Source organism: Rhodobacteraceae bacterium IMCC1335, assembly GCA_039640495.1.
Classification (GTDB): Bacteria; Pseudomonadota; Alphaproteobacteria; order Rhodobacterales; family Rhodobacteraceae; genus Thalassovivens.
Genome location: CP046864.1, coordinates 1,384,117 through 1,441,787, shown reverse-complemented (window position 1 = coordinate 1,441,787; position 57,671 = coordinate 1,384,117). Strand labels below are relative to the sequence as shown.

Sequence of the window (57,671 nt, the reverse complement as noted above, 5' to 3'; positions counted from 1 at the left end):
GAACGCTTGGCCTTTATGGCGCGCAGCGGCCGTTGATCGTAATGCGTTAAACTTTCACTTGAAATCAGCAGAGCGCGTGACTTTTACAAATAAAGGGTCTAGATCATCGCGGGCGGAGCCTTGGCTTTTATCCTGAAAGCAGCCCCCATAAAGCAGAGTGTAATTATGTATTTATTAAGCGGATTATTTGGTGCCATTTTAGGCGCAGCCATCGCGCGAAAGCGCAGAGGAAAAGCGCTGGATATGGTGCAATATGCCGCCGGCTATGGGATTTTATTTGCATTGATCGGCTTGATCCTCACCATCATTGTTGATCGTACGGTGATCTAACGCGATGTTTCTGCCCTTTTTCGAAACGCTCAGAAAAACCGGCATTCCAGTTTCATTGCGCGAATTCATCAGTTTTCTCGATGCGGTGCAAACCGGCATGGTGATCTATGATTTAGAGGGGTTTTACTATTTGGCCCGAACCATCATGGTGAAGGATGAGCGCCATCTTGACCGGTTCGATAGGGCCTTTCAAACCAGCTTCAAAGGCTTAGAAAACCTCAGCGAGGCTGATATCCTGAACGCGGTGGATATTCCCTCTGACTGGCTAGAAAAAATGGCGGAAAAGCATCTTAGCCCGGAAGAAAAAGCCGAAATCGAAGCTTTGGGCGGCTTTGACAAGCTGATGGAGACGTTAAAGCAGCGCCTGAAGGAACAAGAAAAACGCCATCAAGGCGGCAGCAAATGGATTGGCACGGCTGGCACCTCGCCCTTTGGCGCCTATGGATATAACCCAGAAGGGGTGCGCATTGGTCAAAGCGAAAGCCGCAATCAGCGCGCGGTCAAAGTTTGGGATAAACGCGAATTTAAAAACCTGGATGACAGCGTTGAGCTGGGAACCCGCAATATCAAAGTGGCGCTCAAGCGCCTGCGGCGCTGGGCCCGCGACGGGGCTGCGGATGAACTCGACATTGATGGCACCATCCGTTCAACAGCCGAAAATGGATATCTCGACGTACAAACCCGCCCCGAACGGCGCAACGCGATCAAGGTGCTGCTGTTTTTGGATGTGGGTGGCTCGATGGATCCTTATATCAAATTAGTCGAAGAATTGTTTTCAGCCGCCCGCGCCGAATTCAAACATTTGGAATATTTTTACTTTCACAATTGCCTTTATGAAGGGGTCTGGCGCGACAATGCGCGGCGTTGGAACGATCAAACCCAAACCCATGAGGTTTTGCGCACCTATGGTTCTGATTATAAATGTATTTTCGTCGGAGATGCGAGTATGTCACCCTATGAGGTGGCCTATGCAGGCGGCGCAAATGAGCATTGGAATGCAGAGTCAGGACAAACCTGGCTGATGCGCGCGCGCGCACAATGGCCATCGAATATTTGGATTAATCCGGTGCCAGACACGCATTGGCGTTACACCCAATCCATTCAAATGATCCAAGAAATTTTTGAAGACCAAATGGTCCCGATGACCTTGGCCGGGCTAGAGCGTGGCATGAAAGAGTTGGTGCGATAGGGCTTGTCAAGGCGCCAGCCTGAGGCCATATCACAGATATGTTGCGATTTTCTCCTATCCTTCTGGCCCTGATCTATGGGCTTGTGATGTATAAGTTTTCGGCCTGGCGCACTGCGAGAACCTTGGATCGGCAATCTGTTACCTTAATGGATCCTGCGCTGAGCCCTTTGTTACAACGCATGGCAAAAGCGCTGGATCTTCCAAAGTTGAGCGTTCAAATCTATGAGATCGACCCGATCAATGGTTTGGCAGCGCCGGATGGACGGATTTTTATCACCCGCGGGTTTTACAATAAATATAAGGCGGGCGATGTCAGCGGAGAAGAGCTGGCCTCGGTGATCGCCCATGAGCTTGGCCATGTTGCGCTGGGTCATGCGCGCAGGCGTATGATCGATTTTTCCGGGCAAAATGCCGTAAGAGCCGCCTTGGGCATGGTGCTCGGGCGGTTTATACCGTGGATTGGCCCTTGGATTGCCGGTTTGGTTGCAAACCTGCTCATGGCGCGTTTGTCGCGCGGCGATGAATATGAGGCCGATGAATATGCCGCGGCGCTAATGGTAAAGTCAGGCTTGGGAACGGAAGCTCAAAAAACATTATTTCTGAAATTGGAAGAACTGACCGGCCAGATCGGCAGCCTTCCCGCATGGCTGATGAGCCATCCCAAAACTTCAGATCGGATTACGGCCATCGAAGCGCTTGAAAAAAAATGGGGCATCGATTGAAAAACAAAGCCTCCAGTAAAGCGGGCTTATCAACACAGGCTTTTTATTTATGTGCTCTTCGAATATGCCGTAGCAATTGCTGAGTTGAGCCATCTTTATGCGCAATCGGCGCAGCGGCAACTAATAACTGCTCCATATCGCGGGCTAGTTCTTTTCCCAGCTCGACCCCCCATTGATCAAAACTGTTGATACCCAAAATAACCCCCTCGGCAAATACGCGATGTTCATAAAGAGCAATAATCTGCCCCAAAACAAACGGGCTAAGCCGTGGATAGATGAGCGTAGTTGAAGGACGGTTGCCGGGAAAAACGCGATGCCGCGCCTGCCGCTCTAATTCATGGCCGCTTAGCCCCTGCGCTATCATCAATTGGCGGGCCTGTTCTAATGTGCGCCCGCGCATCAAGGCCTCTGACTGGGCCAAGCAATTGGCGATTAACAGCCGATGATGCGTGTCAAGCGATGCTTCATGGCCTTCCCGCGCAACCATAAATTCACACGGCACAACCGCCGTGCCTTGGTGAATCAGTTGATAAAAAGCGTGCTGGCCATTGGTGCCAGGTTCACCCCAGACAACCGGACCTGAAGGATATGGCAAATCATGACCGTTCATATCAACGCGCTTGCCATTGCTTTCCATTTCGAGCTGCTGCAGATAGGCAGGCAAACGGCTCAAGCGCTGTTCATAGGGCAGCACGGCGCGGGTGGCAAAGCCGCAAACCTGATGATGCCACAATCCCACAAGCGCGAGCATGACTGGCATATTTTGCGATAGCTCTGCGGTGCAAAAATGCCGGTCCATAGATTGCGCACCGCGCAAAAACTCGCGAAACGCATTTGGGCCAATCGCCAACATTAAACTCAGCCCAATAGGGCCCCAAAGCGAATAGCGCCCACCAACCCAATCGGCAAAGCCAAACACCCGTTCGGCGGCAATCCCAAAAGCTTTGGTTTTTTCTTGCGCGGTGGAAAGCGCCACGAATTGCGCCCCCGGATCCGTCACATGCTGGGCCAACCACGCTTTCGCAGTTTGCGCATTGGTCATGGTTTCAATCGTGGTGAAGGTTTTTGACGCTATGATAAATAAACTGCGCTTTGGGTCCAGATTTTGCACAATATCATGCAAATGGGCACCATCAACATTTGAAACAAAATGGCATTTGGGGCCATCATGATAGGGCGCCAAGGCCAAACAAGCCATGGCAGGGCCCAAATCTGACCCTCCGATCCCAATATTGACTATATCGGTGATTGGCCCGCCAGGCCCCTGAAATTGCCCGCTCCTCAGATCTTCGGCAAAACGGGTCATCCGCTGCAACGCCTCTTGCACATCGGGCATCACGTTACGGCCATTCACAAAGACATCTGGCCCATCTAAATTGCGCAAGGCGCTGTGCAACACGGCCCGTCCTTCGGTTTCATTGAGCGCAGCGCCCTGAAACATGTCTGAGCGGCGCTCTTTTAATCCGCGCGCTTGCGCCAAATCCAGCAGGCCTTTGCGCGCAAGCGCATCGATTTGGGTTTTGGAGTAATCCAACAGCAAATCATCGGCCTGAACTGAAAATTGCTCTGCCCGGTTTTTGGCCTCAAAAAGCGCCATAATGGGCTGTTGTTTCTGCGCATCCCAATGGCGCTTTAACGCATCAAACATCCTTATCCTCTCGCTTTTGCCTGGCGCTACGCTTGTCAGTCGGCCCAATGCACTGTGGTGCCGGCAAGTACGGCCATAATCGGCGCCTCTTGCGCAGGCAAGCTTTGCGCCTGTTCTAAAGCTTGGCGTTTCTCAGCCCCAAAAATAACCAAATGCTTATATCGGGCGGCATTTAAAACCGCGGCAGAGAGGGTGACCCGAGGCTCAGGCGCATCCGGCGCGCGCATCGCGACCAAAGGCGGCGCGCTATCGCCCAGCGCAAAGGACAGTTGATCGCCGCCCGGAAACAGCGAGGCCGTATGCATATCCGCCCCCATTCCAAGCAGCAAAACCGACAGTGGCAAACAGGCTTTAAGCTGGTGCGACAAAGGCTCCATGGCGTCTTCCGGCGTTGCATAATCGGCGTAAAGCGGCACATAGCTGGCTGCCTCAACCGGGCCCACCAGCAAACGGTTGCGCAATAAGGCGGTATTCGAGCGCGGGCTATCGCTGGGCACCCAACGTTCATCGCTCAGTAAAATATTCACCCGCGCCCAGTCCAGATCGCTTTGGCAGAGTTGGTCAAAAATTGGCCCAGGTGTGGTGCCGCCCGGAACCGCAAAACTAATCGTCGATTGGCTGGACAGCGCCTTGCGTAAATCGGCGATCAAGGCCTGACTAAGCTTTTCGATCAGCGCCGCGCGCGTGGGGTATTCTTCGAACTGGTAGGTCATTTTATATCCCGCCATTTGCGGCCATCACGATGCATCAGCATCAGCGCATCCTCGGGGCCGGAACTGCCACTTTCATAGGGTTTGGGCACATCATTGCGCTTTTCCCAATCTTCAATGATCGGATCGGTCCATTGCCAAGCCGCCTCCACTTCATCCCCGCGCATGAACAGCGTTTGATTGCCCCGAATAACATCCATGATCAAGCGCTCATACGCATCTGGCACTTCTTCGGCCTCAGGGCCCAACGCCTCGGCAAAGGTCATATCCAACGGAACGTCAACCAAGCGCATGCCGCCTGGGCCCGGCTCTTTGATCGTAACATCCATTGTGATGCCTTCATCCGGTTGCAGGCGAATCACCAACGCGTTGCGATGGCTGCCCGCTTCTGGGCCAAAAATAGAATGTGGCGTCTCTTTGAAAACCACAGCAATTTCCGAACTGCGGGCGCGCAAGCGTTTGCCCGTGCGCAAATAAAAGGGGGTACCGGCCCAACGCCAATTCCCGATATGGGTTTTCAAAGCCAAAAAGCTTTCGCTGAAAGAGCGCGGATTATTCACATCTTGGCGATAGGTTTCTTGACCGTCTGGGCTGGCATATTGCCCCCGCACGATATGATGCGCTGGTACGGCGTCCAAGGCTCTGATCACCTTCAGCTTTTCATCGCGCACCGCATCGGGATTGAATTGTGCGGGCGGTTCCATCGCGATCAAGCATAGCAGCTGCATCAAATGGTTTTGCACCATATCGCGCATCGCGCCAGATTTATCATAATATTCGCCGCGCCCTCCCACGCCGACGGTTTCAGCGACAGTGATTTGAATATGATCCACATATTGCGCATTCCAGAGAGGCTCAAACAGCATATTTCCAAAGCGGATCGCCATCAAATTTTGCACGGTTTCTTTGCCCAAATAATGATCGATACGATAGATCTGCGTTTCGGTGAAATGTTCTGACAATGTGGCGTTCAGCTGTTGCGAGCTTTCCAAATCACGGCCAAACGGCTTTTCGACCACGATCCGACTATCCGAAAGGGCGATGCCGCGCTTGTGCAACCGTTCGGCCAAGGCGCCAAACAAGCTTGGTGCAACCGAAAAGTAAAACGCACGCACCGTATCGGGTCGCATTTTCTTCGCCAGATCTTCCCAGCCAGCCTCCCCCATCGCGTCGATTGCAACATAATCAAAGCGGTCTAAAAACTCCGCTAAAACATCTGCATCTGGATTTTTGACTCCAAATTCAAGAATCGCATCCCGCAGCAGCGCCCGATAAGCCGGCGTATCCAAACTGGCCCGCGCCGCGCCAATAATGCGGGCCTCGGCCGGGATTTGACCCGCCGCAAAACGCCGAAACAAACCCGGAATAATTTTTCGTTTTGCTAGATCACCTGTGCCACCAAATATCACCAAATCAAACGGATCAACGGGAATAACGCGTGAAACCATGTAGGCACCTCTTTTCGCTGTGCTTTTATAACCGGCTATTAGCGACCATCAAATAAAACAATTGTTAGCGCTAACGTAGGCCGCTTTTAGGCAAATAAACGGGCAAAGTCTATGCTGTTTTTTGACCTGCCACTTCTGGGATCTTCAGCCCGTTTTGTTCAAAGCCTGCATGAAATATTTTAATCTTTCTGCTTAAAAATTAAGATCAGCGATGCGCCCCCCCGAGATAGGCTGAGACACCCCGGTTGTCATTGGAGCAGAAATGGGCAGACCCCGTAACACCCGCACCGCCAAATACGCAAAGGCCTGGGCCTCCAACATATCTCCGTTCAGACCAATCGCTTCCACAGGCTGTACAGGACAGGCGACTTGCGCGCGGATCGCATCACAAAGCGCCAGATTATGGCGGCCACCCCCGCAAAGGTAAAGCGCAGCGGGCGCAATTGGGCAGCGCTCAACCGCTTCGGCCACGCCAAATGCGGCAAAGCCCACCGCGGTGGCCAAAGCATCTGGCAAAGACAAATCTGCAAGGTCTGCAAGCTCTGCCAAAAACGCGTTGCGATCCAAGGATTTTGGCACATTTTGAGAAAAATAAGGATGCATTTTCCAGCGTGACAACAATTTTGAATCAACCTGCCCCGTGGCGGCCAAGCGCCCCTCTTGATCGACGGGATGCCCCAAACGATACCGCATAAGGTCGTTCAGCGGGGCATTGGCAGGACCCGTATCAAAGGCAAGCAGGGCGGCTTTTTCTTCCGGTGCCGCGCAGCGGGGATCAAGCCATGTCAAATTGCCGACACCGCCCAAGTTTAAAAACGCCACTGGCGCGTCCAAACCCGCCCATTGCGCGCAGGCAAAATGAAAAAACGGGGCCAAAGGCGCGCCCTGCCCGCCCAGCGCCACATCCTTGCTTCGAAAATCCCAAGCAACGGGCTTGCCAAGCCTTTGCGCCAAAACCTGCCCATCGCCCAATTGGTGGGTTCCCCTTCCCCCTGGATCATGGGCTAGAGTTTGCCCATGAAACCCATATAGGTCAGCCGCATCAAGCATCTGATAGGCCTCTAAATGCCGTTGATGAATAAGCCCGCGCGCCGCCTCTAGCCCCTGCGCCTCGGGCCACTTCCCAAGCACCGAAGACAAAATATCATGATCAGCTGCGCTGTAGGGGTGATAGGCACTGGCCCCAAACGAGGCGATTTTCTGACCATCCGTGGTGATTTCCGCCACATCCACCCCATCCAAAGATGTGCCAGACATCGCGCCAACCGCCGTTATAAGCTTTTCCACGAAGGTCCCTTTTCCTTGCCCTACTTCCGCAGTATAGAAGCGCTTCAAAATAATTATGTGAGGCCAGCCATGAGCTTTCAACCCAAATCTGATTTTCTTGATATCATGATGTCTCGCGGATTTTTGGCCGATTGCACGGATTATGAGGGCTTAGACAAAGCCTTACTGGCGGGCGGGATGCCCGGATATATCGGCTTTGATGCGACCGCCCAATCGTTGCATGTGGGCAGTCTCATTCAAATTATGATGCTGCGCTGGTTGCAAAAAACCGGTGGGCGCCCGATTACGCTGATGGGTGGGGGCACAACGAAAGTGGGCGATCCCAGCTTTCGGGCGGATGAGCGCCCGTTGCTGACACCCGCCAAGATTGACGAAAATATCGCCGGTATCAAAAACGCGTTTTCCTCTTATATCACATATGGTGATGGGCCTTCCGATGCGCTGATGATCAATAATGCTGAATGGTTGGATGAATTGAACTATTTGGGATTTCTGCGAGATATCGGGCGCCATTTTTCGGTGAACCGCATGCTCAGTTTTGAAAGCGTCAAATCACGGCTGGATCGTGAGCAATCACTTTCCTTTCTTGAGTTCAATTATATGATCCTCCAAGCCTATGATTTTCTGGAGCTCAACCAGCGCTATGGGTGCCTGCTGCAGATGGGGGGATCGGATCAGTGGGGCAATATCGTCAATGGCATCGATCTGACGCGCCGCGTGGTTGACAACGCGGTGTTTGGCTTAACCTCACCGCTTCTGACCACCTCAGATGGAAAGAAAATGGGCAAATCTCTCGATGGGGCAGTTTGGCTGAATGCAGATATGCGCAGCCCTTATGAGTTTTGGCAATTTTGGCGCAACACCACAGATGCGGATGTGGGGCGATTTTTAAAACTTTACACAGAGCTACCAGTCGAGGAATGTGAGAGGCTGGGCGCGCTGGAAGGCTCTGAGATCAATGAAGCAAAAGCCGTTTTAGCGCATGAAGTAACCAAGCTGTTGCACGGCGCAGATGCCGCCGAGAAAGCCCAAATCACGGCGCGTGAAGTGTTTGAAAAAGGCGGTATTGGCGATGATTTACCAACCGTAAATTTAACCGCAGAAGATCTGGGCGCTGGAATTTCGATTGTTCAGCTGATCGTCAAAGCAGGATTGGCAAAATCGGGCAAAGAAGCCAAACGTTTGATCGCAGAAAATGGCGCCAAACTGGATGATAAGCCGCTCACCGATGCTGGTCTAATGCTGGATGCGGCTGCATTTGGCAGCCCAATCAAGCTGAGCGCTGGTAAAAAACGCCATGCATTGGTGCAATTGGTGACATAAAACGCGCCTCTGGCAAATGCTAAGCCCAAGGCGCGTTTTGATGTTCAAAAAAGGGCGGCTTTAATCGGTAACTGTCACTTTAGACATACGGTCGGGTATGCCCAAAACCGCGCCATTGGCGCCTTTGCCCAGCTTGATCGCATCCACCACATCCATTCCGTCAGTGACTTTGCCCACCACTGTATATTGCCCATTCAGAAAATATCCTTCGGCAAACATGATAAAAAACTGGCTATTGGCGCTGTTGGGGTTCTGCGCACGCGCCATTCCAATTACCCCGCGATCATAGGGCGTATCGGAAAATTCTGCTGGCAGATCTGGTAACTCAGACCCGCCCCGCCCTGCCATGGAGATATTGCCCCCGGCTTTTCCGAATTCCACATCCCCGGTTTGCGCCATAAACCCTTCGATCACGCGGTGAAACACCACGTCATCATAGGCACCCGCACTTGCCAGCGTGGTGAGGCGCTCAACATGTTGCGGGGCGATCTGTTCAAACAAATCAATGGTAACTGTTCCCTTACTTTGTTCGCCTGCGACTTCAATCACCAAACCTGCCGCCAAGGCCGGCCCGCTTAGAACGGCAAATAACGCGCTCAGTTTAAACATCAGCTGCAACTTTCATGCTAATCATACGATCCGGAGTCATTGGCGGTTCCCCACGCTCGATCTCATCCACCAACTCCATTCCGGTCAACACGCGCCCATAGACAGTATATTGCCGGTTCAAAAAGTGATTATCGCCGAAATTAATGAAAAACTGACTGTTGGCGCTATCAGGATTGGCGCTGCGCGCGGCCCCGATCGTGCCCCGATCATGCGGAATGCCCGAAAATTCAGCTTTCAAATTGGGCAGTTCAGAACCGCCCGTTCCCGCCATCCGCAGATCAAAATCGGCTTCCATATTGCCATTTTTAACATCTCCTGTTTGCGCCATAAATCCATCAATCACGCGATGAAAGCACACATTGTCATAAGCGCCGCTGCGCGCCAATTCTTTCATCCGATCGCAATGTCCGGGCGCAATATCGGGCAAAAGCTCAATCACAACGGTTCCTGATTTCAATTCAATCAAGATTGTATTTTCAGGATCTTTATAGGGGCTAGATTTTGCCGCTGTTTTCTTTGCAGCAGGCTTTTTTGCCGCCGGTTTCGCCTTCGCTTTAGGTGCCTTTTTCTCGGCCATGATCGATCCTTTCTGATAACTGGTGCAGCTTCCTATGCTGGATTCCTTTGGGGAACAAGGTGCACCGCGCGTCAGATCATTTATACAGTGCTTGAATCGAATCAATTTAGTGAAAGAAAGCGGGAAATAGATGGGCTGGAAAACCATAGATAATATGGACATATCGGGTAAAAAGGTGCTTCTGCGCGTCGATATCAACGTTCCGATGAAGGCAGGCAAAGTCACCGACGCGACGCGAATCGAAAAAATTATTCCAACCGTGAAAGATATATTGGCGGCTAAGGGCATGCCCATTTTAATGGCGCATTTTGGCCGGCCTAAAGGCACTGCCAGCCCCACGCTGAGCCTTAAGCAGCTGATCCCCGCATTGGAAACCGCACTTGGACAACCGATAATTTGGGCGGATGCCACAATCGGAGCCAAAGCCGAAGCCGCCAGCGCGGCGCTGCGGGAAGGACAAATTCTTTTGTTAGAGAACACCCGCTTTTACGCAGATGAAGAAGCCAATTCTGCAAAATTTGCCGCCTCACTGGCCATATTGGGGGATATCTTTTGCAATGATGCGTTTTCGGCGGCGCATCGCGCGCATGCCAGCACCGAAGGTCTTGCCCGCCATCTTCCAGCCTGCGCAGGACGTTTGATGCAAGCTGAGCTACAAGCCCTAGAGGCGGCTTTGGGCGCACCGCAACGCCCAGTTGTGGCCGTGGTGGGCGGCGCTAAAGTTTCAACCAAGCTAGATCTTTTGGGCAATTTGGTCACTAAAGTGGATCAATTGGTGATCGGGGGGGGGATGGCCAACACGTTTCTAGCCGCTCAAGGCCATGCAATCGGTACATCTTTGGCCGAACATGAAATGACAGATACAGCGCAAAACATTCTGGCGAGAGCCAAAGCCGCCGGTTGCGAAATCATCTTGCCGTCGGATATTGTGGTCGCCCGCACCTTTGCAGCCCATGCCCCCCATGAAACCTTGCCCGCAGAGGCCTGCCCAAAAGACGCGATGATCTTAGATGCCGGGCCCGATACGGTTGACACCATCGCATCCGTATTCGACGCAGCCAAAACCTTGGTTTGGAATGGCCCCCTGGGCGCCTTTGAATTAGAGCCTTTCGATAGCGCAACCAAAGCCGCAGCGCGCAAAGCCGCAGGGCTGAGCGCAGCTGGCAAGCTGATCTCGGTGGCCGGCGGAGGAGACACCGTTGCTGCCTTGAACAAAGCTGGCGCTGCACAAGATTTCAGCTATATTTCAACAGCAGGGGGCGCTTTCTTGGAATGGATGGAAGGTAAAACACTGCCCGGCGTTGCTGCGCTTGCGCAAAATTAAACGAGCATCCCTATCAGACACTCCTTTTGTTAAAAAAAAACTCATTTTTCAAAATGTTAGCGTTATCATATTTGCGCTGCCACCTTTCCCTAAGATAGAAGGTGTTGGCCGATCTGCGAATTAAACGGGCAGAACAACGCATTTTGAAAAAAGGATGGCGCATTGAGCACTCTTACGCAAATGGACCAAATTTCCAGAGGGCAGGGTTTTATCGCTGCGCTCGATCAAAGCGGTGGCTCTTCGCCCAAAGCGCTTGCTGAATACGGAATTTCAACCAACGCCTACCATTCCGATGCGGAAATGTTCACCCTGATCCACGACATGCGCTGCAGGCTAATGACCGCGCCCGCATTTGATGGACGCAAAATCATTGGGGCTATCTTATTTGAAGACACCATGATGCGACAGGTGGGAGAGATCAGCGTTGCTGATTATTTATGGAACACGCGCAACGTGGTGCCGTTTCTCAAAATTGATAAGGGCTTGGAAGAGGCGCAGAACGGCGTGCAAACCTTAAAGCCGATACCGGAGTTAGAAGCCCTGCTGAAGCGCGCGACAGATGCAGGGATTTTTGGCACCAAAATGCGCTCTGTGATCCATTCTGCGGACGCAAACGGCATTGCCGCAATTGTCGCGCAGCAATTTGACATCGCACAAACGATCCTTGGCTATGGTTTGATCCCAATCATTGAACCTGAAATTAATATTCAAAGCGCAGATAAAGCCGCGTCAGAAACACTGTTATGCGACGAAATTCTAACCCAACTGGATCGATTAAACAGCAACCAATCTGTTATTTTGAAACTGACCCTGCCAGAAGTGAACAATCGCTATGCGCCCTTGATCGCGCATCAAAATGTTCTGCGAGTGGTGGCGCTTTCCGGCGGTTACACTCGCCCCATCGCCAATCAACGCCTACGCCAAAATGCAGGGATGATCGCAAGCTTTTCGCGGGCGCTGCTGGAGGGCCTGTCGGCATCTCAGACCGATGCTGAATTCAACCAAAGGCTCTCGCATTCAATTCAGGAAATATACGAGGCCTCTGTCGCAGGAGAAGACACGAGCCTTCGATGAAAACAGCGGCAAACCCAGCTTTTGGATAAGCGCCTTGGCGCCCTGGGTAACAAAAATCTCGTCAAAAGTAACTTTGGGGATTCACAAGGCGAATCACCTGTGTCATACTTTGCATAAGCCCAAACATATGGGCATGACAGGCAGGTATGACGCAAACAAGAACATATTCCGGTTGGGGCCTCTTGGCTGTGGTTTCGCTGGCCACTGGTTTGGGCAGTTATTTTGCCTTTGCAGCCATTCAAGGCGAATATGGCGTATTGCGCCGCGCCGAAATCACCAGCTTTTCGGACAATTTAAACAGCGAATTGATGCGGTTAAACACCGAGGTCGAACAGATGGAAAACCTCACGCAACGCTTGTCGGACGAATATCTTGATATCGATCTTCTAGACGAGCGTGTGCGAGAAATTTTAGGCTATGTCCGCAGCTCAGAACTAGTTATCAACTAGAGTTTCTTTAACCAAAACCCCGTAAATACGCCCGTAAAAAGATTTTACTCGCAACTCTTTTTGTTTTACTGTAAGAAATGGTTTAACATTAAACTAATTTACTCGGAGGCGCGACATGGCGGCACGAAAAGCGGCAGCTAAACCCAATATCTCACCCGAAGAACTTTTGGGCTATTACAAAGACATGCTGCTGATACGGCGGTTCGAAGAAAAAGCAGGGCAACTTTACGGCATGGGCCTGATAGGCGGGTTTTGTCACCTCTATATTGGTCAAGAAGCCGTGGTTGTTGGGCTCGAAGCTGCTGCCGAAGAGGGGGATAAACGCATTACGTCTTATCGCGATCACGGCCATATGCTTGCCGCCGGCATGGATCCGAACGGAGTTATGGCCGAGTTAACCGGGCGTAGCGGTGGCTATTCCAAAGGCAAGGGCGGCTCTATGCATATGTTCAGCAAAGAAAAGCATTTTTACGGCGGGCATGGCATCGTTGGGGCGCAAGTGCCGCTGGGGGCAGGCTTAGCCTTTGCGGATAAATATCTTGGTAATGGACGCGTTACATTTGCCTATTTTGGCGATGGCGCGGCGAACCAAGGGCAGATTTACGAAACCTTCAATATGGCGGCACTTTGGGAGTTACCGGTGATCTTTGTGATCGAAAACAACCAATATGCTATGGGAACGGCGCAACAGCGTTCGACCTCAACACCGGATCTATACACCCGCGGTGAGGCTTTTGGCATCAAGGGCCAAGCTGTGGATGGGATGGATGTATTAGAAGTGAAAGCCGCCGGCGAGAAAGCGGTTGCGCATTGCCGCAGCGGCAAAGGCCCATATATCTTAGAAATCAAAACCTATCGCTATCGCGGCCATTCCATGTCGGATCCGGCCAAATACCGCACCCGCGAAGAGGTTCAGAAAATGCGCGAAGAGCGCGATGCAATCGAATCTGTGCGCAGCCTGTTGTTAACGGGCAAACACACCACAGAAGAGGCGCTAAAGGCGATCGATAAAGACGTCAAAGACATCGTCAATGCATCCGCCGAATTTGCAAAAACCAGCCCAGAGCCCGATTTGGACGAGCTTTGGACGGATATCTACGCCTAAAGCATAAGGAGATTTATGATGGCAATTAAAATTCTTATGCCCGCCCTTTCCCCCACAATGGAAGAGGGTACATTGGCAAAGTGGATGGTCAAAGAAGGTGATGTTGTGGCCGCTGGCGATATCATTGCAGAAATTGAGACCGATAAGGCAACAATGGAATTTGAGGCCGTTGACGAAGGTATAATTGGGCAAATTATCGTGGCAGAGGGCAGCGAAAACGTAAAAGTGAACAGCCCGATTGCCACTATACTTGCCGAAGGCGAACCCGCTGCAGCACAGCCCAGCGCCGCGCCGCCTGCCCCTTCGCAGGCAGAGGCGCCAGCGTCAGCCGCGCCGGCAAAAGCGGCAACGGCCGCGCTGGCTCCGAATACCGCGCCCGTTTGGCCCGAAGGCGCAAAGCTGAAACAACAAACGGTGCGCGAGGCTTTGCGCGACGCGATGGCCGAAGAAATGCGGCAAGATCAAAAGGTATTTTTGATGGGCGAAGAAGTAGGCGAATATCAAGGGGCCTATAAAATTTCACAGGGCCTGCTTGACGAGTTTGGAGAAAAGCGCGTGATCGACACGCCGATCACCGAACACGGGTTTGCAGGCATAGCGGTCGGTGCAGCCTTTGGCGGGCTTCGGCCAATCGTTGAGTTCATGACGTTCAATTTTGCCATGCAGGCAATGGATCAAATCATCAATTCTGCGGCGAAAACCTTGTACATGTCGGGCGGTCAAATGGGGGCACCGATGGTGTTTCGTGGCCCCAATGGTGCGGCGGCGCGCGTTGGCGCGCAGCATAGCCAAGATTACGCAGCCTGGTATGCGCATATTCCTGGGCTTAAAGTGGCCATGCCCTATTCGGCTTCGGATGCTAAGGGCCTGCTGAAAAGCGCCATTCGCGATAACAATCCGGTGATATTCTTGGAAAATGAAATCTTATATGGCCGCAGTTTCGACGTGCCCGACATAGAAGATTTCACCGTTCCATTCGGCAAAGCCCGAGTCTGGCGCGAAGGCACAGATGTTACCATCGTGAGCTTTGGCATCGGCATGCAATACGCTTTAGAGGCGGCTGATAAACTGGCAGAGCAGGGTATAAGCGCCGAAGTGATTGATCTGCGCAGCTTGCGGCCGATCGATTACGATACGGTATTGGCCTCGGTTCAAAAAACCAACCGCTGCGTCACGGTGGAAGAAGGCTTCCCCGTTGGAGCGATTGGCAACCATCTTTCCGCCGTGATTATGCAGCGCGCCTTTGACTATCTGGACGCGCCTGTGATCAATTGCACCGGCAAAGATGTGCCGATGCCATATGCCGCAAACTTGGAGCGTCATGCCCTGATCACCACCGATGAGGTTATCGCCGCCGTTCATTCTGTTACCTACCGCTAAGGAGATCGGATCATGCCTATAGAAATTTTGATGCCAGCGCTGTCTCCGACGATGGAAGAAGGCACGCTTGCCAAATGGTTGGTAAAAGAGGGCGATGCTGTTGCCTCGGGAGATTTGCTGGCTGAAATCGAAACTGACAAAGCCACGATGGAGTTTGAAGCAGTTGACGAAGGCATCATTGGCAAACTTTTGGTCGCGGAAGGCACTGAAAATGTGGCCGTGAATAGCGCGATTGCCGTTTTACTGGAAGATGGCGAATCCTCCTCAGAGGTCGCAGCGGCGCCCAGTGCGCCTGCAAGCCCTGCCCCGGCCGCCGAAGCAGTCACATCAAGCCCAGCAAAGTCCGCAACGCTCGCCTCTTCCCCCGAATCGACGCCGCGCGCCGCACCAAAAAAGGCGGCAGAGGGCGCACGCGTTTTTGCAACGCCCTTGGCGCGCAAATTGGCAGCGCAGAACGATGTTGATTTAACCAAACTATCGGGTAGCGGGCCGCGTGGACGGATTGTAAAAGCTGATATCAAAGCGGCGGCAAATGCTGTGTCTGTCGAACGCCCGGCGGCGTCTTTGGCCGGCGCGGCAAGCACAAGCGGCGCCGCCCCTGCGCCCCAATCGGCTAATTTTGAAACGATTGCCAAGCTATATGCTGGGCGCGCCTATGAAGAAATCTCATTGGATCGCATGCGCAAAACAATCGCAGCCAGATTAACCGAAGCCAAGCAAACGGTTCCCCATTTCTATCTTCGCCGCGATGTTATGCTTGATAATTTGCTCGGCTTTCGCGGTGAGATGAACGCCGCGCTTGCAGAACGTGACGTAAAATTATCGGTGAATGATTTTGTGATAAAAGCCTGCGCGCTGGCCCTAACGACGGTGCCAACCGCCAATGCCATTTGGGCCGGCGATCGTATATTGCAATTCACCCCTGCTGATATTGCGGTGGCTGTGGCCATCGATGGAGGGCTGATCACACCCGTGCTGAAAGATGCAGATCAAAAAAGCCTCTCCGTGCTCAGCACCGAGATGAAAGATCTCGCAACACGCGCAAAGGGGCGAAAATTGGCCCCGGATGAGTATCAGGGGGGCAGCTTTGCAATTTCAAACCTTGGAATGTTTGGCATCGATAATTTTGATGCCGTGATCAATCCCCCCCATGGCGCGATCTTAGCTGTGGGCGCGGGCAAGAAAAAGCCCGTGGTAACTGCATCGGGCGAGTTGGGCATTGCAACCGTGATGTCCTTGACATTATCGGTGGATCACCGGGTGATCGATGGGGCTTTGGGCGCCGAACTTTTAAATATAATCGTCAAAAACCTTGAAAACCCAATGGCGATGCTGGCCTAAGTTCCGCGCAGACTCGCGTCCTATGTAAAAAGCCCCGCTTAGTCAGTCGGGGCTTTTTACATTTCAAACATATAGGCCATCAAACCCTTAGGTTTTTCACTATCAGTCCAGGCTCGCCTCGCCCGAAAGCAATTGATCCATCGATATTGAGGGCGTGCTGCAACCAGCGGTGCCAACTACTTTCGCAGGCACGCCGGCAACGGTAGATTTTTCGGGAACATTATCCAGAACGACCGACCCTGCGGCGATGCGCGAGCAACGCCCAACGTGAATATTGCCAAGCACTTTCGCACCGGCGCCAATCAACACCCCATCATCAATCTTCGGATGCCGATCCTGCTCTTCCTTGCCGGTCCCGCCCAAAGTAACGGCATGCAGCATTGAGACATTATCGCCCACCACCGCCGTTTCCCCTATCACGACCGAATGCGCATGGTCGATCATCAGACCTTTTCCAATTCTGGCGTTCGGGTGGATATCGATCCCGAACACTTCGGATGTTCGAGATTGCATAACATAGGCCAGATCAATCCGGCCATCTTTCCACAGATAATGCGCAACGCGATAGGCTTGCACAGCCTGAAAGCCTTTGAAGTAGAGCAGTGGTTGCATATATCTGTGACAGGCCGGATCTCTGTCATAGGTTGCCATAATATCCGCCCGCGCGGCCAAGGCCAATTCTGGCTCATTCGCATAGGCCAGCGCACATATATCATGCAGCGCCTGTTCAGACATCTGTGCCGATGCCAGCTTTTGGGCCATACTATGAGACAGCGCAGATTCAATGTCTGGATGCTGCAAAATTATCTGATGCATGAAGCCGCCCAGAAGCGCTTCGCGCTCAATTGACTGCTCTGCTTCTTGTCGAATACGCTCCCAAACCGGATCGAGCTTGGCAAGATGGTGTTTTGGATCCCTCATGCGGCATCTCCCGTTAACCTAAGCCTTAACTATAAACCTAATCCACAGCGTCAACCAAAGCAAGTCAAAAGCAATACTTAAGGATGGGTATATAATATTCATTTTTGAACGCCTAATACAGAATAATTAGCCTCGCAAAGATCAAACGAACCGCAAAACCCCCTAAGCCCTAATTTCAAGGTTTTCTGAAATTATCATATAGGCGCTGGGGCCCGGCCCGAAACGATCGGATAATTGGGCGACCTCAAATCTCAACCCATTCATATTGTTTGCTTTTAAATCAGAAATATACCACGCATTTTCATAGGTCCAAACTGGTCGCTCGGGATAGGCCTCGCGCAGAACCTCGCTTTGTGCCAAAATGCGAACGCGGTAGCGCTCTGCGGCTTCGGCAAGCGGAATATCACCCTCATGCCACATATCCGCGTCAACGCGGCCGCGGCGCAGCCACGCAAATTCAATTGCCTCGGCTTTGATACGTAGTTGCAAATGGCAGGGGCGGTAGGGCCTTGACAGATTGTTGAGAAACACCTGTGAGGCGCTCTGAAAAATAGGATCATCTAATGGCTTTGCAGCGGGGCCGATGCGAAAATGACGCTCTATTCCCCTTTGGATGGGTAAAGCCCAAATCTGGGGCGGCGCCTGATCAAGCGTCACAAGCAAGCTGCCACTTGGCCATTCAGCGGGCATGATCGCATCGCTGCCATGTAATCCGCGCAACAGTCCGGATAGTTGATAAACCCCGCGCTCTCGAAGCGCAGCAAATTGAAATTGTACGATTTCCCAATTGCCAGCAGATCCATCGCCAATCGCCATTTTGTTACGCCCAGCCAAAAAGGCCTGAAGTTTTATCGAGCTTAATTGCAGGTTTGGCATTTCAACCAGAAGCTGCGTGCCCATATCGATCAAACCCAAAGGCCCTGCCGGCAAGGGCGAGCATAACCGTCCAATATAACTTTGCCGCGTGATCACCTGCGCCAAAGCGTAATCGTCTAAGCTATCGGATGCATATACCGCAACCCGCCCGGGCCATGGCTGTGCCGAGACCGCCACATAAGGGGCTTGGGGTTGCTCATCACCGCTCAGCGATGGCAAATCAAGAAAAGTTGCAAAGACCGGCAGCGGGGGTACAAAGCGATCAAGGCGCAGGCGATCTGCCTGATAGGGCTGCGGTTGATACAATTTGGCATCGCTGCGCACCGCCGTCAAAGTTTGAAAACTCCCCAACTCTACCCGGTCAATCCGATAACTGTCAGAGCGCCCAGCTGCCTTAACTCGAACCCTGTCTCCCGCGCCGATCTGGCGCTGCGAAGGGGGCAAGGCAAATCGGATGGTATCTTTTGCCAAACGCGCCTCGACAAGCCAGCGCTGCATCGCCTGGCGGGCCTCAGCACGGGTTAACACCAGCCCTGTTTCGATTTGCGACACACTCAGATCCGAATCTGAGGCAAGCTGAACCTCTTCGCTAACCACATCATAAACCCCTTCGGCCAAAGCAAAGCTTTGTTGAAGGCGCCCCACCCGTTCTGTAACGCCATCCCGGCGTCATTCAATCGGGGCTTCTAGCTCTTTACTGTCAACCAAGCTTGCAAGATCAAGTGGCCGCTCCAGCCCGGCCCCACGCTGCAAAAACCGAACAACGCCCTGCTGCTCAACCGCGTCAAAGCCAAAATGCAGCGCCAAAGGCTGTAACAGCCCGCGCGCGCTTTCCTCTCCATTGGTTTTATAACCGCGCACATAACCATGCAGATCCGATACATCATAATCAAACAAGCCAGAGCGCTCGCAGATTTCGGCCACCACCGCCGCCAAAGACACCCCCGACACCCGCCCTGTGATCCAATGCCCCCGCGCGTAATTCTCTCCATCTGCCCAGAGATCCTCTGCAGCGGGAAAATAGGGGAAGGGCCGCGCATCCCAGGTCCACACGAACATCCGTGAGCAATCCAACATCCGCCCAGCATAGACATCAGATTCTGGATTATGCTCGGGCTTTACCCAATATAAATGCATTGCCCTCAAATATTGCATCTGAATATAATCATCCCGCTGGCCCACTGAAAAATAAGGCAAAGCGGATTCTGATGATTTTGGGTCAAAGAACACATTTGGCTGATTGGTCGCTTTATCAACCGCAGCAACCCCCAATTCGGTAAACCAAATCGGCTTTGATTTGGGCTGCCACTGGGTGGGCTCTGTGCTGCGCAGGCCGTTGATCCGGTTATAATGTTTCTGCGACCACCAGTTTTTCAGATCTTTGTAGCGCCAAATCCAAGCCTCATCATAGGCCGTATCTTCGATCGGCTTGCGCGATTGCACGTTTCGAGCCTCGCTTGAGGGATAATACCAATCATACCCTTCTCCACCCGCGATATTAGAGGTCAAATAGGCCAGATCGTACAAACTCCCCCATGCCGCATCTTTATGCGCTATGCCGTCCCGCCAATCCGACAGGGGCATGTAATTATCGATCCCGATGAAATCTATGTCGGAACTCGACCAAAGCGGATCAAGATGGAAAATCATATCACCGTCGGCCTCTGCCGGGCGATAACCAAAATATTCGCTCCAATCTGCGGCATAGCCCAGCTTTACCTCGGGGCCCAAAAGCCGGCGCACCTGTTGCGCCAGATCCTGTAAATGCGCGACAACCACAAACCCATCTGATTGATCTCGCACCGCGCTCAGGCCGCGCATTTCAGACCCGATGCAAAAAGCAGAGACCCCGCCCGCGCGCGCGCACAGGGCGGCATAATGCAAAATGAACCGATTATAACCCCAATCATCGGCGGGCCCGCTATAGCCTACTGCATCCTGCGACACGGTAAAATCAGCCGCCTGTGCCTGTCCGAAAAAGGCTGCAATTTCTTCCACCGCACCCGGACTACGATCCGGGCTACCGGGTTGGCTGGGGGCTTTTGACAGCGTGATGCGGCCTCGCCATGGATAGGCAGCTTGTCCTGTTTGATCAGAATAGGGATCCGGCAACATATTATCAGGCCCCTGATCCATCAGAATAAACGGATAAAACATCACCGCTTGATCGGCCTCTTTCAGCGCCTCAATCGCCTCAACAACCGACGCATCTGCAGGTGTACCGCCATATACAGAGCGACCCTGGCGCAGCGGGATCTGCGCGGCTTGCGCGCGCGCCAGACCCGAGACCTGCCAAGGCATCGGCGCGCCATCATGTACGGCTTGTTCAACCTTGGGGCGCAAGCGGCAGTGAGCACAGCGTAGATCGCTGCCAAACCAGCTGACCACAAGAGATACGGCTTTGCATTTTGGCAGCTCTTGTTCCAACATCGTGAGCGACGTTTGAAAATCAGAAAGCCCTGAGGGGGTGTTTTCATTGGCGCTGCGGTTCTGGCCTAACCCTTGTGGATAATGGACCGATGAACGCGCCAGAGCATATTCGCCGGTTCCCGGAATGAGCGAGACGCCCCTGATCAACGCCGCGGGCTCGGCCGGTGTTTTTGTGGTGATCTGCGCCGGACGGCAAATTTCAAAACTGAATTGAGGCACCCGATTGCCGAAAGGCGCCAGTGATAGGTTTTCAAATACAACATAGGCAAGGCCGCGATAGGCCGGCACTTGACCTATACCTTCGATCGCTTCCAAAACAGGATCAGGCCTTTGGGTTTCAGAGCCTTTATAAACCTGCATCGACAGCTTTTCGGGCGATATCTGCACCCCATCCGCCCAAATTTGCGCGATATGCGTGATCTCACCCCAGCAGAGCGCAATCGCAAGGCTCACCGAATACTGATATTCAATCACATCTGGGCTGGCAGGGCGGCTTTTACTGGCCACTTGCCCATGTGTTACCAGTTTATTTTCATAGAACTGCGAGGCCCAAATCACCTGTCCGCCAACGCGCGTGCGCCCAAAGACATGCGCGATCGGCAGGCCTTCACCACTTTGCGTGATTTGCGCCCGTTCAAGCCGCCCCCTCTCAACCGGCTCAGAGCCCTGCCCTAGCACGGCCGCATCAAGGCTACGCCCAATGACCGCGCCGGCAAAGCGGCCAACACTGGTCATTGAAAACCCTAAAAAGCTGCCCCCGACCGAACTGCCAATGCCAGCCCCAAGGCCAGCCAAAACCAACGTTGCCATTAAAAACCTCGCTGTGGGAAACGAAAGATCGCCACCGCGCGGCGGCGCCATTTAAACGTTAAATCGACTTCGCAGACCCCTTTCACATGGCAGGCATGAATGAAGCTTGGCCGGCCGGCACGCTGCGCGGCAATACCCAAATGATTGGCGGCCCCTTTCGCGATCAGGCGAAACAACAAAAGGCTGCCATCCGGGATCACAGCTCCGTTTTGCAAACGGCCATCTGGTTGCATTTCAAGCGTCATGCTCAAAAAATATTTTTGCAAATTTTGCCAAAGCAATTCTTGGGGTTGCAAGGTGCCCCAAGCCGGCGAATAGGGCGGAATTGGAGCAGGCTCTGCGCCAATTTGCGCCCGCCAGACCCCTCGGATCAGCCCCAAGCAATCTGCGCCAACACCGCGGCACGAGGCTTGATGATGAAAGGGGGTGCCCAGCCAGGCACGCGCCGCAGATACAATCATATCGGGCTTTGACATCATCTGCGGCTGCCGTGATCCGATACGGCGTGCTGGGCGGGATTAATAAGCAGCCAATCGCTTGAGGGAATATCGGGAAAGCCACGGAAATTAAGCGCATTGTCAAATTTTACCCGGCAGGTTTCAAAGCGTTTATCGCAGCCCATGGTAAGCTCGAGAAGATCGCCCTGCTCAAAGCCAAGGCTTGGCGGCTCCCAAAGCTCGATCAAACGATGCGCGTTTAAACGCTGATCGCGCTTCACCAAGCCCTGATAGCCCCGCGCTTTGCCGTTGACAGCCTTCAGCGTGCCATGTTCGAAACACCCATCGTCAAATGCGGGCAGATCAAACAGCTCTAACGCGCCCTGCTCGGTGACGCGCGATAACGCCACCGAAGTCACGAACCCCGGCGTTGTCAAATCAAAACCGCAGGCTTGATCCCCCAGAAGCGCGCTACAACTGGCGCTGTAGACCCGCGCCACAGGCTTGTTCAACAAAGCGGTCAGGCCGCGTAATTCGGCCTGAAACGCGCCCCCTTTGCGTTGAATCTCGCCAATCAGCCCCGAGAATTCCAGCTGAATTTGCTCTGGGTTGGCCCAATTCACCAGCCATGCCTCTACTTTGGCTTCATCAAACTTGCCGGCCGCAATATCCGCTTCGCTCACCCCGTCATCCCATAAGACCCCCAAGGCTTCGGTATTATCAACCGACAGCCCTGTCGTTTGGGATAGGTTCATCGCTGACAAGCCGCTTTCGGCGCGAAATTCCAACCCTGCAAAAAAGAGCGGTCGATCGTGATCGGTAAAGCCAAACCGCACCCCGTCGCGTCTTGTGATTGCCCAAGCTCTGCAAATACTGGTGAGGCCCTGCTGCAAGGCCTGATAAAGCGGTGGCTGCGTCATAGGCGCAGCTCAATAACTGGCACGCGCGGCAATTCGCCCGCCTCAAAATGTGCCAGGCTGGTTTCTATTATATCTGTGTCAAAGCGCACGGGCACATCAAATTCGAACCCCGCTGTTACATCCAAACCGGAGGCGGGCGGAGTAAGAAATTTCAAAAGGCCGCTGCTCGAGTCCAATTCAAAATGCCGCGTTTCAAATTGCGGCTCGCCTTGAATGGCGGCCACAACCGATCCGATTACAGGTTTGCAAATGGGGCGCGCATAGCGGCCCTCGCCAGAAATATAAGATTTTGATAAGGCAAATTCCCGCTGTTGCCCGTCACCGATCCCGATTACTTGGTCATTAAACCCGATTTCCTGACTGGGCAGGCAAGATTTGAAATCACCCCAATCTTTCCAACGGAACCCGTGTAGACACCCGGCGCGGGCTTCAAAAAACGCGATTAAATCGGCGATATCATCAAGCGATCGCATCCCCAAACCCGCATCGTAGCGCCGTTTTGAATGGGCCCAAGGCGTGCTCCGTTCCTCATAACCATTGCTCAGCGTGACGATTTCGGTACGCCGTTCGGGGCCTCCAAATGAGCCAAAGCTGATCGTGGTGGGAAATTGCACTTCATGAAATGACATAGACTTCTGCCCTTTTTTACCGGTTGCGTTGAGCGCGCGAAATCACCTGCCCAATTTGTGCAGAAATTTGCGATTGGGTGCGGCGAAACCCTTCAACATCCGGGGTTGTTATATGTATCGAAACGTGGACCGGTGCAGAAAATCCACCCTGCCCTTTGATACCAAGACGCCCATCTTTGCCGCGGGCAAGCGGCAAAATAGCCTCTGGACCTGCCTCTCCGGCCAACCCTAATCCACCGCGCATGGGAAAATAGGTGGGCGAAGACACAATACCACCATCTGCGAATGGCATGACCCGCGTATTGGTAAAGCCGGCGCCGCCTGAAATCGGTGAAAAGGCGCCCAAAACAGATTGAGCATTGTTCACCAATGAGCTTGCCAAATGCGCCGTTACGGGTTTGACTGCGGCGTTAAATGTGGCGTCGATTAACGATTTGCGAATATGCCCGATCACATCGCTGAACTGTTCGCCATTTCGCACAGCACCATCCAAAGCATGTCTCAACCCCTGGCTGAGCGATCGTTGAAGCCCAGCTGCGCCGCTTTGGGTATCTGAAAAACTATGCCTTAAGCGCTGTAATTCACGCCTGAAAGACGCAGCTGCATCTTGCGTATCGCTCAGCGCTTTTTCACCCTGAGGCGCAGCAAAGCCAGCCGTGTTTCCTTTGGCATTATATGTCATTATCAGAGGCTTTCTGCGCGTCGGGATATTGTTCTAATAAAGTTTGCAACTCGCGCTGGCCAAGCTGCGCCTGCGGGCTGCGCGGACACGCCATCAAAGACAGCTCTTTTGGCGTTAACTGCCAAAACTCGGACGGAGAGAGGCGCAAATGAGACAGCCCAAACCGCAAGAGTTCGCTCCAATCAAACATTGGCGCCATCGCTGTGGTCTGCGGGATCTCCAAACCCCAGCACCAAAAGCCGCGCCGCGGTTTCGCTGGCCGTCACAAGCCCCCCTTCAATATGCGCATCTGCCAAATCACCGAAACCGCCCGTCCAGCCAGCGCCGCGTAAACCGCAAATCAGCAAATCCATAACATCTTTGCTGCGAAACGCACCCGTCTCAAAGCGCTGGATCAAATCCACCAAACCCTCTGCTTCAAGGCGATCTTCCAGCTCGGCCAGCGCGCCCAGCGACAGCCGTAACACATGCCGTGTCCCATCAATCACCAATTCCACCTCACCGCGATGGGGATTCACCATGCTACAGCTCCGCAAAGCTTAAAGCGCCCGCAGAGGCCAGGGATAACTCGTAAGTTGCCTCTGCGTTATACGTGCCCGCATAATCCAAACTGGTGATCTGAAATGGCCCTTGCAGCGTTCCAAATCCGGGTAAGATAATTTGAAAATCCGGGGTTTTCGCATCGAAAAAAATTTGCCGGACGCGCATATCGGAATGGGCATCTTTGAACACGCCCGAGCCCGTAAGCGAAGCCGTTTTAACGCCCGCTCCCGCCAAAATTTCCCGCCAGCCACCCTGGCTGTCAAGCGAGGTGACGTCCACCATTTCTGCATTAAAGCTTAGCCGCGTGGCGCGCAGCCCGGCCAAGGTTTCAAATTGCCCGTCCGAGGTCATATCGACCTTGATCAATAGCGCTTTGCCAGCTTGTGCAGTCATTTTTAAATCCCTTTATAAAGCGTCATCTTGCGCGCAACGAAGCAGAAAAGTGACGTCAACACGGCGGGCATCCAACTGAGGGTCACGCCAAGCATTCGCCTTTGAAAAATGGACGAAAACCACGCGCCCTTTGTCTAAATTAGGCGGTTTGGCGTGCAACGCGTTCACAACAAAGCCAGCCAGCCGTTTCGCCTCTTTGAAGCCATGCCCCCGAGACAGCGCGGAAATCAGCAGCTGATGCTCGCTGCCAGATTGTGTAAAATCGGATTTATCAATCACAAGCTCCGGGCCGATGAGCAGATAAAGATCTGGAACCACACCCGGCGGAACGCCATCAAATATATGCGTACCAATCAGGGCTTTGATCTCAGGGTCAGCGCTGATTTGTGCGAAAACCCCAGCCTGAACAGCGGCGAAATCAACATGCCTCATTCTGCCACCCAGGTTAACGATGTCGACAAAAGATACTTCCCAGAGGCATCATATGGAACAGTGGTATGAATGGGATATAGCGCGTCTTTCAGGCGAAACCGGCGGCCTGGATGGGGGTAAAGCTTCGCGCTTGGAGGCAGCGCGCGCAAGGTTATTTGCCAGTTTATACGGCGTAAAACCCCCGCCTGTGACGCGCTGCGCGGATGCGATGAGACATCAAGCCGTGCCCAAAGTGCACCCAATTTTTGCCATTTCTTTTGGCTGCCCCCCGCGCCATCAGGCAGGCTCACGCAATCTTCCAATGTCAAAAGATGCGATAGTTTTGGGATCTGATTTCTCATAATAACCGCCCTGCACGAAGGCGTGGCCGCTTGTGCGGCTCGAGCAGGCTGAGAATTCCAAACGGCATTGGGCTTTGGGCAAGCCCAGATTCATCACGGTTTTCATAATAATGGCTGCACAATAACAACACCGCTTGCTGTAAATCTGCAGGGATACCCGCCCAGTTGACATATTGGCCCGCCATTATGCTAATCCGACAAAATCCACCATTCAGCAATTTGGGAAAACCACCGTGAACCTCGGCGCGCCCCTTTTCGAGATGTAAATCAAAGCCTTCCTTTGGCAGATGCCTCACGTTATGGGCCATATGAAGCGATACGCTTAAAAGCTGTTTCACGGGCCATAGCGGCAAGCTGAGCATTTGCGTTTCTGGAACCTCAAACGCGTCATAGCCAAATTGCCTTTGTAACATCACCAGCGATAATCGACGCTCAATCACGGATAGCGCGGCGCGCAGAAACCCAGCCAAAACAGACTCTTGAACAGCCGCGTCTTCAAAGGTCGAGCCCAGCAGCAAATGCGATTTGGCGGCATCAAGCGGCAAATCAGAGGCCGGTATGGGCGCAAGTTCAAAATACATTTCAGCTATCCAAGGTTAAGATCAATATATAAATTTAGTGAATTGTTTTTATTAGCAATTAGCTATTTAAGAACGCCAGATATAGGCGTTCTATGACGCCGAAAATTTTAACAGTTTAATGGCTGAGAAATCAGTCACCGCACCGCCAACGCGCTTCGTTGCATAAAAAAGCACATGCGGTTTTGCGCTGAAAGGATCACGAAGAACGCGCAAATCTGGCCGCTCGACGATCGTGTAGCCCGCGCTAAAATCGCCAAAGGCAATCGCATAGGCGTCGGGCTCGATATCCGGCATGTCTTCACAGACCACGACTGGATAGCCCAATAAACGCGCCGGCTCCTGCATGGCCAACCCATCCGCCCATAAAAAGCGGCCATCGCTGTCTTTAAGCTTTCGAATGTGACCGGCAGTTTTTGAATTTAAAACGAAGCGGGAGTTTGCGCGATAGCGCGCGTCAAGCGCATAGACCAGATCAACCAATTTATCCGATGCCATACCATCTTCAAACTTTCCCGCGCCTCCGGTCGGAATATAGGCCAATTGACCCCAATCTTGAGCTCCATCCGCCACTTGCTCATAGCTTAAAAAGCCGCGTGGTTTATCAAGGCCATCTCCAAACAAAAATGCGTTTCCTTCAAACCGCGCGAATGTGTCAGCGATGCGGCTGGCTAGCCAATTTTCGATGTCAAACGCGCTGTCTTCAAGCAAGCGTTGCGATGCTTTTGGCATCGCGCTCAATTCATGCAGCGGAATACTAATACGATCCAATTTAGGGGTTGCGGTTTCGCTGACACCCTGCTGTTCGCTCGCCCATCCGGCATCCATCCCTCCCTGATCCATTAAAATATCATAGGCAGAGGCCTCTACGGTAACCACATGCGCTATGCTGCGGATGGAATGCGCCGCGCTGAGCGCTCTATCGACAAAATCCGCCGTTTCTCCATCTACCAGAAAGCCACCCTCGCTATTGACCGCGGCCAACATGCCCTTTTGTTCAATATCCAACCCGCGCAGTTTGGTTTCATCCCCCGATTTCAAATAGGTCTTGAACGCTTTTTGATGGCGGCACTCGGCCTGGGCATTGGGATCCAAGGCAGGCCGAAACAGCGCATGCGCCTTTTGATCCAACCGCCGCAATCGATCTTCTTGGCTGTCAATTTTCTCATAAGAATTTACCTTGAAGTCATTGATACTGCTTATAAATTCATCTAAAGAGCTCTTTAGATCAGCGATTGAAAATCCTGAGCTTGTTAACCCTGTTAGTCGTTGATCCTGCGTCATATGATACCTCTATCCGATACGTTAATTTGATCTGTTGATTTTAAGTTTCGCGCGGCTTGCCGAAACAGAGCGCAGAGTTCGCTGACCTGGTTTTCCTCGGCTGGCTCATCGGCTTTGGCGTTCACACGCGCCCCCGGCAGCATTGGAAATGTGACCAGTGAAATCTCCCACAGCTCGAGCTTGTTCAACAAACGCGCGCCAGCAGCGTCAAACCCTGCCTGTTTGGTGGTATAGCCCACCGATAGCCCATCTAAAGCGCCGGCTGCGATCAACGCAGCAGCCTCTCGGGCGCGTAAAATCGGCTCGAGCAGCCTGCCTTTTGCGTAGAGCCCATGCGCATCTTCACGTAGCTCATCCCAGATGCCAATGGGTTGCGCCGGATCATGCTGCCATAGCATTTTAATCTTGCGGTTTGCGCGAATAGCCGCCTGCAGCGAATGTTGAAACGCTCCTTTTTGAACGATATCGCCGCCATGATCTCCAATGCCGAATAAACTGGCATAGCCTTCAACGGCAAACCCGTCTGACAAAGACAACCCCTGTTTAGAGAGGCAAAATTTACGTTCAATATTTGGAAAGCTTGGGTTCATTTATAGCCTCTCCGCATCCATAAGTTTACCCCTAAAACTCAATTCTCTCGTGGCTATGTGCCAACCTAGAGAACCGCTTATCTGCAAGATGATATCAGCCATTGCGGGCGCCTGCTTTGGAGGATAAGCCCAATAGGTGGCGCTTTTCATCATCGGTTAAGAACTTTGCATCGCTCACCCGGCGCCAAAGCGTATCGCGCTCTTGAGACAGCGCTTGTATAAGATCAAGATCCGGTAATAGTTGAAAATCCTGCGGCCAAGAGGTCGATAGCCAACGCGCCAAATGGGCTGTCACGCGTTGTACCAATGGCAAAACAGTCAAGCGCACAAAAGCCCGGTTTGCCTCTTGATAATTTGCATAAGTGGCATCGCCTGGAATGCCTAAAATCATCGGCGGCACCCCAAAGGCCGTCGCAATCTCGCGCGCGGCTAATTCTTTGGTTTTGTGAAACTCCATATCCGAAGGTGAAAACCCCATCTGGCGCCAATCAAGCCCGCCTTCCAACAACATCGGACGCCCCGCATTGCGTGCGCCCTGATGATAGAGTTCAAGTTCATCTACCAAACGGTCATATTGCGCATCGGTCAGACTGCCCTGCCCCTCGTGCCCGCGATACACGAGCGCTCCGGATGGGCGGGCTGCATTTTCAAGCAGCGCTTTTGACCAAGCAGATGCACCATTATGGACATCAATCGCGCGTGCGGCTGCTTGCAAAGCAGAAAAGCCAGAATGATCATTCTGCGGATGAAAACTGCGAATATGGCAGATATCGGGATGTGAACCCTCTGCGGTCAAGCGCTGCTTACGCGCGCCAACCGTATAGTCATAGGCCACTGGCCAGCCATCCTGACCAATCACTGCTGAAACACGTTCCGAACGCAGCGTGTAAAGCTCGGATGGATGCCCATCGCTGTTGTGAACCGCTTTGATATAGCCATTACCACTGAGCAGAATTTGCCCGTAAAGCGCTTCTAAAAAATCAGCTTTGGTCTGCCCATGGTTGGGGGATTTGAGCACAGAGACCAGCGGATGCGCGTCAATTCGCTTGCCGCGCAGCATGCATGTCAAAGGCACCGCAGCCGCTGCCTCAGCGATCAATTTAACCGCCCGAAACCCAATCGGATTACCAAGAAATCCCTGTTGGATTAAACTCAAACCGTCCTGGCCACTCCAATGAAGCCCCGCAGTCAAGGCACCAGATCCAAAGCTCGTAGGGCGTTTGGGCGCCAGGTTAGCCGAAGCAACAGCCGTCTTTTTTTCAAACATCCGGTTGAAAAGGCGCATTTAAATATATTCCATCCTATGACTGCCCACCCCATTGATCGAGCAAGGCGTTTGCGTGGAGAAAACCACAAAAGGTTTTAACAGGCCCGCATCGCAACGGGCGCTGGCGTTGCGAGGTTACAATAAACGCATCCTTGGCTTTATTGATTTAGCAGGAGGCTTCAGCATCAGCTCGCTCAAGGCCCAAACCAAAGCATCCACGCGGTCCGGGCTGCCCTGCCCTTGATACCCATGCAGCGTCATCTCACACATTTGGTGTTCAAGCGCGTTTAAACCAGGCAGGTGAAACACCCGCCCCTGCTCGTAAAGCGCAGCCACGGGTTCTGCGCGCATTGATTTGCCAAATTTTGCGCGCACGGCCTTATAGGGCACCATGGGCGCCACCTGCCGCAAAACCGCCTCGACCAGATCGCCCCCTTGGTTCACCTCGGCGATCACGCGTTGCGCGCCCCATTGATGAAAAGCTTTTACCGCAATATTCGCCCAGGCGCTGGGGCTGCTGCCGGTTATTGTTGCATCGCATAACACATAAGCCTTCCAGCTCTGCTCGGGGCCTTTGGCGCGCAAGCCAGCCACGATAATTCCGCAGGCATTTGAGGCTTTGTGCCCAGTCATCGGGGGATCAATTGCCACCACGATACGATCCAACTCTGGGGCTTGTTTGACCTGCACAGCCTTAAGCACCACATCCGTCCAAAGCGCATTTTCAAGATCCTCAACCAACAGCCCGTCCAGCTCTTGGCGCTCCAAACGCGTGCCCGCGTAGCGGCGGCGCACCTCCTTTAGAAAACTGACGGCAAGATTCGCTTTATTGGCCTCGGTTGGCGCATGGGTTATGCAACTGCTTGGCGCTGCCATAAGAGTTTTCAGCAACTGCATATTGCGCGGGGTCGTGCTCACGCATTGGCGCGGATTTTCGCCCAGCCGCAGCGTAAATTGCAACATATCCCACGCCTTATCGGCATGTTTCCACTTGGCCAATTCATCCGCCCAAGCCGCATCAAACTGGCGCCCGCGCAAGGCTTCATAATCATAGGCCGAGCAGATTTCGGCAATCGCGCCGTTGGGCCATAATAAGCGCCGACGCGAGGCCTGCCAGAGCGGGCGCCGGTCTGCTGGGCTGCACGCCAAGATGCCGCTTTCGCCATGCACCATCACATCTCGGGCTTGCTCATATGTATCACCTATCAGCGCAATTCGTTTGGCTGCGCCCAAAGTTTCTGGCAGGGCGCCTTCCACTTGGCTGCGCACCCATTCTGCGCCAGCGCGGGTTTTACCTGAACCCCTTCCACCCAAAATAATCCATGTTTTCCAGTTTATTAACGGAGGAAGCTGATGTTCTAGCGCCCAAAATTCAAACAAATATGGCAGAGCCATTAGTTCGCCATCCGATAGCTCATCCAGAAATTTCCTCTTCAGACTCGGCTTGGCGCAAGCGATCCAAGCGGCGCCCGATTTGATGCCTTGCGGCCTCCAAGTCGAGGCTGTAACCGGCCTCTCCTGCAGTGTTCGTTTGACGGTATTTTCCACTTAATCGCTCCAATTCATGGGCCCAAATCAGCCATTTCCTCAGTTCTAAAAACAGGCGGCGCATGTCGCCCCCTGAAGCGGGCGCCTCGCTTGAAAGGCGCTGCCTGAGATTTTCAATTTCTTCGATAAATTCCTCGAGAACCTGCGCAACCTTGTGCAGCCGCGATTTTAAGGATCCGATATTGGCATTCGGTGTGTTCAGGATCATCCAGCCCCCGCAGTGATAAAATCGACAGTGCCGCAAACAAAGCCACGCAGCGCTTGCTCAGCCTTTTGCTCGGCCCCCTTCATCTGCTTTTTCATGTGCTGCGCGAACCAAGCATGCCGGCGCTTAATTTATCGCCAATCGAGCGGGTTCTGCGTTAAGACTTTAAAAGGCTTTTTCACAACGGGTACAAATCGCCGACGATACTCGCAGATAGGCGGTAAATCTCGCCTCTATCCGGCCACATTTTCAACAAATATTAAGCGCTCTTCACGGCTAGTGAACATCTGTGCCACTGGCGCGCATGTTTTGTTTTTAAGTGGAGGGTATCGTTTTGTTCAAAGCCTCAATTTACCAATTTTTCGTTCTTTTATTATTCACTTTCAACGCCGTTGCACAGGAGCTTACGGATATAAGCACTGCAGATGTTTTTTTGGCTGAGAACTCTATCAATTTGAGCACGCCGGTTACCGGATCCGCGCATCTGCTTGGGCAAACCATATATATCACGGCCCCGATTGCAGGCCAGCTTTATGCCTCGGGACAATCCATCACGCTCAGCACGCCCGTGGCCACAGTGGGAGATGGTGCCCATTTGCTGGCACAAACGATCATTATTGGCTCCGCGATCAAGGGTGCCTTATACGCAACAGGACAATCCGTTCTGATCAACGGGCCAGTTTTAAAAAACGCTTATATCGCGGGAAAGCGCATTCAACTTAAAGGCCAGATTGATGGGCATCTGCGCGCCTTTGGCGAACACATTGAACTGCAGGCCCCCATCTTAGGATCCGCATATGTAAGGGGGGAAACCGTTGTCATCGCCTCTGTTATTCACCAAGACCTTGATATTAAAGCTCAGAAAATCGAATTTAAAGACGGCGCTGAACTCTTGGGAAAGCTCAGATTATCAGAAACAGCAGAACTCAGCGGGACCGCATTAAGCGCGCTTATCAGCGAGGATCGCGTAACAATGACGCCCGCGTCGACTGCATTTTTTGAACGCAGCAAACCTGCTCGACCCAATATATGGCTATTGCAACAAGTCGGATTTCTTTTGAAGGTGGGCGTTTTGATGATCCTGTTTGGTTTGTTTATGCCCCAACGTGTTTTTGAAAACTCCGAAACGCTAAAAGCCCAGCCCTTTAACTCAGGATGGAATGGTGTTCTGGCCTTCGCCATGATTTTAGGCCTGATGTTGGTTTTTGCGCTCACGGGCATTGGTATAATTCTTATGCCTTTATTCTTGCTTGTCGCGATAATTGTCGCGGGGTTTGGGGGGATTACAGCGGGATATTTACTGGGCAAAATAGCCTTGGAAAATATTTCCGGGTTTGCGCCGGATCAGCGGAGTGACCAGCTGAAGGCCGCAGGTTTGGCGACCGCTCTGTTATTCATCCTCTCTTTGGTGCCTTTTTTAAATTATCTGGCGTTTTTAATTCTGGCCTGTCTTGGCACGGGCCTGACAATTTGGCCCAAGATCAAGCGTATGTTAAAACTAGCCCCTTGAACCAGGAATGATCTACTCGGCTTCCCTCTGGTTCGTGCCCCCGGTCTATGATAGCGGGCTACATGGGCTAAGGATAGGGCAGAGTGACATCATGAAAAAACCCAAATGGGTCGTTCAGAAAGAGCAGCAAAAAAAGGCTGCCAGCCAAGAAACTATCTGGTTGTTTGGCCTGCATGCTGTTCAAGATGCGCTTAGAAACCCGCAACGTGAAAAACTACGGCTGGTGGTCAGCAAAAACGCGGCCGATAAATTGGCAGAGTCAATCGCTGTGGCGGGTATCGAACCTGAATTTTCCGATCCCCGCCGCTTTGCCGCGCCCATAGACAGCGGCTCGGTGCATCAAGGGGCCGCCCTAGAGGTGACGCCGCTCAACTGGGGTAGCCTTCAGGATGTTGCCTTGGCCGCGGGCGACGGGGCGCCGCGTTTGGTTTTGTTGGATCAAGTCACCGATCCGCATAATGTTGGCGCGATTTTACGATCTGCAGAAGTATTTGGCGCAAATGCAGTGATTGGCACCCAAAGGCATAGCGCTCCGGAAACTGGAGCCCTGGCAAAAACGGCCAGCGGCGCATTAGAACGCCAACCCTACCTGCGCCTGCGGAATTTAAGCGATACGATCATTGCGCTGCAAGAAATGGGATATTGGGTCATCGGGCTTGATGGAGAGGCCAATCTCACGATCGAGCAAGCGAGCGCCAATAAATGCGATCGACCTATTGCGCTTGTGTTGGGCGCCGAAGGGCCAGGGTTGCGACAGCGCACAAAAGATACCGTGAATGTTTTGGCAAAAATAAAGTCCGCTAAAAGCTTCGGATCATTAAATGTTTCGAACGCTGCAGCGGTTTCGCTTTATTCCTTACAATCCCGATCCGAGAAATAAACCTTCTAGCTTCTCCTTTCAGAAAAGAAACGGTCGGTTCAGAGCACAGTTCAAAAGCAATACTGCCTCTGGTCAAATCTTTTTAAACCCACTAAAGCAGGGCCAAAGCGCTGGAGCATAGCCATGAATTATGAAACTGCGGGCGAGGTTGAGAACGCCTATAGCGACATGATCTCTTCGATCGAGGAGATCATCGAAGACGCCCGAAACGGCAAGATGTTTGTTCTTGTTGACCATGAAGATCGTGAGAATGAAGGCGACCTGGTGATACCTGGCCAAATGGCCACACCAGATGCGATCAATTTCATGGCGCAGCATGGGCGTGGGTTGGTTTGCCTGTGTCTAACCTCTGAGCGGATTGACCAGCTTGGGCTACAACTTATGAGTACGCATAATTCATCGCGCCACGAAACTGCATTCACGGTCTCAATCGAGGCGCGCGAAGGGGTGACAACAGGCATATCCGCGCAGGATCGGGCCCGCACCGTTTCCGTGGCGATCGACGCGTCAAAATCTGCAGCAGATATCGCAACGCCCGGCCATGTTTTTCCCTTGCGCGCACGCACGGGCGGTGTGTTGGTGCGCGCCGGTCATACCGAAGCCGCCGTTGATATCAGCCGTTTGGCCGGCTTGAATCCTTCAGGTGTGATTTGTGAGATCATGAATGAGGATGGCACCATGTCGCGCCTGCCCGATTTAGTCGGGTTCGCGCAGCGTCATGGACTGAAAATTGGTACGATCAGCGATTTGATCGCCTATCGCCGGCGGCATGACAACTTGGTACGAGTTCAAAGCGAGAAAGAAATCATATCGGAATTTGGCGGCAGTTGGTTGATGCGCAGTTACGTAGATGAAACCCACGGGGATGAGCATATCGCGCTTTGCAAAGGCGATCTTTCGGGACCCGAGCCTGTATTGGTGCGGATGCACGCATTGGACCCTATGCTCGACATTATTGGCACTGGACCCAATGGGCGCGCCGCTGAATTTGGCGATGCCATGAAATTGGTCGCGCGCGAGGGACGCGGTGTTGTGGTTTTATTGCGCGACACGGCGATGAAATTAGAAAGCAGCGAAGACAGCTCGCCCAAGAAATTACGCCAATACGGGCTTGGAGCGCAGATATTATCTTCGCTCGGCCTGTCCAAGCTAGAACTTCTGACCAACTCTCCGATTCCGAAAGTTGTGGGTTTAGACGCCTATGGGCTAGAAATTGTATCAACGCGCAAAATATCGGTGTTGGGGTAATGGCGCAGTCAGAACAACATTACACGCTAGCCCAGCCAAGCTTTGAACAACCGGTCAAACTTTTGATCGTGGTGGCGCCTTATTACAAAGATATTGCCGATAATCTTTTGCAAGGGGCCGCGCAGCAAATTACGGATGTGGGTGGCACGTTCGACGTGGCCGAAGTCCCTGGGGCTTTGGAAATTCCAACCGCGATCGGCATCGCCGAGCGCTTGCAGGAATTCGATGGCTACGTCGCGCTGGGTTGCGTTATTCGCGGTGAGACCACGCATTATGAAACCGTATGCAATGACAGTTCGCGCGCCATTACGCTTCTGGGTCTGCAAGGGCTTTGCATTGGCAATGGTATTTTAACGGTTGAAAACCGCCCCCAAGCCGAGATGCGCGCAGATCCGAAGGCGCAAAATAAAGGCGGAGGCGCTGCCGCCGCAGCTTTGCATCTGATCGCGCATAGCCGCGCTTGGTCGGGTGGACAAAAGAAAATCGGGTTTGCCCCCGGCCCCTTAGACCCCAAGACAGGCCTATTATGACAAATTCCGACACCGCTTTTACGATAAGTGGAAATCAAAAGCGTAAGATGAAAAGTGCAAGCCGGCTTTATGCGATGCAAGCGCTGTTTCAGATGGAAAGCTCTGGTCAAACCACCGAAACCATCTGCACCGAATTTCTTAACCATCGCTTTGGCGCTGACCATGAGGGCGATCTGCTCGTAGATGGCGATGTTGACCTGTTTAAAAATATAATAACTAAGGCCGTAAACCTGCAGGCGCCTATCGACCAATTGACCGATCAGGCCCTCGTTGCAAAATGGCCATTAGGGCGGTTAGACCCAGCCTTGCGCGCGCTGTTTCGGGCTGCCGGAGCCGAGCTTTTAGACGGTGGGGCTCCTCCGAAGGTGATCATATCCGAATATATGGAAGTTGCATCAGCTTTTTACCCAGAAGGAAAAGAAGCAAAATTTGTAAATGCCGTTTTAGATCATATGGCGCGCAGCACCAAGCCAGAGGCCTTTCCCTAAGCCTTGACATGAATGCCCTGAACAGGCGCTAATCGTCACGGTGCGTCAACCGGGTAATTCCGACAAAAACATCGTTTTTTTGATGTAGGATAAACTGATTTGGACGGGTGATAAATTTCAGGTTGACCTTGTGTTTTTCCCCTTGTACCAGGCAGTGTGCTCTTTCAAGAGAGCAGTGGGCGACAGGCCGCAAGGTGTGGCAGGGGACTGTAACTCCCTCGCGGAGACGCACGCCTGGTTCGATTCCAGGGTCGCCCACCACTTCACAAAAAAATTCAATGAAGACAACGACAGTGTGTCCCACGCAGGGAAAATCCGGTCCTAAACATATCAATGGGTTAGGGTGAAGGTGTCCCACGCTGGAGCCCAAAATCCACCAAGGGATTAACGATACCGTGAATCTTTACAATTGTTGCTTTCAGAAAAACTCGTGACGGCTGGTTCTTTGCCCCAAATTTTGTTTCCAGCTCTTTTGGGGTGTCTTTTAAAATTTTCATTTCTTTCCAAAAAGTAGCGGTCAATTGCTGCTTTTGCCTCCTCTACGCTTGCATAATTACTGTTATGAATAACAGCGCGTGACATTCCACTGAAAACTGCCTCGATTACATTTAGGAACTGTGCGCCCGCGGGTAGTGGGGCTAGTTCCACTTTTGGTCCAGATGGGGTTCCAACACAGGAATTTCCTAGCTCAATGTGCTCGAGAAGTTTTTTAGAAACGTGCCATGAAGCTGCATCCCAAGACAGAAAAATTCGATCAAGGTGTCGATATTCCGCTTTGAGGATATCAAGCAACTTAATCATCTCGTCAGTGTTCTTTTTCTTAGAATAAAAGTGGGTAACTTGGTTTGTCGAAAGTTCCAAAGCCGCCGTCATTATCAGTACACCTTTCGATTTTTGAAATTGTGGTACTGTAAAGGTTTCCCCTGGTGGAATAAGCTTCTTTCCACGCCGTTTTTTCACTGAGAACGGTCCGTATTCGTCAATTGAAAAGAAGCCCTCTCGCTCTTGCAAATTTCCTAGGATTTTTTTTATGTCTGAAAGTTTTTGCCGATATTCAGGATCGTTACTGGTCAAGACTTCTCGCGCCTTCAACCATCGATAACCTGCATCCTTTACTATCCGCCGTATTGAATGCCTTCCAACCTGAATACCCGATTTTGCAATTGCTTCCTGAAGCTCATCTAATTTCCATGTGGTTCGATTAAAACCAAAATCTGACGGGGGAGCATGCATTACTTGAAAAACCATCTTTTTAATATCGTCACGCTTGGTAATGCAGCAATAATCTGACTTTCTAACACAGGACTGAAGTGTCCCTGTCTTTCGTAGCGTATTAACCCACCTATAATAAGTTGACCGGGGAATACCGATACGTTTAAGGGCTGCCCGTTTGGAAGTTTTTGCCGAGCCCACAAGTTTAAGAACCAATAATTTTTCTTCTCCAGAAGTTTGTCTTGAAAATGTCATGAGCGCCTTGCGGGAATTTAAAAAGATTGCCTCTAGCCTTGCGAGTTCCGTGTCTTGAAGCTCGACTGTATTTCTTGAAGGCACCGGTTTTGACACATGACGATTTTGCCTTTCAAGCCCAATTGTACCCGCACTAATAAATCGCTGTTTCCATATATAATACAAACTTACAGATATCCCGTTGCGCTTGCAAAGTTGATTGATACTAAGCTGTTTAGTCATTCCTGCGACAACAACCTGGGCCTTGAAATGGGCTGTATGCGACCTTCTCAATTTCACAATATTTGGCATTTTCTCTCCATTTATATCGCTAAATTTTGAAGTGTAGCACAGCTTTAGTTTGTAGGCTCAATGTCCGAGTAAGGCCTAGCTATTAAGTAAAAAGGCCAAGTGGAATATCGATCATGACCAAATACGATCAGTGGTGCCGTTTTCACCATTCGAGACTTTAGCATCAAAGTTTTTATCCGTTGGGAATTATGTCACTGACCCTACTCAGCAGTTTTTGTAATTTACCCATACCAGATCATGGCGGTCATGGCGCACACCCAAGCGCGTACATCTGAGGTCTACACCAAGGGGGTTCAGCGCCGTGGATTGGCAGCCGATGGGATGCAGTCACTGGCCGCTCTGGACTGGTAAGGTGTCCCACGGTGTTTTTTCGTGGGACACCTTGGTCAATAAAATATGGCCCAAATGCCCCTATTGGGAGTGCAGGGTCGCCCACCATTTAGTCTTCCTAAAACCCCCGACGACATGCCTCTGCGGAAGAGTGTCTATATTTCCGTGGGTTATGGGGAAGTGGTGCGCCAGAGACCTCACAAATCATCTCTGATCTCAGCACTTTCGGGGTTGTTTTGGGGAAAGTCTCAGAGGGGCATTTGCACGTGTGGTCTTGAGCTGGTCAAAACGACCTCAAGATTGCGCAAATCCAAGGACACGTTGCTGCTCGGACCAATCCATTGGCAGCTCTGGAAGCGCGCGCAATGTTTTCGCAGTGAGATGCAGTGGTTGGCGGCCTTCCAGAATCGCGGTTGAAATGTCTGGCGCCAGCCAGGCCAGAGGAAGAATGCGACTGACCGATCCGCTACGCAGGCCTTCCCGTTCAGTGATGTGCTGGATCGAAGACGCTCTCCCTTCAAGGAGTTCACTTGCCCACCGTCTTGCGTCTGCAACCAGTGCAATAAGGTATAAGACGCTTGCTATGGGGGCAATAGTCATCGGGCATGTTCCCATAGCTATTATTATTCTGCCTTTTGCAACCATACCTGACAGCAAAAGCATTCCATATTTGTTAACAGGCATTGTATTGCATTTTGGGTATCAGCTTTTCTTATTAAAATCCTACGAACACGGCGATCTTACAAAAGTTTACCCTATTGCACGCGGAACTGCGCCACTATTGGTCGGGCTTTTTTCTTTGAGCGTTCTAGGAGTTGAGCTTTCGAATGCCAAAATCTTCTCAATAATAATTATAGGTGTTGCAGTAATAAGCTTGGCTTTTGGTCAAAAATCTGATGGTCAAAAACGCCATAGTGCATCGATATTCGCCCTAATTACGGGTCTCTTTATCGCCTCTTATTCCCTGATAGATGGCCTTGGTGCCCGTCTCGCCGGTTCATCACTTGGATTTTTTTGTCTTTTGGCCATAGGGAATGGCTTCTTAATGGTAGCCTATCTCGCTTGGAAATCTCCCAAAACACTCAATAACCTGCCCCATCATGGACTGTCACATTTACTAATTGGGGGAACCGGATCATTTACAGCTTACGCGCTGGTAATTTGGGCCTTCACAAAAGCCCCAATTGCTTTAGTGACAGCTTTAAGAGAGACTAGCATTGTCTTTGCTTTTTTCATGGGCGTTTTCTTTTTAAAAGAACCCGCTAGTCTCCTCAAATTGATTGCTTCTATTGCCATCTTGATAGGTGTTGTGCTGCTACATAGTTCAAAATAAGAGCAGCAATTAAACAAATTTTCTTTTGAGGCTAGGAAGCATTAAACTAAAATTGCGTCATGCAGTTATTAGCAAAGCGTTTACTAACACGGCCTTTGATTGACGCCAGAATGGATGCGCGCTTGGAAGGTAATGTGAATGGCCCTTCGCTGATAAAGATGCCCGCTTGGTTAAAAAGCCGAAAAGCCGAATATTATCTCTATTTCTCTCATCATTGTGGAGATCATATTCGGCTAGCTTTTGCTAATCAGCTAACAGGACCTTGGACAGTCTATGTCGGAGGTGTTTTAACGCTATCGGATACCCCGTTTGTTCAGCAAAAACCTAATGTACCCGAGCCAAATTGGGCGGTAAAACGAGGTATTTCGGGTCTCTATCCACATATAGCATCTCCTGATGTTCATATTGACCATCATCGTTGTGAACTAAAAATGTACTTTCACGGGCTTGATCACGACGGAAAACAAAGGAGCCTTACTGCAACTTCAAAAGACGGATTGACTTGGAAAGTCCACCCCAAGCGTATCGAACAAACTTATTTGCGTGTCTTTAGGTACGAAAGTAAGACATATGCAATTGCTCTGGGAGGCGAAGTTCTGCGTGAGTCCGAAAATGGCGTGTTCCAAACAGGCGGATGGATTTTTCCAACCGAACATCGTCATTCTGCAGTTTTGGTTAAAGGCGATATTCTTCACGTCATTTGGTCTCGAGTTGGCGATGCTCCCGAAAGCTTACTGCACTCGATTATAGACTTAAATCAGCCATGGAAAACATGGGCCATTATTGAGACGAAAATAATACTGAAACCAGAGCTAATTTGGGAAGGTTCAAACCATCTCATTCGCAAATCTGATCTAGGTATGGCGCGATCAGATGAATGTGCCCTTCGCGATCCTTGCATATTTCAAACTGAGCACAAGACTTATCTGATTTACACGGGTGCCGGAGAGGCTGCACTGGGAATTGCAGAGCTTTTTGGTGTTTGAACGAGATGCGTTTTACCGCTGCACTTAAATGAGCTTCAGTAAAATTTGGCCAAGTATTTCCAAAATCGCTAAAAATTTCTCAAAATACTGGCATCATTCATTTCAATTAAAAACGTGAGCGCTCGCGTGCGAGCAAGTAAGGTTTATTCTCTATCCCTGCGCTGATTGTTTCGTAATATTCGTATGTGATTGAAGCCTGTTACCACCGTGAGAGGCGGCGCTCTATCATCAAATGACTAACGTTAAGAGTGTTTTGGCAGCAAACGGATCTTTTAGGGTTGCGCCATATTAACTTTTCATTCGCTGGGCTTTAGCATCGAAGAGTGCGCAGGTGAACAATGTCGCGTCAAACAGTTGCCGTGCGATATCTACTTTTACGGCGGTTCCAGAAGACGGTCTGTTGTGGACCTTGCCCAAAGCGACGGGTTTGCCGATGCGATACCCGAAGGCGCAAGAACTGGTTTGACCAATGATATCGCCATCGTAATAGATTGGTTCATGGCCTAAGGGTACAGCTTTTTCATCGTGAAACTTGAGAGAAATCAAAGACGATCTCCCTTTAATTTTTCGACGCACTGCAAGCGCTTCTGCTCCGATAAAGCCGCCTTCCTCACGAGTCGCAAAATCAAGCCCGGTATCGACAGGCGAAACATCACTGTCCAGTTCATGGCCCATAGCGCAAAACCCTTTTTCGATCCGCATAGAAGTCTGAGCATATAAACCAGCCGGCCTTGCACCTGCATTTACAAGAGCCATATAGATCGTAGCTGCGTTTTCGGCTTTCATTGTGATTTCCCACCCTGGTTCGCCAACATAAGACATTCGCGCAGCACGCACATGTTTTCCTGCTATATGTGCAGCACCTACCTTAAAGTAGGCAAGTTGGTGAAGTTCCGGCGCTCCACACTCAGAGACAATTCTGGCTGCTTCAGGTCCCATGAGTCCTAAGACGGCATAGTCTTCGGTACTATCAGTCATGCTAACTGAAAATCCCTCGGAATGTTTTTGAAACCACGCAAGATCACGTTTGATGGCGTCGGTGCCAACAAACAACCGATAATGGTCATGTGCAATTCGCTGAGCAGTGATGTCGCTCTCAAAAGTACCGCGTTCATTGAGAACTGCAGTGTAAATCACAGACCCAGGTGCACGACTGAGAAACCCAGAACAAGTGTGTAAAAGAAACGCTTCGGCTTCTGGTCCGCGCACCTCAATCTTTCCGAAAGATGAACAATCAAAAATTGCAGCTCTCTCATGTGCGGCCATAACTTCAGTACGAACATTTTCAAACCAATCAGGGCGGTGAAATGTCATTCGCGGTTCTTCGGTTTTGCCAAAGTACAAAGGCCGTTCCCAACCATAAAATTGTCCCATATGCGCTCCTGCCCCCTTGTATTCGCTTTCCAGCGGTAGGGCGCGGAGATTTCGGGCAGTCGAGAGCTGTTTACCTGGGAATGCGATATCGTAATGTGTTCCAAGGATTTCGGGCACCCGCCTCATCAAATGTTCGATGTTGTTGAAGACTGGCGCCAATCTTTTAGCATCTGCTTCTGAAAGATCATAAGCGGTATGCCCATGCAAGATGCAATGGGCTAAGTTCATACCCGCACCACCACCCGATGCGATTCCGACCGAATTCATGCCGCAACCAAGGAATAGCCCTTTGGTTTCAACGGTTTCGCCAAGCATAAAGTTGCCATCGGGCGTGAAGCTTTCCGGCCCATTCAGCAACATTTTGACTTCGGCAGTCTCCAAAGCTGGCAAACGTTGCAATGCATTCATCATCATCGGTTCAAAATGGTCCCAGTCTTCAGGCAGTAGGCCAAATTCAAAATTCGCATCCAGCACTCCGGGTGCTATGGATTTTCCCATTGGCTCAAAACATCCCACTAAAATTCCGCCAGAATCGTCGCGAATATAGAGGCGGTTGTCATGGTCAGATAGAGTCGGTGTGTTGCCGAAGAAGCCGTCGATTGGCTTGGTCAAGAGGTAGAAGTGCTCACAGGCTAACACTGGCACTTCTGCTCCTGCCAATGCGCCCGCTTCGCGAGACCAAAGGCCAGTACACAGTGCGATAGCGTCGCACATCACAGTGCCGTTTGTGGTTTCGACGCCTTTGACGCGGCCGTTTTCAGTAAGAATTCCCGTGACGCCAGTGTCTTCGAAGATCTTCGCGCCTAACGGCTTAGCCGCTTTGACGAGCGCCGCGCAGACATCTGACGGTGAAACCCGTCCGTCATCTGGTGACCAGACCGCACCCAGCACATCTTTTGCATTCATTAGTGGCCAGCGCTCTTTTGCTTCTTGAGGCGATATAGATCTTGCGTTAACGCCGTAGACATGCGCCATTGCTTCCTGACGCTTTATATGAATCAAGCGGTTGGGATTAGTCGCAATCGACAGAGAACCTTTTTGAATCCAACCCACATTCTGCCCAGCTTCTTCCTCAAGTTGGGAATAAAGTTGTACTGAATATTGGATCATTCTGGTCAGATTATGTGAACTCCGTAGAGCCCGAACTTGCGCCGCTGAGTGCCACGTTGTGCCGCTGGTTAGCTTATTTCGCTCCAACAAAATTGCATCTGAAACTCCCATTTTCCCAAGGTGATAGAGAGTAGAGCACCCCATGATGCCGCCGCCAATGACAACGACCGATGCATGGGATGGGAAGTTGCTATCTGTCATCTGACTGATTCCTTGACGAATCTTGAAATTTATATTTCAATAATGTCTCCGGATGTAAGGAACGCAACAAAAAATTGGATCAAACATTCCCTTTAAGTTTAATGGATCTTTCAGCCAAACGATTGCAGGCACTGAGCCCGCAGCTACGACGTGCTGCCCGTTTTATTCTTGAAAACTCAGGAGACGTTGCCACCCGCTCACAGCGACACGTTGCGGAACTTTCACAATTACCGGCACCAACTTTTACTCGGTTGGCACGTGCGGTGGGGTTGCGAAATTACGATCAGTTGCGCGACCTGTGCCGTAAGGACGTATTGCGCAATAAAACCATCCTTGCTGACCGGGCAAAATCGCTCATCTCCAAAGTAAATGAAAATGCAGAAGAACCATCTCTTATTAGTGGTCATGCCACGACCGCGATACGTAACTTGCAGCATTTTGTAGAACAGACAGATTCGAATAAGTTAACAGGTGCGGCTCGACTTCTGGCTGATGCAAGGCGTGTCGTTTTGATAGGCGAGATGAGCTCTCGCGGTTTAATGGACTATGCCTCTTACATAGCAAATATGTCGCTGACTGGCTGGAAAGTGCTTGGCCGTGCTGGGGACGGTTTATCTTCGGAGCTGGCTGATCTAGGGTCGAAAGATGCGTGCTTAGTAACAGCGGTAAATCCTTATTCAGCGCGATCTCTTACAATTGCAAAACATGTCGTAAATGCAAAAGTCCCGGTAGTGGCAATCACTGACAATGCCTTATCACCTCTGGTTACTTTGGCCGATTATAGTTTTTTTGTGGACACCAGAAGTCCGCAATTCTTCCCCTCGCATGTAGCGCTTATGGTTGTGTTGGAGGCGCTAGTAGATATGGTTATACGCGAGCGGGGCACTGAGGCGCAAAAACACATTGCTGCGGTAGAACGGCAAAATCACATCTTAAAAGAGTATTGGCAAGAAGCTCTTGCCACCAACAAAGGAGAATCAAACTATGAATAAATTTTTCAAGACCGCTATCAGTGGCCTAGCGCTGGCCGCTATGTCCGTGGGAACTGTCAGTGCTCAGTGCACCAACGATGTTTGGAACAAGGTAATGTCGAGCGGCAAAATCGTAATTGGTGTTAAAGCGGATTACAAACCTTGGGGTTTTCGTGATGATAGCGGAAATCTTGTTGGCATGGAGATTGATATGGCCATGGATGTCGCCGCCAAAATGGGCGTTGAGGCCGAATTGGTTCCCGTACAATCATCTAATCGCATGCAGTTCCTAGAACAGGGCAAAATCGACATGATGATTGCGACCATGTCGGACCGTGCAGATCGCCGCAAGATCGTTGGTATTCCGGGGCCAAACTACTACACCTCTGGTACGAATATTATGTCTCCTAAGGCGCTTGGATTTACCTCTTGGGAAGACCTACGCGGCAAAAAGGTTTGCGGCAAGCAGGGTGCTTTTTATAATCAGATTACGGAAGAGCGTTATGGCGTTGAAATCATGGCATTCACTGGTAATGCTGAAGCAAAGCAAGCTCTAAGAGATCGGAAATGCGTCGCATGGGTTTACGACGACAGCTCTATCGGCTCTGACCTGAGCTCTGGCAACTGGGACGAGTTTGAAATGCCATTGGCGTCAGAAGATGACAACCCTTGGGGTCTTGGCGTGCCGCTTGCTGAAGCCAGCTGTGTTTTTGGTAATTTTATGTCCGGCATGCAATATAACTGGCATCGCGAAGGCACGCTGATAGCATTGGAAAAGAAGTGGGGCATCAAACCCACGGCTTTCCTGCAGATGCAGAACGAGCGTAACAGCGATTGGATTAAATAATTCACTCAAGCAACCTGACGCTCCTCCGCTTTTGTTGTGGGGGGGCGCTTCGGAATTGAATTTCATGGAAGAATACTTTCGGCAACTAGCGGATACAGCACCACGTTGGAACTTCATATGGATGTATGAGGATCGCCAGCAGGGAAAAATATTGTCTGGTCTATGGATGACGATCAAGCTGAGCGTCATGTGCCTAATTTTCTCTATTTTTATTGGAGTTGTAGGAGCATGGATGCAGGGGGCGCCATCGCGCCTTGTGCGAGCAATTGTTCAAGGATACATCCAATTTTTTCGCAATACTCCGCCCATGGTCCAACTTTTGTTCTTTTATTTTGCTCTGGGCCAGTTCACCCCTGTTGTTGTAGGAGTGGATGGATGGACAGTAGAGCCGATTATTTCAAATGTTGGCTGGGCAATTGTTTCACTGTCGATGTTTGCAGGAGCCTTTAATGTAGAGATCTTTCGGGCTGGGATTGAGGCAGTGCCCGAAAGTACTGTCGAAGCAGCCGAATCCTTGGGCTTCTCTCGTCTTCAAATCTACAGTTACGTTTTGTTACCGCTTGCCTTCCGCGTTAGTCTGCCAGCGCTTAACAACAATTTAGTCAACTTGGTCAAAACCACGACCCAAGCCTTTGCAATTGCTGTGCCAGAGCTCCTCTATCACTCTGTTACTATCTGGAACGATTATCCATCCGCTCAATATCCGACGATGTTGTTAGTGTTTGTGGCATATGTGGGATTGGTTGCCATACTGGTATTTGGTATGTCTCGATGGGAGCGATCCATAAAGATTCCAGGATACGGCCTATGAAGCAAATATCTGGAATAGATACGCCGGTAAAAGGCGGTATGGCGGTCCTAAAACCGTTTGATATCAGAGCCCATAGCCCAGACGGCTATATATTCACGCGCTGGCTCGCAACTCTACCCTTATGGACGCCTCTGCTCATACTAGCGGTAATCGGTGTCTATCCCTCTATCGTCTCTGCTCAATCGGGTTTCTCTATTGATGACGCTTTTGGGGCGCTGTGGCGATGGATGCCATTTCTGCTCGTCTCGGGATTTTTGTTCAATGTTTTGATATCATTCTGGACGCTGGTAATAGGAACCTGTGCGGGGACGGCATTGGGGCTAGGGCAGATTTCAACTTTTGGTCCGTTGCGCGCGTTTTCTTGGTTTATAACGCAGCTTTTTCGCAATTCTCCATGGCTGGTGATCTTATTTATTGTGCTGCTGGCGCTACCGTTTGAATTTACAATTTTCGGTCAAACTATCCGTGTGCCCGACTGGATGAAAGGGGTCTTCGGCCTAAGCCTGCCCGTAATGGCCAATATCTCTGAGGTGGTGCGCGGCGCAGTTCAATCTGTTCCGACAGCGCAGTGGGAGGCAGCAGAAAGCTTAGCCTTCAGTCGAAGGCAAATCCTATGGCAGATTATTCTTCCGCAGTGTTTCAAACGCATGCTACCACCCTGGATGAACTGGTATGCGATTTTGACCATGGCAACGCCCTTATGCAGCTTGCTGGGGATTGAAGAGATTATCACACTTAGCCGACAGGCAATGGAAGCAGAAGACAACCACCCAGAACTTCTTGTGCCCTTCTATGGCTTCGCATTATTGCTATTCTTTGTATATTGTTATCCGATTGCACGGCTGACCATGCGGCTAGAGCGTAAATACGCAGTAAAATTGTGAGATTGATATTATGACTTGGACCGCTGAAAAACCGATAGTTTCTCTAAAAGACGTGCGTAAGAGCTTTGGCGCACTTGAGGTTCTGAAGGGTGTCTCGATTGACGTTATGAAAGGTGAGGTGATTTGCATTATAGGCCCGTCTGGTTCTGGTAAATCCACACTGATCCGCTGCATTAATGGGCTTAATGACATCCAGGGTGGATCAATTTTTGTTCAAGGAAAAGAGGTACATAGCTCTAATCAGGACAAGCTAGAATTACGAAAGAAGGTAGGGATGGTTTTTCAGCAATACAATCTTTTCCCTCATAAAACAGCGCTGGAAAACGTTATGATGGCCCCGCTTAAGGTGCTCAAAGAAAAAAAGGCTGATGTGGAAGCTCGCGCACGCCAGCTAATAAAGAAGGTGAGGTTGGAAGGCAAAGAAGACAATTATCCAGGCGAGTTATCGGGTGGACAACAGCAACGCGTTGCCATTGCTAGGTCTCTGGCGATGAACCCGGATGTGATGCTATTTGATGAAGTGACAGCCGCGCTTGACCCCGAAACAGTAAAAGAAGTTTTAGTCACCATTCGCGAACTGGCAGAAGACGGTATGACATGTATCCTTGTAACCCACGAAATGGGATTTGCGCGTGAGGTTGCCGATCATATTTATTTCACTGATCGTGGCGTAATTGTAGAGCACGGTTCTCCCGAAACTTTTTTTGACAACGCTCAGGATCCAAGGACGCAGGAATTCCTTGGGCAAATTCTCTAAAAATTTCCTGTAAAATAAATCTGCAACAGTTCAAGCTCTACAATCTTAAAGTTAGTTCTGCTTACTACATCATAAATAAAAAACCGATCTAATCGTAACTGATAAAATTAAATTTCTAGAGGTAATATGCGAATCCCCCCATTGCTCAGCGGGTGGCGGGCCGACGCCATTATTGATATTACTTCTTCGTATAAGTACCCGAACGACAGACCGAGCTTGTCACGTGTGATAATCCGCCCCTCAATAATGTCGAGGTCGCCGGATCGAAGAACCCCCGCGCTGCGAGGACTTTAAATATGGGTAGGAACCAATAGCTCGGGCTCAATCACCCGCGCATTTGGAACCGCCTTAATCAAATTATCCGCAGATTGCTCTAGAAGAGGGAACGTTTTGTAATGGCAGGGAATAATAATTTCAAAATCAAAAAATTTTGCAGCGCCAAGCCGCTGCCGCATAAACTCAAACAGAAACCGAACCAGAGCCTCCGTTACGATACAGCCTCAGCTCTCCGAATAAATCTGACGTCAGACATGCGCGAGTGTAAAAACCAAGATTGGGGATTGGCGAGTTCCTTATTCTGAGGCTGCATTAAAAGAAAAATATAATAGCTTAACCGCCCGCCGTTGGAGCATCGCAAAAAGCAACGCTCTTTATACACGCATTCTAAATTTAGATCGCGCCTTGGACATGAAAGAAGTATTCACCCTTTAAAAAAGCGTCAGCAGGCACGGTAATTTTTCACTGCAAGCATACATGGTGCACAAAACGAAATTACAAAATGGGCTCTAAACAGCCGATCGCTGCCTCTTTCGCAAATGACTGCCAATTGAGGGAAATTAGCCTTCCAAGCAGATTAATATATTGTCTGCATCACCATAAATTTTGACAGATATGAGCTTCCCTATTCGGTTACCTCGCTTGCCCGTTTTTATGATTTCTTTCCCTGATCAAACTTCTTTTTCCCTGTTATTTAAATAACAGGGAAATGGCCCTAACTCGTTCTTTTAGTAAAGTAAATCGGAGTGAAATTTTTGAAAACCGTCCTAAACAGACCAAAATTTCAACTTTTCCCAGTTAAATTCCCTGTTAATAGGGAATTCCCACCAGTGACCGGTTCTCTAAAAACTGCGTCCACCACCACGCAGTCCTTTGAATTTATTGGCAAAGGCATTGAGTCTGAGAGACCAAAGTTATCAAGTGGTTTCAGAGCAATGATGCAAAGCTTTCTATCGAAAACTCCCAATTCAATGCACTATTCAGCGAGATCGCCGCAAAAGTTTCTACTGCGCCTTTTAAAGTGAGATCTTGAGGCGGGTTACTGATGCACGATACTGTTTCGTTTCGAACATTCCCCACCACTCAGTCTTCAAAAAACTGCAAACGAAAGGGGGGGGGGAAGTGCCGTCTTATCAAAGGTTTATTGGATTATGGGGTGCCTGAGATCAATGGTCATCGGCATCATGGTTTGGCTGTTGTGACTGCGTGTTGCGACGCTGAACTCCCGCTTCTTGTTCGCATCCACCTCAGCTTGAAATGTCCTAGGCTCTCATAGGTCGGTTAGACCTATTTAGTCCCAAACATCACCGTTCAGTGATAGGCTTTGCTCTCCAAGACGCCTGATGGAATTCAGCGCGCGACAGACGCGCCACCCTTTATCATACTATGGCCAATATGGGCCCAAAGCGCCCCTTTTTTAAAACCCGAATGGACCATCTCCACGCACTGGATCAATGCGGATTGACTTGAACCCCTCGGCCCATTGATGCAGCAATGCGCCGCCCTCTTGTTTTAAAAATCCGATCGGGGCATCGTGATAGGTGTTAAATAGAAAACTGCTGCAAACCGAAGGCGCCGATATAACAGTGTGGCCCGCCAAGCGGGTTGATATATTTCTATGAATATGTCCGCATAATACCAAAATTTCACCCTGATATTCAGCTAGGATCTCGCTCAGCTGCTCAGTGCCGTTCTGCAAGCCGATGGAATCCATAAACGCCATTCCAGATTTAAAAGGTGGGTGATGCATCATCACAACCGCGGGGGCCTGTTTCAAATCTGCCAAACATGTCTTCAAAAACTGCAAAGAGTCTTGATCTAATTCTCCGCCCCCCTGCCCTTCGATCAAGGTATCTAGACCAATAACTTGCAAAGCGCCAAGCCTATGTTGCCAGTTCAACTTACCGGCCTTTGGCAAATAACCTGCTCCGTCAAATGCTGCGCGAAAAGGTGCGCGGGCATCATGATTTCCAGGAATACAAAAAATTGGCAGATCCAAAGGCTTCAGAATTGATTTGAAAAGCGCATAGCTTTCTGCCGTGCCATCATCGCTGACATCGCCCGTTACAACGATGCCATCGAGCGGTCCAACTTCAAATTGCAGCTCTGCAATGCGTAAAGCCAATCTCTTTAAAGGGCCCGAAGTTTCCAAGCGCCCGGAGACAAGGCTACCTGGTTTCACAATATGCGTATCAGAGATTTGTAAGAATTGGGTCATTTTAGCACCTCATAGGCCTCGCATCATCACTCATCTGCGCATCTTAAACACCTTAACAGAGCCTGTTAATTTTCAGGCTAGGGTAGAAATAACCCGCTATCAAACAGGATTACCAGCATCTGTTAGGATCAGGTTATCCTGCAAGCTTTCAAGCAAAGTCGCATAATTTCCATTTGGCAAACGATCAAGGATAACCGTATCAACATCGGCAATATTTTCACCTGCTGCCGGTGCCAAGCGGCCAAATTTCGAGTGATCAATCACAAGGATCGACCGTTGCGAGTTTGCCATAATCTGCTCACGTGCGCGCACCTCTGCGGCATGAAACTCAAGCAGCGATCCATCCTCAGCAATACCTGCCACGCCAAATATACAAAATTCGGCGCGGTAGCGGCTAAAAAACGCCAAAACATCTTCCCCTAAAATATCGCGATCCGGCAATCGCAATTCGCCCCCGGGTAAAATAATCCGATTGGTCATTTCGTCGCTCAACGCCAACGCCGCGCTTAAATTATTGGTAATAACCGTCAATCCTTTGCGGCGGCGTAACGCGCGTGCAACGCTCAGCGGCGTCGATCCGATCGAAATAAAAACAGTGGCCCCATCCGGGATCAGCTCTGCTGCCGCCTCACCAATATTACGCTTTTCCGCCAGATTGGTCGAAAGTCTTTGATCAAATGGGGTGTTTGACTGCCGCGGCGATAGCTCAACGCGACCATGCCGCCGTTTCAGCAATCCCCCTTCGCATAATTTATCCACATCGCGGCGGATCGTTTGCGTCGAAACATCCAAAATTTCGGCTAAAGCGCCGACAGACAGCGCTCCACGTTCAAGAACGATGTCCTCAATTAACTTGTGCCGTTTCTTTTTTTTCGCTGACATGAATGCTCCCTACATGGTTTCAATCAAACGCTCAAGGAAAGCGGCGGTTTTGGGTACACGCCCTATGTTTTTACGAACCTCAATGATTAATTTCGGTGCAGATTCACTCTTATGCAAGGCATCCATAACGGGCTGCCAAGAAATTGCACCTTCGCCGGGAAGCCAATGACGATCAGCATACCCATCCACGTCTTGTAAATGAACATGCGCGAGCCGGTTTTCTGCAGCCGCAATAAAATCCACCACCGAGGGGGCTTTGTAATTGCAATGAGATAAATGCGCATGCCCAGTATCAACCGAAAGCTGCAGGTTTGGATGATCAATTTCACGTACAGCGCGCATCCTCATATTCGGATCCGTATCATCACAGTTTTCCAAGACCAACGTACATCCGATATCAGCGGCGCGTTGTAGAGGCACCCTTAAAATATCACCCATTGCAGCAATAACGCCGGATTGCACAAATGGATATTGCCACTGATTCAACTTCATCCAATCGTCGAACGGGCTATGAATAACCATATATTGCGCGTTCAAATGCTCGCAAATTTCAAGCGCGCTGAGAAATCGCGTTGTGATTAATTTTTGAAAAGCCGTCTCCAAATTGCCAAGGTCCAAGCCAAAAAACGGCCCATGCAAACCGCGTGGCCCTTTATGAGCTTGCAGTTTTTCTTGATAGCGGGAAATTAAACCCGATAAATCACCTGACAATATATTTGGTGGCGTGAAGTCTTGAATCTCAATCGGCCTGTCTTGCTCACAAAGCCAGTTAAATACCGTTTCAATATTATCTAATGTAACGGCCGCTCCGATTTTCGAAAGCGTCATGACCTCTCCCTATTTAATACCTGCGCGAATAAAGCTTTGCACAAACTGCCGTTGGAAGAGCAGAAAAGCAATAAGCAACGGGCCGGATGTCATCAATGTGGCTGCGTTAATTACGGACCATTGGATGCCCGAATCTGTAACCGCAAAGATCGACAAACCAACGGTGAGCGGGCGCGTTTCTACCGAATTGGTCACGATAAGCGGCCAAACGAAATTATTCCAATGATGGCTGACCGAAACAAGTCCGTATGCTAGATAAGTCGGTTTTGCGAGTGGTATGTAAACGCGCCAGAGCACGCCCAGAAAGGAACAACCCTCAACCCGCGCGGCTTCGTCTAATTCCTTGGGAACCGTCATGAAGGTTTGGCGCAGCAGAAAGATCCCAAAGCCAGAAGCGATATAAGGCAGACCAATCGCGGCGATCGTATCAATCAACCCGAAGGACCGCATCGTTTGATAGTTCTGAACAATCAAAATATCGGGCATCACCAGAAGCTGCAGCAACACCAAAGTAAACAGGACGTTTCGGCCCGGAAATGTAAAGCGCGCGAAGGCATAGGCGGCAAGTGTGCATAAGAAAAACTGCGCTGCCACAATGCCGGTTACAAGAATAACAGTGTTTAAAAAGTACCGCGCAAACGGCGCCTCATTCCAGGCCTGTACAAAATTTTGCAACGTCAAAGGCGCGAATAGGCTAAACCGCGTTTCATATTCACTGGGATGGAACGCCGTCCAAACCGCATACAGCAGAGGCAAAAGCCACAAGAGAGCCAAACACCAAGCGGCAAATGTGTTTAAAGCGCGATCAAAATTAAACGGCTTGCGTTTCAAAACAGACTGGGGCGCTAGAGAGGAATTTTCGATCATTTATAATGCACTTTTTTATCTAGAAAAAAGAATTGTCCGATTGCAACCGTCGTCAAGATGGCGAGCATGACCACCGTTAATGTTGCAGCATAAGCCGTGTCCCAATAATCGAATGCCACTTCGTAGATATAAAATAGCAAGAGGCTCGAGGCATTATTTGGGCCACCTTCCGTCATCACAAAAATATGATCCACCAAGCGAAAGGAATTGATCACAGCATTCACCGAAACGAACAGGGTTGTGGGCATCAAAAGCGGGAAGGCGACGCGCCGGAAATAATAGAACTTACCCGCCCCCTCAATCGATGCGGCCTCGCGCAATGAGGGTGGAATGGTTTGTAAAGCCGCCAAGTAAAAGATCATGAAAAACCCAGCCTCTTTCCAGATTGCAACGGCAATCATTGAATAAAGCGCTGTGTCGGGCGAGCCCATCCAATTTTGCTCAGGATAGCCAAACAAGCCACGGATTTGATCAATCAAGCCAAAGCCGGGCGTGTAAAAAAACAACCAAATATTGGCAACAGCGATCAAAGGCAGAACCGTTGGTGTAAAATAGGCCATACGTAAAAATCCGCGCCCGCGCAGCTTTTCATTGACCCAAAGCGCCATCGCCAAAGATAAGATAATTGACAGCGGAATGGTCCAAACAGCGTACCAAAAATTGTTCACCAGAACCTTCCAAAACACTTCATCGGCCATTAATGTCGTGTAATTATCCCACCCCATGAAAACCGATTTTCGCCGTCCTCGCGCCGTTGAAAAAAACGAACTTATAACAGTTTGCACCGCAGGATAATGGGTAAATGTGATCAAAAAGATCATCGCCGGGCTGAGCAGCAACCACGCATATATCCATTGATGTCGGGTAGAGTTTCGCATTTTTATCAAGCGCTTTCGAAATGTGAACCTGCCCAGCAAGCTGGGCAGGCCTGAATGATGTGAAACTTAACGATAGGGTTTCAAAATTCTATCGGCTGCCGCCTGCGCTTGATCAAGCGCTTCTTGAGCGGATTTTTCACCCGCAATTGCGGAGGCCAACGCATCATTGAACGTTTGGGTTACTTTGCCATTCTCATAGGTTGATAGCTCGGCAACCGCAAATTCCAACTGATCGCGCGCAACCAATGCGGGGGGGAAATCAGCAGCATAAGCTTTCATTGCATCGGTTTCCCATGCGTCCGGGCGGGGTGCGACATAACCTGTTGCGATCGACCAAACCGCCGCTTGCTCGGGGCTTGTAATCCACTGAACAAAATCAACCGCAGCGTCTTTTTGCTCATCCGTTGAATCTTTGAACAGATAGAAGTTGCCGCCACCTGTTGGGGCGCCGCGGCGCTCTTTCGCAGGCAGCATTGCTACACCGAAATCAAACGGGGCATTATTACGCACATTTACCAAGTTACCCGTGGTTGTCCACATCATCGCTGTTTCCCCCTCGAAGAAGGCCTTTGGCGTTGGGCCCCATTCGATAGAGCCCGGCTGCATCACACCATGCTTTGCAGAGAGATCAACCAAATATTCTAAGGCTTCAACAACTTTGGGATCGTTGAAATTGGTTTTATTGCCGTCAGAATTGGCAAGGATTGCGCCTGCCGGTGTGGAAAGGCCTTGGAACAACCAATAGGGAAAGCCCGCTGATGGAATACGAACGCCCCATTGCGTTACGTTGCCACTTGCGTCTTTTTTGGTCAGCTTTTTGCCGAATTCAACCATTTCATCCCAATTTGCTGGCGCGACATCTGGATTGAGACCAGCCTCTGCAAAGGCTTCCTTATTAAAATATAGAACCGGCGTTGAGCGCTGGAACGGAATACCATAGGTTTTTCCACCGGTTTGACTATTTTCCATAAAGGAGGGGTAAAAACCATTTATCCAACTTTCTTGCTCTTCTGCAGAGACAAAATCGTCGAATGGCACAATGACATCTTCATCGATCAAGGTGAACATTTGGGTTGATAAAAGAACCGACAATTGTGGTGGTTTACCGCCCCGCGCCGCGGTTAAAGCCTTTACGCCCGCATCGCTGTAACTGCCCGCATAAATTGCCTCAATATTGACCCCAGGATTGGCGGCCACATAATCTGCGGTTAATTTTTCAATCGTAGTTGCGGCAGCGCCGCCCACGGCCACCGGAAAATAAAATTCCAGATCGACTGCGAAGGCCGAACCAACGGCCGCAAGTGATGTCAGGGATGCAACACTGGCTATCTTAAACATTTTTGGAAACATGATTTACCTCTGGGTTTGAGTTTGACGTGCCGACACAGAGCCGGCGTTTTGGGATGACAAAGCCATCTCAATCTCTGAACGCATCGTGTCATCACGCCGGCCAGAGGCCGTTTCGAACACATGCAAATCGTTAATATTAAAAGCCAATTTGATTGCCATCCCGCTGGTCAAGCGGGTTTGGCCTGGCGCCCGGCAGAGCAAGCTTTCTTCACCAACTTTACATTCAACCATCGCATCTGCGCCCAAATATTCAACCCGGGCCACCTGCCCCGATATCACGCCATTCTCATCTGGCACCAGCGCCTCTGGGCGAATGCCAAAGGTAAAATTTTGGCTTTTCTGCAAAAATTCTGCGGGAACCGCGCCCGCCAATAGATTCGGCGAAAACGTCACCATAGGCGGCGTGCCGATAAACTTTGCCGCAAATAAAGTTACCGGGGTTTCATACATAACGCGCGGCGAAGCCACCTGCTCAACCTGACCTTGATTCATCAACACCACTTGATCCGCCATGGTGACCGCTTCAACTTGATCATGCGTCACATATAGCATCGTCACTCCAAGCCGACGCTGCAAATCACGAATTTCTTCGCGCATTTCGGCGCGCAATTTTGCATCAAGATTGGACAATGGTTCATCCATTAAGAAAATAGACTTATCGGCAACAATCGCGCGCCCCAAAGCGACGCGCTGTTGTTGACCGCCTGACAATTGGCTTGGCCTGCGGTCTAACAAATGTCCCAAACCCAGCAGTTTAGCCGCGGCCTTTAATTTTTCATCACGATCACCGCGCGACAGACCACGCACGCGGAGCCCAAAGATAATGTTTTCTGCCACACTGAGATGTGGAAACAGCGCATAAGATTGAAATACCATCGCAATGTCGCGGGCCGCAGGCACTACATCCGTAACGTCTTCACCATCGATAAAAACCTGCCCAGAAGTTGGATCATCCAATCCAGAAACAATTCGCAACGCCGTAGATTTTCCGCATCCAGACGGGCCAAGCAAAGCCGTGAATTGACCTGCCGGAACATCAAGCGAAACATTGTTTAAAGCCGTTGTGTCACCCCAGCTTTTTGAGATGTTTTTAAAGCTAACAGCCCCCCCGCTCATATCGATCTCCCCCACTCACGAACAGAAGCCGGCAAAGGCTGCCGGTTATTGCGCATCGCAATTTCCGAGTCAGAACGGCGCATCTTATAGTCCAATGTAAAAATAATCTTCATCGCCTTTTCGTTGATAAACTCCACCAGACAAAAGCAGCAGAACCAATGTTCAGGTCAACTGCCAGGTTGACTTGAACATCAAGTTTTCTGATCACACAATAAAGGAAAGAATTGAATATAAACTATGCTTCATGTGGTCTGATCGGTTTTTTAATCTCCCTTATACGGACATATGGTGTCTACACCTGAACACCCTTAGCTACCGGATGTAACGGTTGCGTATCAGTGCAGAGCCATTGCCTCTTTTTGTGATGGAACCATGACTCACAATAAACAACAAAACAACAAAAATATTAGTTTTTTAAAAATTTTTAAGCTACAAAACTACAAAAATTTGGCGTTTTTTCTTTTTTTCTGATCAGTTTCAGGTAAGCTGGTGCGAGTCTGCTGGGTGTTCCGGCTTGAATTGATCAAAAAGTGACTTTTAAATGCTATCAACCGCCACAGCCTTTCAACGTTACCAAGAAATCCGACACAAACTGCCAACCGCCCCGCAAAACAAAACCATGTCGGATATTGAAAACCTCACCGAAATCTCGGGGAAAGCCGGCGCCTTTGTCTTTGATGCTTTTGGTGTTTTGAATGTTGGTGATTGCCTTATCGAAGGGGCCGATCAACGCTTAACCCAATTGCGCCAGCAGGGCTGTGAAATACGCATTCTCACCAATGCAGCAAGTTATGATCGCACCCGTGCATTGGAAAAGTTTGATCGACTGGGCGTAACAATAGACGACACAGAAATCATCACCAGCCGCGATGCCACGCTCTCTGCGTTGACGCAAAACCACTGGGGCATAATTGCCGATCCCGATGACGAACTGAGCGATGTCAATTTTCATCACACCCGACTTGGGCAGAACGCTGGCGACTATGAGGCAGTGGATGGGTTTTTATTTCTATCCTCTGCCAATTGGTCGGCACAAAAACAACAGCTGCTCGAAACCTCGCTGATCACAAATGCCCGCCCTGTGCTCATCGCAAATGCGGATTTGGTGGCCCCGCGGGAAACTGGTTTCTCGCTGGAGCCAGGGTTTTATGGGCATCTTCTGTTAGATCGCGGCATCACCGATATACGATTTTTTGGAAAGCCCTTTCCGGAAGTTTACGCATTGGTGGAGAACAGCCTTCCACAGCTTAACCCAAGTGAAATTATCATGTGCGGCGATACGCTGCACACAGATATTTTGGGCGCCACGGCCAGAGGTTGGCGCAGCGTGCTAGTGACGCAGGACGGGATGTTTTCCGGACATGAGACCGATATTTTCTGCAAAGAATCTGGCATTTTTGCCAATTGGCGCGTTAAGCGAATTTAACACTCCACGATTGCCGGCATGCCGACGGCGAAGATCTTGGCTTAAAATTTCAAATATACGAAAAATGGAGATGCGTTCAGGTTTAACCTGGCGCTGATACCGCTCAATTGGCCTGATTAATGCTAAAGGGAATGAGGCTATCTCTAAAATGCTCCATAAATTCCAACGTGACCAAGGAGGGTTTTTTCAAAATTGGCCGCACCAAAGACAACCCATGCGGCAGACTGGGCGTAAAGGAGCGAAATCCAAGGCCAAGCTTTTGATACTTAACCGCATCCAATTCACTGACGATCGATACCCCAACGCCAGCGCAGACCAGCTCGCAGGCGGCGGTGAATTGACGGACCTCTATATGCGAATTAAGTGGGATTTGGGCAGCTTGAAAGCAGCGCGATAATTTCAAGAAGAAA

56 protein-coding genes, 1 tRNA gene and 1 pseudogene (2 of these 58 only partly in view) are annotated in these 57,671 nt (G+C 50.7%); 24 read left to right on the top strand and 34 right to left on the bottom strand.

Annotation, left to right across the window (positions count from 1 at the left end; genetic code table 11):
• From GN241_06885 to GN241_06875, 3 genes are all read left to right on the top strand, one after another.
• Positions 1-36, top strand: the 3' end of a protein-coding gene (locus GN241_06885; GenBank protein ID XAT57113.1) for an AAA family ATPase. The gene continues 804 nt to the left of window position 1, outside the view; the window shows 36 of its 840 coding nt (coding positions 805-840); the start codon falls outside the window, past its left edge; it ends in the stop codon at positions 34-36.
• 298 nt (positions 37-334) lie between these two features.
• Entirely contained in the window at positions 335-1,519 is a 1,185-nt protein-coding gene (locus tag GN241_06880) for a VWA domain-containing protein (protein ID XAT57112.1), read from the top strand.
• A 38-nt stretch (positions 1,520-1,557) separates the two neighbouring features.
• Positions 1,558-2,241, top strand: coding sequence for a M48 family metalloprotease (locus tag GN241_06875; protein ID XAT57111.1), 684 nt, complete (start codon positions 1,558-1,560; stop codon positions 2,239-2,241).
• Positions 2,242-2,284: 43 nt separating this feature from the next.
• On the opposite strand, the gene GN241_06870 is transcribed toward GN241_06875, so the two are convergent.
• The 4 genes from GN241_06870 to GN241_06855 form a co-directional block, all read right to left on the bottom strand.
• Positions 2,285-3,889 carry a glucose-6-phosphate isomerase gene (locus GN241_06870; protein XAT57110.1) on the bottom strand — a complete coding sequence of 535 codons (1,605 nt, stop codon included), beginning with the start codon at positions 3,887-3,889 and terminating at the stop codon, positions 2,285-2,287.
• Between the two features lie 35 nt (positions 3,890-3,924).
• Complete coding sequence (pgl, locus tag GN241_06865; GenBank protein XAT57109.1) at positions 3,925-4,602, bottom strand: 6-phosphogluconolactonase; 678 nt, start codon at positions 4,600-4,602, stop codon at positions 3,925-3,927.
• Entirely contained in the window at positions 4,599-6,047 is a 1,449-nt protein-coding gene (gene zwf, locus GN241_06860; GenBank protein XAT57108.1) for a glucose-6-phosphate dehydrogenase, read from the bottom strand. Before zwf ends, pgl begins: the two co-directional genes overlap by 4 nt.
• A 192-nt stretch (positions 6,048-6,239) precedes the next feature.
• A complete protein-coding gene (locus GN241_06855) occupies positions 6,240-7,304 on the bottom strand; it encodes an anhydro-N-acetylmuramic acid kinase (GenBank protein XAT59208.1) in 1,065 nt (354 codons plus the stop codon).
• 99 nt (positions 7,305-7,403) lie between these two features.
• On the opposite strand from GN241_06855, the gene GN241_06850 reads away from it, so the two are divergent.
• Positions 7,404-8,657 carry a tyrosine--tRNA ligase gene (locus GN241_06850; protein XAT57107.1) on the top strand — a complete coding sequence of 418 codons (1,254 nt, stop codon included), beginning with the start codon at positions 7,404-7,406 and terminating at the stop codon, positions 8,655-8,657.
• Positions 8,658-8,717: 60 nt separating this feature from the next.
• Here the strand turns inward: GN241_06850 and GN241_06845 are convergent, their stop codons facing one another.
• Positions 8,718-9,266, bottom strand: coding sequence for a peptidylprolyl isomerase (locus GN241_06845; protein XAT57106.1), 549 nt, complete (start codon positions 9,264-9,266; stop codon positions 8,718-8,720).
• Positions 9,259-9,843, bottom strand: coding sequence for a peptidylprolyl isomerase (locus GN241_06840; protein ID XAT57105.1), 585 nt, complete (start codon positions 9,841-9,843; stop codon positions 9,259-9,261). Before GN241_06840 ends, GN241_06845 begins: the two co-directional genes overlap by 8 nt.
• A gap of 130 nt (positions 9,844-9,973) precedes the next feature.
• On the opposite strand from GN241_06840, the gene pgk reads away from it, so the two are divergent.
• The 6 genes from pgk (at position 9,974) to GN241_06810 (ending at position 16,516) form a co-directional block, all read left to right on the top strand.
• Positions 9,974-11,167 (top strand): phosphoglycerate kinase, encoded by a 1,194-nt coding sequence (gene pgk / locus GN241_06835; GenBank protein XAT57104.1) that lies wholly within the window; start codon positions 9,974-9,976, stop codon positions 11,165-11,167.
• 162 nt (positions 11,168-11,329) lie between these two features.
• Complete coding sequence (locus GN241_06830; GenBank protein XAT57103.1) at positions 11,330-12,241, top strand: fructose bisphosphate aldolase; 912 nt, start codon at positions 11,330-11,332, stop codon at positions 12,239-12,241.
• Positions 12,242-12,387: 146 nt separating this feature from the next.
• A complete protein-coding gene (locus tag GN241_06825; protein XAT57102.1) occupies positions 12,388-12,690 on the top strand; it encodes a septum formation initiator family protein in 303 nt (100 codons plus the stop codon).
• A gap of 115 nt (positions 12,691-12,805) precedes the next feature.
• Positions 12,806-13,795, top strand: a complete 990-nt coding sequence (gene pdhA / locus GN241_06820) for a pyruvate dehydrogenase (acetyl-transferring) E1 component subunit alpha (protein ID XAT57101.1) — start codon at positions 12,806-12,808, stop codon at positions 13,793-13,795.
• Between the two features lie 18 nt (positions 13,796-13,813).
• On the top strand, positions 13,814-15,175 hold the full coding sequence (locus tag GN241_06815) for a pyruvate dehydrogenase complex E1 component subunit beta (GenBank protein ID XAT57100.1): 1,362 nt from the start codon (positions 13,814-13,816) through the stop codon (positions 15,173-15,175).
• 12 nt (positions 15,176-15,187) lie between these two features.
• A complete protein-coding gene (locus GN241_06810) occupies positions 15,188-16,516 on the top strand; it encodes a pyruvate dehydrogenase complex dihydrolipoamide acetyltransferase (GenBank protein XAT57099.1) in 1,329 nt (442 codons plus the stop codon).
• Between the two features lie 102 nt (positions 16,517-16,618).
• Here GN241_06810 and cysE read toward each other — a convergent pair whose 3' ends face one another.
• From cysE to GN241_06725, 17 genes and pseudogenes are all read right to left on the bottom strand, one after another.
• Positions 16,619-17,437, bottom strand: coding sequence for a serine O-acetyltransferase (cysE, locus tag GN241_06805; protein ID XAT57098.1), 819 nt, complete (start codon positions 17,435-17,437; stop codon positions 16,619-16,621).
• A 162-nt stretch (positions 17,438-17,599) separates the two neighbouring features.
• Positions 17,600-21,553: pseudogene (locus GN241_06800) on the bottom strand (host specificity protein).
• Positions 21,553-22,029: a peptidase gene (locus GN241_06795; protein ID XAT59207.1), complete on the bottom strand. Its 477-nt coding sequence runs from the start codon at positions 22,027-22,029 to the stop codon at positions 21,553-21,555. Before GN241_06795 ends, GN241_06800 begins: the two are co-directional and overlap by 1 nt.
• On the bottom strand, positions 22,029-22,910 hold the full coding sequence (locus tag GN241_06790; GenBank protein XAT57097.1) for a DUF2163 domain-containing protein: 882 nt from the start codon (positions 22,908-22,910) through the stop codon (positions 22,029-22,031). The genes GN241_06795 and GN241_06790 overlap by 1 nt, the downstream gene beginning before the upstream one ends.
• A complete protein-coding gene (locus tag GN241_06785) occupies positions 22,907-23,539 on the bottom strand; it encodes a TIGR02217 family protein (protein ID XAT57096.1) in 633 nt (210 codons plus the stop codon). Before GN241_06785 ends, GN241_06790 begins: the two co-directional genes overlap by 4 nt.
• Positions 23,540-23,555: 16 nt before the next feature.
• On the bottom strand, positions 23,556-24,221 hold the full coding sequence (locus tag GN241_06780; protein XAT57095.1) for a phage tail tape measure protein: 666 nt from the start codon (positions 24,219-24,221) through the stop codon (positions 23,556-23,558).
• Positions 24,211-24,411: a phage tail assembly chaperone gene (locus GN241_06775; protein XAT57094.1), complete on the bottom strand. Its 201-nt coding sequence runs from the start codon at positions 24,409-24,411 to the stop codon at positions 24,211-24,213. The genes GN241_06780 and GN241_06775 overlap by 11 nt, the downstream gene beginning before the upstream one ends.
• Positions 24,404-24,742, bottom strand: a complete 339-nt coding sequence (locus GN241_06770; GenBank protein XAT57093.1) for a gene transfer agent family protein — start codon at positions 24,740-24,742, stop codon at positions 24,404-24,406. Before GN241_06770 ends, GN241_06775 begins: the two co-directional genes overlap by 8 nt.
• Position 24,743: 1 nt before the next feature.
• The gene (locus GN241_06765) at positions 24,744-25,157 is read right to left on the bottom strand and encodes a phage major tail protein, TP901-1 family (protein XAT57092.1); all 414 of its coding nucleotides are present in this window, start codon (positions 25,155-25,157) and stop codon (positions 24,744-24,746) included.
• A 12-nt stretch (positions 25,158-25,169) separates the two neighbouring features.
• Complete coding sequence (locus tag GN241_06760) at positions 25,170-25,589, bottom strand: DUF3168 domain-containing protein (GenBank protein ID XAT57091.1); 420 nt, start codon at positions 25,587-25,589, stop codon at positions 25,170-25,172.
• Positions 25,586-25,930 carry a head-tail adaptor protein gene (locus GN241_06755; GenBank protein ID XAT57090.1) on the bottom strand — a complete coding sequence of 115 codons (345 nt, stop codon included), beginning with the start codon at positions 25,928-25,930 and terminating at the stop codon, positions 25,586-25,588. Before GN241_06755 ends, GN241_06760 begins: the two co-directional genes overlap by 4 nt.
• A complete protein-coding gene (locus GN241_06750; protein XAT57089.1) occupies positions 25,927-26,511 on the bottom strand; it encodes a hypothetical protein in 585 nt (194 codons plus the stop codon). Before GN241_06750 ends, GN241_06755 begins: the two co-directional genes overlap by 4 nt.
• 90 nt (positions 26,512-26,601) lie before the next feature.
• Positions 26,602-27,792 (bottom strand): phage major capsid protein, encoded by a 1,191-nt coding sequence (locus GN241_06745; protein XAT57088.1) that lies wholly within the window; start codon positions 27,790-27,792, stop codon positions 26,602-26,604.
• Entirely contained in the window at positions 27,789-28,382 is a 594-nt protein-coding gene (locus GN241_06740; GenBank protein ID XAT57087.1) for an HK97 family phage prohead protease, read from the bottom strand. Before GN241_06740 ends, GN241_06745 begins: the two co-directional genes overlap by 4 nt.
• 94 nt (positions 28,383-28,476) lie before the next feature.
• Positions 28,477-29,649 (bottom strand): phage portal protein, encoded by a 1,173-nt coding sequence (locus GN241_06735; GenBank protein ID XAT59206.1) that lies wholly within the window; start codon positions 29,647-29,649, stop codon positions 28,477-28,479.
• A gap of 135 nt (positions 29,650-29,784) precedes the next feature.
• A complete protein-coding gene (locus GN241_06730) occupies positions 29,785-31,128 on the bottom strand; it encodes an ATP-binding protein (GenBank protein ID XAT59205.1) in 1,344 nt (447 codons plus the stop codon).
• A complete protein-coding gene (locus GN241_06725) occupies positions 31,064-31,405 on the bottom strand; it encodes a hypothetical protein (protein ID XAT57086.1) in 342 nt (113 codons plus the stop codon). The genes GN241_06730 and GN241_06725 overlap by 65 nt, the downstream gene beginning before the upstream one ends.
• Before the next feature lie 430 nt (positions 31,406-31,835).
• Here GN241_06725 and GN241_06720 point away from each other — a divergent pair, with 430 nt between their 5' ends.
• The 6 genes from GN241_06720 to GN241_06695 all read left to right on the top strand — a co-directional run bounded on the left by GN241_06720 (position 31,836) and on the right by GN241_06695 (position 36,319).
• Positions 31,836-32,912, top strand: a complete 1,077-nt coding sequence (locus GN241_06720) for a hypothetical protein (protein XAT57085.1) — start codon at positions 31,836-31,838, stop codon at positions 32,910-32,912.
• 91 nt (positions 32,913-33,003) lie between these two features.
• Complete coding sequence (gene rlmB, locus GN241_06715; protein XAT57084.1) at positions 33,004-33,792, top strand: 23S rRNA (guanosine(2251)-2'-O)-methyltransferase RlmB; 789 nt, start codon at positions 33,004-33,006, stop codon at positions 33,790-33,792.
• Between the two features lie 123 nt (positions 33,793-33,915).
• Positions 33,916-35,040: a 3,4-dihydroxy-2-butanone-4-phosphate synthase gene (gene ribB, locus GN241_06710; GenBank protein ID XAT57083.1), complete on the top strand. Its 1,125-nt coding sequence runs from the start codon at positions 33,916-33,918 to the stop codon at positions 35,038-35,040.
• Positions 35,040-35,570 carry a 6,7-dimethyl-8-ribityllumazine synthase gene (locus GN241_06705; GenBank protein XAT57082.1) on the top strand — a complete coding sequence of 177 codons (531 nt, stop codon included), beginning with the start codon at positions 35,040-35,042 and terminating at the stop codon, positions 35,568-35,570. Before ribB ends, GN241_06705 begins: the two co-directional genes overlap by 1 nt.
• Positions 35,567-36,058 (top strand): transcription antitermination factor NusB, encoded by a 492-nt coding sequence (gene nusB, locus GN241_06700; GenBank protein XAT57081.1) that lies wholly within the window; start codon positions 35,567-35,569, stop codon positions 36,056-36,058. Before GN241_06705 ends, nusB begins: the two co-directional genes overlap by 4 nt.
• A 177-nt stretch (positions 36,059-36,235) precedes the next feature.
• Positions 36,236-36,319 (top strand) — tRNA-Tyr (locus GN241_06695).
• 123 nt (positions 36,320-36,442) lie between these two features.
• Here GN241_06695 and GN241_06690 read toward each other — a convergent pair.
• Complete coding sequence (locus GN241_06690; protein ID XAT59204.1) at positions 36,443-37,525, bottom strand: IS630 family transposase; 1,083 nt, start codon at positions 37,523-37,525, stop codon at positions 36,443-36,445.
• Positions 37,526-38,564: 1,039 nt separating this feature from the next.
• On the opposite strand from GN241_06690, the gene GN241_06685 reads away from it, so the two are divergent.
• Both GN241_06685 and GN241_06680 read left to right on the top strand, forming a co-directional pair.
• Positions 38,565-39,479 carry an EamA family transporter gene (locus GN241_06685; GenBank protein XAT57080.1) on the top strand — a complete coding sequence of 305 codons (915 nt, stop codon included), beginning with the start codon at positions 38,565-38,567 and terminating at the stop codon, positions 39,477-39,479.
• A gap of 59 nt (positions 39,480-39,538) precedes the next feature.
• Positions 39,539-40,465 (top strand): hypothetical protein, encoded by a 927-nt coding sequence (locus tag GN241_06680; GenBank protein ID XAT57079.1) that lies wholly within the window; start codon positions 39,539-39,541, stop codon positions 40,463-40,465.
• 288 nt (positions 40,466-40,753) lie between these two features.
• On the opposite strand, the gene GN241_06675 is transcribed toward GN241_06680, so the two are convergent.
• On the bottom strand, positions 40,754-43,150 hold the full coding sequence (locus GN241_06675; protein XAT57078.1) for an FAD-dependent oxidoreductase: 2,397 nt from the start codon (positions 43,148-43,150) through the stop codon (positions 40,754-40,756).
• 74 nt (positions 43,151-43,224) lie between these two features.
• Between GN241_06675 and GN241_06670 the strand changes: the two genes are divergently transcribed.
• The 5 genes from GN241_06670 (at position 43,225) to GN241_06650 (ending at position 47,420) form a co-directional block, all read left to right on the top strand.
• Positions 43,225-44,142 (top strand): SIS domain-containing protein, encoded by a 918-nt coding sequence (locus GN241_06670; protein ID XAT57077.1) that lies wholly within the window; start codon positions 43,225-43,227, stop codon positions 44,140-44,142.
• Positions 44,135-44,968 carry a transporter substrate-binding domain-containing protein gene (locus tag GN241_06665; GenBank protein XAT57076.1) on the top strand — a complete coding sequence of 278 codons (834 nt, stop codon included), beginning with the start codon at positions 44,135-44,137 and terminating at the stop codon, positions 44,966-44,968. Before GN241_06670 ends, GN241_06665 begins: the two co-directional genes overlap by 8 nt.
• 64 nt (positions 44,969-45,032) lie before the next feature.
• On the top strand, positions 45,033-45,779 hold the full coding sequence (locus tag GN241_06660) for an ABC transporter permease subunit (protein ID XAT57075.1): 747 nt from the start codon (positions 45,033-45,035) through the stop codon (positions 45,777-45,779).
• On the top strand, positions 45,776-46,663 hold the full coding sequence (locus GN241_06655) for an ABC transporter permease subunit (protein XAT57074.1): 888 nt from the start codon (positions 45,776-45,778) through the stop codon (positions 46,661-46,663). The genes GN241_06660 and GN241_06655 overlap by 4 nt, the downstream gene beginning before the upstream one ends.
• Positions 46,664-46,673: 10 nt before the next feature.
• The gene (locus GN241_06650) at positions 46,674-47,420 is read left to right on the top strand and encodes an ATP-binding cassette domain-containing protein (protein XAT57073.1); all 747 of its coding nucleotides are present in this window, start codon (positions 46,674-46,676) and stop codon (positions 47,418-47,420) included.
• 290 nt (positions 47,421-47,710) lie between these two features.
• On the opposite strand, the gene GN241_06645 is transcribed toward GN241_06650, so the two are convergent.
• The 8 genes from GN241_06645 to GN241_06610 all read right to left on the bottom strand — a co-directional run bounded on the left by GN241_06645 (position 47,711) and on the right by GN241_06610 (position 55,835).
• Complete coding sequence (locus GN241_06645) at positions 47,711-47,875, bottom strand: hypothetical protein (protein ID XAT57072.1); 165 nt, start codon at positions 47,873-47,875, stop codon at positions 47,711-47,713.
• A 1,238-nt stretch (positions 47,876-49,113) separates the two neighbouring features.
• Positions 49,114-49,914, bottom strand: a complete 801-nt coding sequence (locus GN241_06640) for a phosphodiesterase (GenBank protein ID XAT57071.1) — start codon at positions 49,912-49,914, stop codon at positions 49,114-49,116.
• A gap of 99 nt (positions 49,915-50,013) precedes the next feature.
• Entirely contained in the window at positions 50,014-50,796 is a 783-nt protein-coding gene (locus GN241_06635; GenBank protein ID XAT57070.1) for a DeoR family transcriptional regulator, read from the bottom strand.
• Between the two features lie 9 nt (positions 50,797-50,805).
• Positions 50,806-51,624 carry a TIM barrel protein gene (locus GN241_06630; protein ID XAT57069.1) on the bottom strand — a complete coding sequence of 273 codons (819 nt, stop codon included), beginning with the start codon at positions 51,622-51,624 and terminating at the stop codon, positions 50,806-50,808.
• Positions 51,625-51,633: 9 nt separating this feature from the next.
• Positions 51,634-52,491, bottom strand: coding sequence for an ABC transporter permease subunit (locus GN241_06625; GenBank protein XAT57068.1), 858 nt, complete (start codon positions 52,489-52,491; stop codon positions 51,634-51,636).
• Complete coding sequence (locus GN241_06620) at positions 52,488-53,369, bottom strand: ABC transporter permease subunit (protein XAT57067.1); 882 nt, start codon at positions 53,367-53,369, stop codon at positions 52,488-52,490. The genes GN241_06625 and GN241_06620 overlap by 4 nt, the downstream gene beginning before the upstream one ends.
• 66 nt (positions 53,370-53,435) lie before the next feature.
• Positions 53,436-54,707, bottom strand: coding sequence for an extracellular solute-binding protein (locus tag GN241_06615; GenBank protein ID XAT59203.1), 1,272 nt, complete (start codon positions 54,705-54,707; stop codon positions 53,436-53,438).
• Positions 54,708-54,722: 15 nt separating this feature from the next.
• Complete coding sequence (locus tag GN241_06610; protein XAT57066.1) at positions 54,723-55,835, bottom strand: ATP-binding cassette domain-containing protein; 1,113 nt, start codon at positions 55,833-55,835, stop codon at positions 54,723-54,725.
• 541 nt (positions 55,836-56,376) lie between these two features.
• On the opposite strand from GN241_06610, the gene GN241_06605 reads away from it, so the two are divergent.
• The gene (locus GN241_06605; GenBank protein ID XAT57065.1) at positions 56,377-57,261 is read left to right on the top strand and encodes an HAD hydrolase-like protein; all 885 of its coding nucleotides are present in this window, start codon (positions 56,377-56,379) and stop codon (positions 57,259-57,261) included.
• Positions 57,262-57,364: 103 nt separating this feature from the next.
• Here GN241_06605 and GN241_06600 read toward each other — a convergent pair whose 3' ends face one another.
• Positions 57,365-57,671: the 3' portion of a LysR family transcriptional regulator gene (locus GN241_06600; GenBank protein XAT57064.1), read on the bottom strand. 611 nt of this gene lie beyond the right edge of the window; 307 of the gene's 918 nt are visible here — the last part of the coding sequence; its start codon lies beyond the right edge, outside the window; the stop codon is at positions 57,365-57,367.

Bases quoted from the DNA above. Each gene is read 5' to 3' on its own strand.
- GN241_06850 (XAT57107.1), top strand. From the start codon at position 7,404: ATGAGCTTTCAACCCAAATCTGATTTTCTTGATATCATGATGTCTCGC.
- GN241_06650 (XAT57073.1), top strand. From the start codon at position 46,674: ATGACTTGGACCGCTGAAAAACCGATAGTTTCTCTAAAAGACGTGCGT.
- GN241_06790 (XAT57097.1), bottom strand. From the start codon at position 22,910: ATGACGCAGCCACCGCTTTATCAGGCCTTGCAGCAGGGCCTCACCAGT.
- GN241_06625 (XAT57068.1), bottom strand. From the start codon at position 52,491: ATGATCGAAAATTCCTCTCTAGCGCCCCAGTCTGTTTTGAAACGCAAG.
- cysE (XAT57098.1), bottom strand. From the start codon at position 17,437: ATGAGGGATCCAAAACACCATCTTGCCAAGCTCGATCCGGTTTGGGAG.
- GN241_06775 (XAT57094.1), bottom strand. From the start codon at position 24,411: ATGTTTGATTGGAGCGAACTCTTGCGGTTTGGGCTGTCTCATTTGCGC.
- GN241_06840 (XAT57105.1), bottom strand. From the start codon at position 9,843: ATGGCCGAGAAAAAGGCACCTAAAGCGAAGGCGAAACCGGCGGCAAAA.
- GN241_06615 (XAT59203.1), bottom strand. From the start codon at position 54,707: ATGTTTAAGATAGCCAGTGTTGCATCCCTGACATCACTTGCGGCCGTT.
- GN241_06635 (XAT57070.1), bottom strand. From the start codon at position 50,796: ATGTCAGCGAAAAAAAAGAAACGGCACAAGTTAATTGAGGACATCGTT.
- pgk (XAT57104.1), top strand. From the start codon at position 9,974: ATGGGCTGGAAAACCATAGATAATATGGACATATCGGGTAAAAAGGTG.
- GN241_06740 (XAT57087.1), bottom strand. From the start codon at position 28,382: ATGAACCCAAGCTTTCCAAATATTGAACGTAAATTTTGCCTCTCTAAA.
- GN241_06640 (XAT57071.1), bottom strand. From the start codon at position 49,914: ATGACCCAATTCTTACAAATCTCTGATACGCATATTGTGAAACCAGGT.
- nusB (XAT57081.1), top strand. From the start codon at position 35,567: ATGACAAATTCCGACACCGCTTTTACGATAAGTGGAAATCAAAAGCGT.
- rlmB (XAT57084.1), top strand. From the start codon at position 33,004: ATGAAAAAACCCAAATGGGTCGTTCAGAAAGAGCAGCAAAAAAAGGCT.
- GN241_06765 (XAT57092.1), bottom strand. From the start codon at position 25,157: ATGACTGCACAAGCTGGCAAAGCGCTATTGATCAAGGTCGATATGACC.
- GN241_06655 (XAT57074.1), top strand. From the start codon at position 45,776: ATGAAGCAAATATCTGGAATAGATACGCCGGTAAAAGGCGGTATGGCG.
- GN241_06690 (XAT59204.1), bottom strand. From the start codon at position 37,525: ATGACATTTTCAAGACAAACTTCTGGAGAAGAAAAATTATTGGTTCTT.
- GN241_06620 (XAT57067.1), bottom strand. From the start codon at position 53,369: ATGCGAAACTCTACCCGACATCAATGGATATATGCGTGGTTGCTGCTC.
- GN241_06815 (XAT57100.1), top strand. From the start codon at position 13,814: ATGGCAATTAAAATTCTTATGCCCGCCCTTTCCCCCACAATGGAAGAG.
- GN241_06755 (XAT57090.1), bottom strand. From the start codon at position 25,930: ATGAGAAATCAGATCCCAAAACTATCGCATCTTTTGACATTGGAAGAT.
- GN241_06685 (XAT57080.1), top strand. From the start codon at position 38,565: ATGTCTGGCGCCAGCCAGGCCAGAGGAAGAATGCGACTGACCGATCCG.
- GN241_06750 (XAT57089.1), bottom strand. From the start codon at position 26,511: ATGTATTTTGAACTTGCGCCCATACCGGCCTCTGATTTGCCGCTTGAT.
- GN241_06605 (XAT57065.1), top strand. From the start codon at position 56,377: ATGCTATCAACCGCCACAGCCTTTCAACGTTACCAAGAAATCCGACAC.
- GN241_06880 (XAT57112.1), top strand. From the start codon at position 335: ATGTTTCTGCCCTTTTTCGAAACGCTCAGAAAAACCGGCATTCCAGTT.
- GN241_06610 (XAT57066.1), bottom strand. From the start codon at position 55,835: ATGAGCGGGGGGGCTGTTAGCTTTAAAAACATCTCAAAAAGCTGGGGT.
- GN241_06810 (XAT57099.1), top strand. From the start codon at position 15,188: ATGCCTATAGAAATTTTGATGCCAGCGCTGTCTCCGACGATGGAAGAA.
- ribB (XAT57083.1), top strand. From the start codon at position 33,916: ATGAATTATGAAACTGCGGGCGAGGTTGAGAACGCCTATAGCGACATG.
- GN241_06780 (XAT57095.1), bottom strand. From the start codon at position 24,221: ATGACATATAATGCCAAAGGAAACACGGCTGGCTTTGCTGCGCCTCAG.
- GN241_06660 (XAT57075.1), top strand. From the start codon at position 45,033: ATGGAAGAATACTTTCGGCAACTAGCGGATACAGCACCACGTTGGAAC.
- GN241_06875 (XAT57111.1), top strand. From the start codon at position 1,558: ATGTTGCGATTTTCTCCTATCCTTCTGGCCCTGATCTATGGGCTTGTG.
- GN241_06825 (XAT57102.1), top strand. From the start codon at position 12,388: ATGACGCAAACAAGAACATATTCCGGTTGGGGCCTCTTGGCTGTGGTT.
- GN241_06745 (XAT57088.1), bottom strand. From the start codon at position 27,792: ATGACGCAGGATCAACGACTAACAGGGTTAACAAGCTCAGGATTTTCA.
- GN241_06680 (XAT57079.1), top strand. From the start codon at position 39,539: ATGCAGTTATTAGCAAAGCGTTTACTAACACGGCCTTTGATTGACGCC.
- GN241_06725 (XAT57086.1), bottom strand. From the start codon at position 31,405: ATGATCCTGAACACACCGAATGCCAATATCGGATCCTTAAAATCGCGG.
- GN241_06770 (XAT57093.1), bottom strand. From the start codon at position 24,742: ATGGTGAATCCCCATCGCGGTGAGGTGGAATTGGTGATTGATGGGACA.
- GN241_06760 (XAT57091.1), bottom strand. From the start codon at position 25,589: ATGAGGCATGTTGATTTCGCCGCTGTTCAGGCTGGGGTTTTCGCACAA.
- zwf (XAT57108.1), bottom strand. From the start codon at position 6,047: ATGGTTTCACGCGTTATTCCCGTTGATCCGTTTGATTTGGTGATATTT.
- GN241_06870 (XAT57110.1), bottom strand. From the start codon at position 3,889: ATGTTTGATGCGTTAAAGCGCCATTGGGATGCGCAGAAACAACAGCCC.
- GN241_06675 (XAT57078.1), bottom strand. From the start codon at position 43,150: ATGACAGATAGCAACTTCCCATCCCATGCATCGGTCGTTGTCATTGGC.
- GN241_06845 (XAT57106.1), bottom strand. From the start codon at position 9,266: ATGTTTAAACTGAGCGCGTTATTTGCCGTTCTAAGCGGGCCGGCCTTG.
- pdhA (XAT57101.1), top strand. From the start codon at position 12,806: ATGGCGGCACGAAAAGCGGCAGCTAAACCCAATATCTCACCCGAAGAA.
- GN241_06785 (XAT57096.1), bottom strand. From the start codon at position 23,539: ATGTCATTTCATGAAGTGCAATTTCCCACCACGATCAGCTTTGGCTCA.
- GN241_06795 (XAT59207.1), bottom strand. From the start codon at position 22,029: ATGTCAAAGCCCGATATGATTGTATCTGCGGCGCGTGCCTGGCTGGGC.
- GN241_06645 (XAT57072.1), bottom strand. From the start codon at position 47,875: ATGCGGCAGCGGCTTGGCGCTGCAAAATTTTTTGATTTTGAAATTATT.
- pgl (XAT57109.1), bottom strand. From the start codon at position 4,602: ATGACCTACCAGTTCGAAGAATACCCCACGCGCGCGGCGCTGATCGAA.
- GN241_06665 (XAT57076.1), top strand. From the start codon at position 44,135: ATGAATAAATTTTTCAAGACCGCTATCAGTGGCCTAGCGCTGGCCGCT.
- GN241_06630 (XAT57069.1), bottom strand. From the start codon at position 51,624: ATGACGCTTTCGAAAATCGGAGCGGCCGTTACATTAGATAATATTGAA.
- GN241_06735 (XAT59206.1), bottom strand. From the start codon at position 29,649: ATGTTTGAAAAAAAGACGGCTGTTGCTTCGGCTAACCTGGCGCCCAAA.
- GN241_06705 (XAT57082.1), top strand. From the start codon at position 35,040: ATGGCGCAGTCAGAACAACATTACACGCTAGCCCAGCCAAGCTTTGAA.
- GN241_06855 (XAT59208.1), bottom strand. From the start codon at position 7,304: ATGTCTGGCACATCTTTGGATGGGGTGGATGTGGCGGAAATCACCACG.